The following is a 56,418-nucleotide window of genomic DNA, read 5'->3' as shown; positions in this document are numbered from 1 at the left end:
CCGCCCCGTAGCCGGTGAGGATGCGGCGGGCCGGCCCGTCGAGCGCCCGGTACAGGGCGGTGAGCGGCAGCAGGTACTCGATGATGTCCGGGTCCACGGACTCCGACGCCCAGACGGCGTAAGGCAGTTGCCCGAGCAGGTCGGTCGTGGGGACCGTGATCTCCCGGTGGGTGGAGCCGAGATGGGTGGCGACCACACGCGCCTCGGCGAACTCGTCCGAGGTGTCGGTTCCCATGGACAGGGTGTCCAGGGGGCCGTCGGTGTGTGCGGCGGCGAGGGCGGCGACTCCTGAAGAATCGATTCCCCCGGAGAGCACCACCAAGGGGGTGGTCGCGCCGGTCCGGGCCCGGACGGCCCGTCCGAGCGTCTCGCGCACCGCGTCGGCCGCGTCCGATTCGGGGAGGATCCGCCGGGAGACCGGCGGCACCCAGGTCCGGGAGGGGACCGCGGTGCCGGTGCGGACGTCGATCTCGAGGACGGTGCCGGCGGGCACCTGGTGGACGCCCGGCACCCGGCGCACCCTGCGTGCCTCGGCGACGGGTCGTCCGGACGGCGGTGTCCGGACGGTCGCCGGGACGAGGGCCTTGATCTCGGTGGCGGCGAGGACGCGGCCGGGCGCGGGAAGCGTGTACAGGGGTACGGAGCCCGCGTGGTCGGTGGCCAGGAGCACCCGGTCGCCGAGGGCCACGGCCGCGGCGAACCGGCCGTTGAGCAGCCGGAAGGCGTGCAGGTCGTAGACGCCGAGCAGGGCGAGGAGCAGCCGCGCGTCGGTGCTCGTGTCGGAACCGGCGGGGAGGACCGTGAGCAGTTCCTCCCTGTTGTAGAGCTCGCCGGCCAGGACGAGCGCCGTGTCCCCCGAGCGGGCCACGGCGTCCTCGGCCGGACCCGAGTGGACGAGTACGGCGTTCAGGGTCTGGGTGCGCAGGGCCTCGGCCACGGTCGCGTGGGCACCCCGGGTCGCGAACACGGGCACGGGCCCCCGGTCCCCGCTCTGCTGAGCGGAGACCAGGAATCCCGTGGCCGCGGGAGTTGTGTGCGCCATGATCAGATGCTCAGTGCACCGAAGCCGCCGGAGGTGAAGTCGTAGTTCACCGGGACCTCGATCAGGAACGGCCGGCCGAGACCGGCGCCCTTGCGCAGTGCGGCGAGCAGGTCCTCGCGGGTGTCGGCGCGGACCGCCTCGACGCCGTTGGCCCGGGCGAGCTCGGTGAAGTCGACACCGGTGAACTTGACGGCCGGGTCGTGCGAGCGCTGGTGGCCGAGGTTCTGGTAGAGCTCGATCAGCCCGTTGGTGTCGTTGTTGACGACGACCGTCACGATCGGCAGGTTGAGCCGCGCGATGGTCTCCAGGTCGGCGCTGTTGGAGTGGAAGCCGCCGTCGCCCGCGATGAGGAAGGTGGGCTGGCCCGGGCGGGCCATCTGGGCGCCGATCGCGGCGGGTATGCCGTAGCCGAAGCTGGAGCAGCCGGCCGAGGTGAGGAACCCGAAGGGCTGGTCGGCGCGTGCGAAGAGGACACCGTAGTGACGGAAGAAGCCGATGTCGGAGACGATCGTGCCCTCACCGGCCTCGGCGGTCTCCGCCATGACCGTGTTCATCGAGTCCATCACCTGGTGGACGCGCATGCCGTCCTCGTACTCGGTGGGGTCGGCGAGGAACTCCGCGATCCGCTCACGCAGCGGGGCGATGTCGTGCGGGGTCTTCGCGGCGGTGTCCGCCGTCGCGGCGTCCAAGTGCTCCACGAAGGCCAGGACGTCGGTGACCACGTCCACGTCCGGGCGGTAGACGCGGGGAATCGGGTTGACGGTGGGAGAGACGCGGACGGTCTTCTTCTCGCCGCCGCGGTCCCACATCGAGGGGCGCAGGTCCTCGGCGTAGTCGTAGCCGAGGGTCACGATCACGTCCGCAGGACCGAAGAGGGTCTCCAGCGCCGGGAAGGAGAGGATGCCGTCCATGTACCCGGTCACCGCACCGTAGTTCAGGCGGTGGCCGTGCGGCAGGACGCCCTTGGCGATGTACGTGGTGATGACCGGCACGTCCAGGCGCTCGGCCAGTGCGCGGATCGCGGGCACGGCGCCGGAGCGGATGGCCGCCGCGCCGACGACGAAGACCGGGTGCTCCGCACCGGCGACCAGGGCGGCTGCCTCGTCGGCGGTGGCCTCCCAGCCCGCCTGGACCGCGCCGACCGGCTTGGACGGCGTGAGCGCCGCGGGGTGCGTGACCGAGGAGTCGATGTCCGCGCCGAGCAGGTCGACGGGGACGGAGATGAAGCTGGGGCCGACCGGCTCCGTCATCGCGGCGGAGACGGCGGAGTCCACCAGGTCGGTGATCTCGTCGGGCCGCTGGAGTTCGACGGCGTACTTCGTCATGGGGCGCATGACGGCGACCGAGTCCAGGCACTGGTGCGTGTCGTTGGGGAAGATGTCGTGCGACTCGGACTGGGCCGCCAGCGCGATGACCGGCGAGCGGTCCAGGATCGAGGTCGCCACACCGGTGGCGAGGTTGGTCATTCCGGGGCCGAGCGTCGCCCAGCAGGCCTGCGGCCGGCCGGTGATACGGGCCAGGACATCGGCTGCGACGCCGGCGGTGAACTCGTGCCGGGTGAGCACGAAGTCGATCCCCGGCGCCTCGTCGAAGAGGATGGAGGCTGCTTCGCGGCCGACGACACCGAACACCGTCTCCACACCGTGCTCGTGGAGACGCTTGAGCAGTGCGTGTGCGGCCGTCGGGTTGTTGCTGGGCTTGGTCGATACACGGGACATGCGGCGTCGTCTCCAGGATGTCGACGGGAAGCGGAATGCCGTCACCGTGCCGGTGTGCTCTCTCCACCGCCTCTCCAGTGCCTATCCGACCCCTCTGTAGTGCGCTTAGGGTGCGGCCGGATCCCGTTCGGGCCTTGCGGCCGCACCACCTGTGGTAGACGTATAAGAATACGGACAAGCGCATAATGACATCGCGAAGAGAGAAGGCGATCATGACCCGTACGACCACCCGGGAGCCCGCCGGTTTTGTGGTGCACACCGCACCGGTGGGCCTCATCGACGACGGACGGGACGACTTCACCGTACTGGCCTCCACCGCTCCCACCCAGGTCAGCGGGGTGTTCACCAAGTCGCGCTTCTCCGGGCCGAGCGTGGTGCTCAGCCGCGAGGCGGTCGCCGACGGGCAGGCGCGTGGAGTGGTGGTCGTCGCCCGGAACGCGAACGTGGCCACGGGCCCGGAGGGCGCGAGCAACGCCCGCGAGGTGCGTGACGCGGTGGCCGCGGCCACCGGCATCCCTCAGGAGGAGATGCTGATCGCGTCCACCGGTGTGATCGGCCTCCAGTACCCGATGGAGCAGATCCGCGCACACATCAAGACACTCTCCTGGCCCTTCCCCGAGGGCGGGTTCGACCGTGCCGCGCGGGCGATCATGACGACCGACACCCGGCCCAAGGAGGTCAGGGTGCGGTGCGGTGACGCGACGCTCGTCGGCATCGCCAAGGGGGTGGGCATGCTGGAGCCCGACATGGCCACCCTGCTCACCTTCTTCGCCACGGACGCCCAGCTCCCGCAGGACGTGCAGGACCGGATCTTCCGCAGCGTCATGGACCGGACGTTCAACGCCGTCTCCATCGACACCGACACCTCGACCAGCGACACCGCCGTCCTGTTCGCCAACGGGCTGGCGGGCCAGGTGGACCCGGCCGAGTTCGAGGAGGCGCTGCACGAGGTGGCCCTCGCCCTGGTGAAGAACATCGCTTCGGACGGGGAGGGCGCCAGCAAGCTCATCGAGGTGCGGGTCACGGGAGCCCGGGACGAGGCGCAGGCCAAGCGCGTCGGCAAGACCGTCGTCAACTCGCCGCTGGTGAAGACCGCTGTCCACGGAAGCGACCCGAACTGGGGCCGGGTGAACATGGCGATCGGCAAGTGCACCGACGACACCGACATCCTGCCGGAGAACGTCTCCGTCCGGTTCGGCGGGACCCAGGTCTACCCCCAGAGCGCCGACGGCCCCGGCGACGCCGAGCTGCGGACGGTCGTCGCCGAGCACATGCGCGGGTCCGAGGTCGTGATCGGCATCGGACTCGGCATCGGGGACGGCGAGTTCACCGTCTACGGCTGCGACCTGACGGAAGGTTACGTACGCCTGAACTCCGAGTACACGACCTGATCCGCCACGAACGGGCCCGCTGACTCAAATGTGCCACCTCGCCCCATCCGCTCCGTAGGGTGACGGGAGATCAGCACAAGGTGAACGAGGTGGCGCATGGGTCAGTCGCGAAGGTCGGTCCTCCAGGGCGCGTTGGGTGCCGGGGCGGCAGGGCTGCTGGTCGGTGGCGCCGCCCCGCTGCCGGCGGCCCACTCCCGACGGTCCTCGAAGCCGCCGAAGGGGACCGCGCTCGGCCTCCGCTGGCTGGGGGTGGCCGGCTGGGAGCTGAGCTTCGCGGGTCGCAGCGTGCTCTTCGACCCGTATCTGAGCCGCATGCCCTACGCCGACGAGGACGGGGCCCTCGACCCGGCACTGCCTCTGGCGCTCGACCCGGACGCGGTCGAGCTCGTCGCCGAGAAGTCGCTGACCGGCGCGCCCGATCTGATTCTCGTCAGCCACGGGCACTTCGACCACCTCGCGGACGTGCCGCATCTGCTCGCGCGGCCGGCCTGGGAGGACCACCGCGTACGGACGCTCTGCGACCTGACCTCGCGTCACCTGCTGGCCGCCATGGGGACTCCGGAGCGCCGCATGGCGGACGTGGTGGCGGTGAACGGCGGCGACCACCTGCAGTTCGACGGATACAGCGTGGAGGTCTTCCGCAGCCTGCACAGCAGGCAGCAGGACTACTCGTCGTTCGCCGCCGGCACCAGGAACGACGTCCCGCCGAAGCCCCGGACCCTCGGTGACCTGGTCGAGGGGCAGACGCTGTCCTTCCAGGTGACGGTCGACGGAGGCCCGTCCGTCCTGCTGACCGGGACGAGCAACGTCGCGGAGCGGGAGCTTGCGGGCGCGCGGCCCGACATCGCGGTGATCGGGATGAGCGGTCACGCCGCCGTCCACGGGTACCCCGACCGGCTGCTCGCCGCGATCGGATCGCCCTCCGTGCTTCTGCCCTGCCACCACGACGACATGGTGACCCCCTTGGGAGCCGCCGGGATCGCCGGCTCCGTGGCCCCGGACGCCGTACGGGCACTTGAGCGGGCGGCCGCCCGTCAGGGCGCGGAGAGCACCGCCCGAGTGCTGGCCCCCCGGCACCTGGAGATGCTCGACGTCATGGCGGAGGTCTGAGCGGAGCCGTCCCGACGGAGGGGGCGTGTACGGCCGGGAGGGCGCCGGATGTCCGCCCCGGCACCCGTGTGCGGCTGCCTGGCCGGTGACGCAAGCCGCCGCGCCACACACTTTCCGCCATCACTGGTCTACACCACTGAACCGGTCGTTCCGGGGCTCCATCGGTGCTCTGGGTAATCTCGCCCGGGGCGCTCCCGTGTCCGTCGGCCCCACAGCGGACGCACACCCTCCGCCAAGGCCCGGCGTTCCAGGGGCAGGGGCGGAATCCCCTCGTGGAACCGCGTGCGCCCCGTCCGTCACTCCGTGCGATCTGTGAACACTGTTCGCCGGACTCTCCCGCTCCCGCATTCTCCCGGAGGTGTCGTCGGCCGGTCACGGCACCGCAGTTTTCAGCCGTGCCCAAATGGGCTCCGTTGACGGCACAAGGTTGGCTGATTACTGTCCCGAATCGATAGGTGGACGGAGTCCCGCTACGCGCGTAACGGCTCAGGTCGTTTCACCGCATTCGTTAAATGACCGGCGCAATCAAGAACATGGCGTGCGAAAATCCAGCAGTTCATGGCGGGGGAAGTCAGCCATGGACCGGCAGAACGGGAGAACCCTGTGGTCGGCGTGCAGATTCGCATATTAGGTCCGGTCTCCATGGTGTGCCGGAACGTGGCTGTCCCTCTGACCGGGCAGCGACAGCTCAGGGTCCTGGCCGCTCTCGCACTTGCGTCCGGCAGGGCGGTGGGCACACCGGAACTCATCGGCCAGCTGTGGGGTGAGGATCCACCCAGAACAGCCTCTGGTCAGCTGCAGACCAGTGTCTGGATGATCCGCCGCGCCATGGCTTCGGCCGGCGTGCCGCAGGAAACCGTCCTGTCGACGGCCTCCGGTTACCAACTGGACCCGGCTCATTGCGAGATCGACTGCGAGATCTTCCGGCGCAACGTCTCGACGGCGAAAAAGCTCGTCCGCGCCGATCTCAAGGAGGAGGCGCTCGATCTGCTCAAGGACGCGCTCGCGATCTGGCGAGGTCCGGCGCTCGCGGGGATTTCGAGCAGCGCATTGCAGACCCGGGCCGCCCGGCTGGAGGAAGAGCGTGTCTCCGCACTCCAGCAACGAATCTGCCTGGAAATGACCCTCGGTGAATACGAGGAAGCCATCGGGGAACTGACCGATCTGATTGCCCTGCACCCACTCAGGGAAGAGCTGTACGGGCATCTGATGCAGGCGCTTTATCTCTCGGGCCGTCAGGCCGACGCGCTCGCGGTGTTCCGCAGAGCGAGAAACACGCTGACCGACGAGCTGGGGATCTATCCGGGCCCCAGGCTGACGACGCTGGAGCGGGCGATCCTCCGTCAGGACGCCGACATGCTCTCGGCCGTGCCGGGGATGGCCCGGCGCTGACCTGCGGCCGGCACGGTCCCCCGACCGCTGCCGACCGCGTACCGAACCACGTGTGCCGCGCTCCCCGGCGACTGCCGAGGGAACGCGGCACACGTACGTCGGGCGGGGAACGCGGCACACGTACGTCCGGTAGGGAACGCGGCGTACGTGTGTCAGGCGCCGAAGCCCCACAGGGCGACCAGCGCGGCGCCCCCCAGCACGGTCACCTGGACCGCCGCGGTGACCCAGGCCCGCAGACTTGCCGCGATGCCCCCGGAGACCAGGAGCAGGGTGAGGCAGACCAGCGCCGCCCTGGAGGCCTCCTGGTCCATCGCGGCCCTGTCCGGACTGCCGGTCAGGCCTCCGGAGACGGCCACGCCGAGGAGCAGGACGGTCACCAGGACCGCGTCCAGCACGAGCAGCAGCAACGCCGCCCCGATGTCGCCCCGCCGGGTCACCCGCCGCACGGCTCACCTCCTCCTCGGTGGGCCCTCCCCTGCCGGGGAGGGCCCTGTCGCGTGGTCCGGGTCAGAGACCCATTCCTGCCATCGTCCGCTCGAGGGAGTCGGCGTACAGCCTGGCTCCACCGACCTTGGGGTGGAAGGACTGCGCGGAGGCTCCGAGTTGCAGGATCGGCCAGTCGATCGCCGGTTCGTCGCTCTCGACGAGGTCCAGCACGATCCCGTGGACCTGCTCGGGGTCACCGCAGACGGCCTTGCCGGCGAAGTTCTGGGCGGGGTTGGAGTACCACGCCTTCACCCCGGCGGTCTTGGCGTCGTCCACCGCGCCCTGCATCTCCGTGGCCAGGGTGCCCGCCATGCTGTTGAGCCAGGGGGCCTCCTCGGTTCCGATGCCGGGGATGCATCCCCCGACCCCTTCGAGCAGCGGCGGGTATCCCATCAGGACGATCTTGGCGTTGGGTGCCTTCGCCGCGATGTTCTTCAGGGCCGTGGTGATGGCGGGCCGCACCCGTTCCTTGGCCAGACGTTCGGCCGCCACCCCGATCTTCAGCCCCTGGTAGGCGGCGTCGTCGACGTTCTTGTCGTCGTCGTCGAAGGTCTGGTTCTGGCACAGGGTCGGCCAGCCGACACCACCGAAGATGCACTTCTGGATGATGTAGGCGAACCGGGCGTCGTTGCCGCCGATGGACATGGTCACCAGCGTGGTGTTCTGGTCGAGGTAGCCCTTCTGCAGCTGGGGCAGTTCACCGTTCTCACCGATGGAGGCGATGTTGTACGTGCGCGCGCCCGAGCAGGCCACCAGGTGGTAGTCCATCGCCGCGGAGCGGCTGTCGTCCATGGATCCCACGGAGGCCGAGCGGCCCGGGATGGTGGCCTGACGGGACCAGGCCTTGGTGGAGCGGTGGCAGGCGTTGCGCGTCGAGGGGTTGCTCTCGTCGCGGTAGTTCGTCTCCTTGTAGTAGTCGACGCCGCCCGCGGCCGAGGCTCCTTCACCCGAGGAGTAGGAGTCGCCGAGGGCGACCACCATGTCCTTCGGCTTGCCCGCCAGCGGCTGGAACCCCGCGGCGTCCCAGGCGACGTCCTCGGAGCCGGTGCCGTCGGCCGAGTGGGTGGAGAGCGAGATCTTCGGGGTGGAGGTGAACTGGAACACCCCGAGGGACACCCACTTGTTCTCCAGGACCCGCTGCGGTTGCACCCGCACCGGACTCGTGCTGGTGGTCCCGGAGATGGTGTAGGAGGCCTGGCGGGTGTGGGCGCCGTGGTCGGGGAGGTGCACCCAGACCCGGGCCCAGCCGGTCATTCCGTTCGTCAGCGTCCAGGTGCCGGTCGTGCGCAGCCTGGCGCCCTCGGTGGTCGCCTGGTTCCGGGTGTGCGAGAACCAGAAGTGGTTGCCGTAGCCCGCTCCGATCTGATGGGTGTCTATCTTGCCCGGGTAGTTGGCTCCGTCGGCCGTGAAGGTGAAGCCGAAGGTTCCGGGTGATGTCGTCGCGCCGCAACTGCGCCCGGACGAGCCGGCCGGGGTGACACCGGAGGCCACGTCGTCGATCACGTACGTACCCGAGGGGAGTCCGCTGGAGCACCGGGGCGGGTAGGCGTTGCCGTCCGGCTGTTCCGGATAGGTCGCGTCGAAGCGGTGGAGGGCGTACCCGCAGGCTCCGCCCAGGCAGCTCTTCCAGCTCGTCTTCTTGTTCCACCAGCAGTGCAGGTAGAACTCGTCCGCCGGGTTGTTCAGCTGGCACGCCCCGTTGGTGCCGGTGTCCCCCTCCTTGATCTTGCTGGGGTCGCAGTTGTTGGAGGTGTCGCAGAACAGTCCGACCGGGGGCTTGGCCAGGGTCCGCTGGTCCGTGGCGGTCCACCAGGCGGCGCGGTAGCCGGGCTGGAAGTCACCCGGTGCGAACATCGCGGAGATCGGGCGGGCGGCCCAGCCGATCACCTTCTCCTGGTACGGCCAGTCCTGCGGGTGGGCGGCGTGGGAGTAGTCGTCCCCGCCCGCCGCGCTCTCGAGGAACGGGGTGCGGTTGGCCTTCCACAGCGGGTTCGCCGGGTTGTTGGTGAAGCCGACGCCCCAGTGGCCGCCGTGCTGACCTGCGGTGGACTGCGGGTAGAAGCCGGAGTTGTAGGCCCAGAGCGCGAAGAACCAGTTCTCGATGTACGAGGGACCGTCGTCGTTGATGGTCATCCCGGCGGCGTACGTCTGGTTCCACTTGTCCACGAGGATGTTGACACCGGCGGCGATGTTGGCGGTGTAGTCGAGGGCCACCGCCTCCTGCTTCTGCACGGACAGCGCGGTCTCGCCCGGCTTCTCGTGGCCCGCCTTGCGCATGCCGTCGGTCACCTGGACGATGCCGTAACCGCAGTCGGCGGAGGCCCAGTTGACCGCCCAGGGGTCGTTCTGTCCGCCGTCGGCGTCGTAGCCGATGCCGTAGTAGTTGCCGATCAGCGTGTTGGCGGTGACACCCGGGACGGCGAAGCGGGTCGCCTGCCACATGTTCGATTCCTGGGCGGTGATGCCCAGCATGACCTGTGCGGGGATGTGGTATTCGTCGGCCGCGTCAGGCACGCCGTTGGGGTCTCCGGCCATGGTCTTGAGCGGGAAGAGGGACTGCGGCTGGTAGGCCGACATCCCGGTGTTCTTCCAGTTGGCCGGGCGCGAGACGTGCGAGTTCAGCTTGCCGACCACGGCCTGGTCGACCGCCCACTCGACCTGGCGCGGGGTGGGCTGGAAGGCCTGCTTGCGGACGTCTCCGCGCGGGACCGAGCAGTAGCGCTCGTCCTCCACGGGGTTGGTCGGCGACGCGGCGGCGAGCTTCGGCGTGGCGGCCGCCGAGCCGCCCCCGGTCAGCGCCGGTGACGTGGCGAGGCCCGACGCGGTCTTCGCGGTGGAGCCGACCGTCGTGCCGGGGTGGGAGTCCAGGGTGACGGTGCGTCCGGTGGCCAGGAGGTGCATCCGGGCCCGGGCGGTGCGCGCCGAGGCGGCCTCCTCGGGGGTGAGCCGGGAGTCCTTGCCGTCGGCCCACGCGGTGGTGACGGCGGCCTCGCCCTTCGTGGAGAGGACGGCGTCCTTGGCCACGCCCGCGGGCATGCGTACCGACGCCGGCAGGGTGCCGGCGGCCTTGGCCTTGCCCGTGACGTAGACCTTGCCGCTGCCGGCCGAGCGGGCGATGTCGAAGTCGGTGAGGGAGCCGGTGGCGACACGCTGGGTGGTGCCGGCCTTCCGGGAGCCGCCGAAGAGCGCCGCGGGCGCCCGGCGGACCTCGGCCCGCTCGTCCGCGGTCTGCCCGGCCTTCGCCGCGGCCGTCCCGGTGCGGTCGATGTAGACGACCGAGCCGTCACCCGCCGCGGTGAGCTGGAAGGGGACGGTGGTGGTCCGCGCGGCGACCCGTACGTCGCCGGAGGGGGCGACCTCGACCAGGCGGGCGCCCTGCGCGGCCGCGTAGCCGTCGTCCAGCGGGACGGCGGAGGTGACCTGGCCGGGCAGCTTCAGCGGCTTCGCCGCCTTGCCGCTCGCGGCGTCCACGCCGATGAGGCGGGTCTCGTTGCGTTCCGAGTCGTCGTCGGAGAACTGCGAGAAGACGGCCTTCTCCGTGGTGCCGCAGCCGGGTGAGAAGTAGCTCAGGCTGGACTGGACGGGAAGCTTGGTGACCGCGCCGGTCGTCAGGTCGACGACTGCGGTGAAGGCACCGCGTGTCATGAGCGCGGGCTTGTTGGTGAAGGTCCGGGGCGCGTAGGTGACGGCGGCGCGCTTCCCGGACGCGGTGAGGCAGGCGTTGCCGATCCAGGTGTCCGTGTCGAAGCCGGGCTCGGACAGCGTCGCGGCGGTCCGCCAGCGGTAGCCGTCCTCGGCGGCGGCGACCATGACGTGGAAGCCGGTGGCGTCACCCGAGGTGGTCCACGCCAGGTCGTCGGAGGTGCGGTAGCCGGTGCCGAGCACCTGCGCGCGGTCGTCGGCGGGGACGGCTTCCGGCAGGGTGGCGGGGCCCGGATCGGCGGCGTCCGCCTGGTCCTTCTGGGTCCACCCCTGCGCGGCTCCGGCGGGGGGCTCAGGGGTCTTGGCCATCGACAGCGACGGATAACCCGCCAGCAGGGCCGTGGCCGCCAAGGTTATGACGGGCACATGCCATCTTCTTCTTCGGGGCACGCTCGGTTCGCCTCTCGTCAGGACATCCGCATCGCGCGTGGAGGGAAGCGGACGTCCGCTTCGCGCGTGGGGGGACGCGAGCCAATCAGCCCCGGCTCTTCCCCACCTCTCACCCGGCTCTTCCGCTATACCGACCTGCTGTCGGCTATGCGCCCGCGCCCGAACACCCCCGCCCGGAGCTCCTCACACCCGCAGAATGACGCGGAAATCACCGCGAGAAGGGCTGGGACATGGAGACCGAACAGCCGGGCACCTCCGGCTTCGACGCCGCTGTCGGCGCAGTGGTCGACCCGACCGACGCACTGGGCGGGACCCTCCGCCTGGTCCGTACCGACGACTTCGACTCGCTCGACCCGGGCAACACGTACTACGCCTACACCTGGAACTTCTTGCGCCTGATCGGCCGGACGCTCGTCACCTTCGCCACCGAACCGGGGAAGGACGGCCAACGGCTCGTCCCTGACCTGGCCGAATCGCTCGGTGAGGCGTCGGACGGCGGGCGCACCTGGACGTACCGGCTGCGTCCAGGACTGCTGTACGAGGACGGCACCCCGGTGGTCGCGGCGGACATCAAGTACGCCATCGCCAGGAGCAACTACGGCACGGACGTCCTGGGCGTCGGCCCCACCTACTTCCGGCACCTGCTGGGCACCGACTACGGCGGCCCCTGGCGGGAGCCCGACGTGGACGGACCCGTCACGGTCGAGACCCCCGACGACCGCACCCTGGTCCTGCGGCTGACGGAGCCCTTCGCGGGCATGGACCTGCTGGCCACCATGCCCAGCACCACCCCGGTCCCCAAGGCCCGTGACACCGGCGCCGGCTACCGGCTCGGGCCCGTGGCGACCGGCCCCTACCGTGTCGCCTCCTACGAGCGCGGCTCGCTCGTGGTCCTGGAACGCAACGCGCACTGGGACCCCGCCACCGACCCCGTACGCCGTCAGCGCGCCGAGCGCATCGAGGTGCACCTGGGCAAGGACCCGCACGAGGTGGACCTGATGCTGCTCTCCGGAGAGGCGCACATCGACCTCGCGGGCTTCGGCGTCCAGCCGGCCACCCAGGAACGCATCCTCGCGGACCCGGCGCTCAAGGCGAACGCGGACAACCCGCTGACCGGCTTCACCTGGATCTACTGCCTGTCCAGCCGCATCGCCCCGTTCGACAACGTCCACTGCCGGCGCGCGGTGCAGTTCGCCACCGACAAGGCCGCGATGCAGGAGGCCTACGGCGGCCCGGTCGGTGGCGACATCGCCACCACGATCCTCCCGCCGACCATCGACGGCTACCGGCCCTTCGACCGCTACCCGGTCGGCGAGGACGGCACCGGCGACCTGGACGCCGCCCGCGCGGAACTGGCCCTGGCCGGAATGCCGGACGGGTTCCGGACGAAGATCGCCGCCCGCAAGGACCGGCTGAAGGAGTACCGGGCGGCCGAGGCGCTCGCGGCCGGACTGGCCCGGGTCGGCATCGAGGCCGAGGTGCTGGACTTCCCGTCCGGCGACTACTTCGACCGCTATGGAGGCAGTCCCGAGTACCTGCGCGAACACGGCATCGGGATCATCATGTTCGGCTGGGGTGCCGACTTCCCCGACGGCTACGGCTTCTTCCAGCAGATCGTCGACGGGCGCGCGATCAAGGAGCGCGGCAACCAGAACATGGGCGAACTGGACGACCCGGAGATCAACGGTCTGCTCGACCGGGGCGCCGTCAGCGGCGACATGGCGGAGCGCGCGGCCATCTGGCACCGGATCGACCGGCTGACCATGGACCACGCCGTGATCGTGCCCTACCTCTACCCGCGTTCGCTGCTCTACCGTCACCCGGACGCCCGCAACGTGTTCGTCACGGGCTCCTTCGGGATGTACGACTACGTGGCGCTGGGCGCACACTGACGGCGGCCGGGGTGCCGGTGGACGGACTCCACCGGCACCCCGGCCCGCTCAGTTCCGCCCGGCGACGGCGGGCCGGGCCGCGGACCGCTCGGACAGGGACCTCCCGGGGCGCGCACCGCTGCCCCGGGGTGACCGGTGCGCCCGGGGCTGGAGGCTCCCGCCCGGTTCACCGGAGGGCCGGCGGTCCACCGTGCCGCCGAGGCCCACGGCGAGGAGCTCGGTCTCGAAGCAGGCGAGTCTGGCCAGGAACTGCCGGGTCGGGACCGTCAGGTCCGTGCCCCGCGAGCTGCGCACCAGCAGCCGTGCGCCGAGGCGGAGTTCTAGGCGGTGGATGCGTCTGGTGAGCGCGGACTGGCTGATGGACAGCGCGGCCGCCGCGCGGTTGATGCTCCCGTGGTCGGCCACCGCGCGCAGCAGGTGGAGGTCCTCCACATCGACCTGGACCGACTCGTCGGGCAGCGCCGGCGGTGACTGGAGGCTGTGCGCCGCCTCGGTACGGCGCTTCAGCAGCGTCCGCTGCCCGTCCAGCCAGTCCGCCCACCACGGATCGCGCACCATGTCCTGGTGCTGTTCGGTGAACCTGCTCAGGCAGCGGGCGGTGAGCAGCGAGGCCAGTTGCCGTGCCAGCGAGCCAGGTACGACCGCGGGGTCGACGAGCAGTCCCGCCGCCCGCCGGGGGCGCTCCACCAGGGACCGGCGCACCAGCGAGGGGGCGAAGACCGCCGGGCAGGCCGGCGAACCCAGCCCGATCGCGTCGCCCCTGCGCAGCATCCCGCGGGCCACCGAAGCGCCGGTGACCTGGATGCGGGACGGCGGGGTGAGGCCGGCCTGCTGGTAGACCCGGCTCACCAGGACCTCCGCGCGCGGCCCCGCCTCGGACACCCAGTTCTCCTCCCGGAGATCGGCGAGCGAGACCGTGTCACGGCCGGCCAGCGGATGCCCGAGGGGAAGCGTCACCCAGAGGGGATCGTCCAGGACCTCGTACACGCGCACGGTGCGGTCGACCGCCTGCGGGAGGCCTTCCACGCCCCAGATGTGCGCGGCGTCCACCCGGTAGCCCGCGAGCTGCTGGAGCGCCTGACGCGGGGTGTCGTGACTGACCGAGAGAAGGATGCCCAGGGTGTCCGCCGCGTCCTCGACGAGATCCTCCATCAGCGGCTCGGCGGTCGCGATGTTCAGGACGCGCGGCGCGTTCAGGGCCTCGGTGCCGCGTCCGTAGATCTCGGTCTGGACGGCCTGGTCGACCTGGCGGAAGAACCGGCGTCCGGCGACGAGCAGCCGGGCCCCGTCCGGGCTGAGCCGGGCGACACGTGTGTCCCGCAGTGTCAGACGCATCCCGGTGGCCTGGTCGAGCCGGTCGAGCAGGCGCTGGGCCGCCGCCACTCTCAGTCCGGACCTGCGGGCGGCCTCGGCGAGGTCGCCGCACTGCCCGATCGCGTCGAGCAGCCGCAGATCGGGACGGGAGAGGGGCAACCGCGTCGACCGGTGGGGAACGGAGGGCACGTGTATCGCAGAAGGCACGGACGGCTTCCTTACGGTTATGGATGACGCCTCTTCTTCACCTGTGACGGCCTGTTGCGGCTCACGTTAGGCAGGCGTTCTCTTCGCTCGCTCCTCTGGCCCGTCATCCCGCCGCCGTCCGCCGGGCGGCGCACGGCAGGCACGCGCGCCGGACAGCACGACGGCGGGCACCGCGCGATGCGGTGCCCGCCGGGGCGGGCAGGTCTCAGGCCTGGTCGGTGGGGCGGATGAAGATCTCGTTCACCGTGGCGTGCGGCGGGGCGGTGACGGCGTACAGGACCGCTGCCGCGATGTCCTCGCTCTGCAACTGCCGTATCTTCGCGACCCGTTCGGTGATCGCCGCCTTCGACGGCGCGTGCGTGATGTGATCGCGCAGCTCGGTCTCCACGGTGCCGGGCTCGATGACGACGACGCGTACCCCGCGCTCCGTGACCTCCTGCCGCAGGCCTTCGCTGAACCCGTTCACGGCGAACTTGCTCGCGTTGTAGACCGCGCTGCCGCGTCCCACGACACGGGCGGCGATGGACGAGATCTGGACGATCGTCCCCTGGTTCCTGATCAGTTCCGGGAGTGACGCATGGGTCATGTACATCAGGCCCATGACGTTGGTGTCCATCATCCGGGTCCAGTCCGTGGTGTCGGCGTTCTCCACCGGGCCCAGCAGCATCAGCCCGGCGTTGTTCACCAGGATGTCGAGCCGGCCGAGCGTGTCGACGGTGGAACGCACGGCCGCGGCCACGGCCTGTTCGTCGGTCACGTCCAGCGGGAGGACCTGCACCGCGGCGCCCGTCGCCTCGAGTTCGGCGCGCAGCTCCTCGAGACGTTCAAGGCGTCGTCCGGCGACCGCGACCGAGGCCCCGGCAGCGGCGAGGGCGAGTGCCGTCGCGCGCCCGATCCCTGATCCCGCTCCCGTGACCAGTGCGACTTTTCCCTCTAGCGGTGAACTCATGTGTTCCTCGTTCCCGGGGTTCTGGGCCGGAGCGGGGATCCGGCCGAAGGAGGTGTCCCGCCGGTGCGGCGTGGCCGAAAGTATCAGCCGTGTGCCCGCCCGGTGGGACGCATCGGGCGCCCTGGTTATGTGCGTCGGCGGCTCGTTATGCGGGTCACTCCGGCCCTGGGGGGAGGCCGCGGGGCGGACGGTGAGGATGGGGCCGCTACTTCACGTCGGTATGCCCGTGCAGCGATAGGTGGGACCCCATGACGCAGGACGCAGCATCCCCGAAGGTGACGGACTCGCCGTCCTACCCGATGGAGCGCGTCTCCCCGATCGATCCTCCTCCACCGCTCGCCCTCCTGCGGTCCGGCCCGGCCGCGAGCCGCATCACGATGTGGGACGGCGGCCAGGTATGGCTGGTGACGGCACATCAGCACGCGCGCGCGGTCCTCGCCGACCGCCGGTTCACCGCGGTGACCAGTGCTCCCGGCTTCCCCATGATGACGACCACGTCCGTCCTCGTCCGGGACAAGCCGCACACCGCCTCCTTCATCCGCATGGACGACCCCGACCACTCCCGGCTGCGCTCGATGCTCACCCGGGACTTCCTGCACGGCAGGGCCGAGGCGATGCGGCCGGTGCTGCGCGAGAACCTCGACGAGATGCTGGGCGAACTCGTGAAGGGTGAGCGGCCCGTGGACCTGGTGCGCGGGCTGACCATCCCGGTGCCCTCGCGGGTGATCGCCCTGCTGTTCGGCGTCTCCGACGAGCAGCGCGAACTGATCGAGGACCGCGCGGGCATCCTCATCGACCGCGGCTACCGGCCCGAGCAGGTCGCCGCCGCGCGCGACGAGCTCGACGGACTGCTGCGTGAGGTGGTCGAGGAACGCATGGCGATGCCGGAGCCGGGCGACGACCTGCTCGGCCGGCTCGTCGTGGACCAGGTGCGCAAGGGCCGGCTGACCGTCGAGGAGATGGTCCCGATGTGCCGGCTGCTGCTGGTCGCGGGGCACGGCACGACGACCAGCCAGGCCAGTCTGAGCCTGCTGAGCCTGGTCACCGACGAGGCCCTGGCGGACACACTGGCCAAGGAGCCGGAGCTGCTTCCCAAGGCGGTCGAGGAACTGCTGCGCTACCACTCCATCGTGCAGAACGGCCTCGCCCGCGCGGCCGTCGAGGACGTGGAGCTGGGCGACGTGACGATCAGGGCCGGCGAAGGTGTGGTCGTGTCGCTGTCCGCGGGCAACCGCGACGCGTCGGTCTTCCCTTCCCCCGACACCCTGGACCCGGGCCGGGACGCCCGCCGGCACCTGGCGTTCGGCCACGGCATCCACCAGTGCCTGGGCCAGTGGCTGGCCAAGGTGGAGCTCGAGGAGATGCTCGCCGCCGTGCTGCGCTGGATGCCCGGCGCCCGGCTCGCCGTCCCCTTCGGCGAACTGGACTTCCGCCACGAGGTGTCCAGTTACGGGCTCGGCGCGCTGCCGGTGACCTGGTGAGCCCCGGCCGGCTGACCGTGTCCGTGGACACGGAGGCCTGCTGCGCCATGGGCCGGTGCGCGGACACCGAACCCGAGGTCTTCGACCAGGACCCGGAGAACGGCACCGTCGTCCTGCTCCGGGCCGAGCCACCCCCCGAGATGCACGAGGCCGTCCGGCTCTGCGCCGACCTCTGCCCGTGCGGCGCCATCACCGTCACAGAGGACTGACATCAACGGGCGGCCACGGCCGTCGAGGAGCGATGATGATCGATCTGCCCGGATCCGACGCGACCGCGGGCAAGGACGCGCGGTCCCTGCTCGGCGCGGACGCCAGTCCCCTCGGCCGGCGCACCGGCTGGGCGGTGGACCTGCTCACCGCCCCGGAGTCCCCCCGGGACGAGGACCTGGCGGCGCACTTCGTACCCGTCTTCCTCGCCCGGCACCCGCAGGGGTTCGCCGCCACGGTCGAACAGTGGCGCGGCCTCGGCCCCTTCACCGTGGCCGACTACCAGCCGGTCGCCCACAAGTCGTGGGTGACCCTGGAGGGCCCGGCGGGAGTCCGCTCCACGCTGTCCCTGACGCTCGACTCCTCGGGCCTGATCCGGGTGCTGCACCTGGGGCCGGAGGTGGCGACGCCGCCCGTACGGGACTGGGAGGACCTGGCGCGCGCGATGGAACAGCCGGGGATCACCTGGTCGGCCCTGGTGACCCGTACCGCGGGTGAGGGGACCGGCACGCTGTACGCCAAGGACGCCGACCGGCCGATGCCCAACGGCTCCTCGTACAAGCTGTATCTGATGCGAGCGCTCGCGGAGGCGGTCACGGCCGGCACCGTCCGGTGGGACGACGAGGTGACCGTGACGCCCGCCCTGCGCAGTCTGCCCACCGGGGACATGCAGGAACTCCCGGACGGCACCCGGGTCACGGTGCGCGAGACCGCGTACAAGATGATCGCGATGAGTGACAACACCGCCGCCGACCTCATCCAGGACCTGCTCGGACGGGACGCCGTGGAGAGCGCCGTGGTGGCGGGCGGTCACGCCGAACCCGCCCTGCTGCGCCCCTTTCTGACGAGCCATGAGGTGTTCGAGATCGGCTGGGGCGATCCACAGCTCCGTGCCGACTGGGAGGCCGCCGGCGAGACCGGCCGCAGGAAGCTCCTGGAGACGGTCGCCGGCCCGCTGACCGTACGGGGGTCGGACCTCGGCCCCACCGTCCACCGGCTCGGCCTGGACTGGCACATGAGCGCCTGGGACGTCCAACGGGTGCTCAGCCGCCTCGCCGAGGACGGCGCCGGAGACGGGAGCGGGATCGTCGACGAGATCCTGACGGCCTATCCGGGGGTGCCCGTCGACACGGCCCGCTGGCCCCGTGTGGTGTTCAAGGGCGGTTCGTGTCCCGGGGTGATGATGTTCTGCTGGCTTCTGGAGGACCCTCACGGCGTGCGCTACACCGTGGTGCTCCAGCAGTGCGCCGACGATCAGAAGCTCATCGGGGACGGGCAGTTCCTGCGCGGGATGGGCGGCCGTGTCATCGAATCCGGACTGCTCACCGGCGGCTCGCGGTGACGGCCCGGGACCGCGGGCTGGCCGTCCTGGTCGCCGTGCTCTGGGGGCTGAACTTCCTCGCCGTGCGGGTGGGCCTCGACCACTTCCCGCCCTTCTTCCTCGCGGCGCTGCGCTACCTGGTCCTGGCGGTGCCGGTCGTCCTGTTCGTCCCGCGCCCCGGCGTACCGCTGCGCTGGCTGCTCGGGTACGGACTGGGCTTCGGCGTCGCCCAGTTCGGGCTGCTCTTCCTCGCCATCGAGCAGGGCATGCCGTCCGGACTGGCGTCCGTCGTCGTGCAGGCCTCGGCGCCGTTCACCGTGCTGCTGGGGGCACTGCTGCTCCGCGAGCGGGTCACCGCACGGCAGCTGGGCGGCATCGGCCTGGCCGTGCTGGGCATGGTCGTGATCGCCGTGGACCGGGCGCGCACCGCGCCGCTCCTGCCGCTGACCCTCACCGTGCTGGCGGCGCTCGGCTGGGCGGTCGGCAACCTCGCCAGCAGGCAGGCCAGGCCGGAGTATCCGCTGCGCTTCGCCCTCTGGATGGCGGTGGTCCCACCGGTCCCGCTGATCGCGCTGTCCGCGGTGATGGAGGGCCCCGGCACGGGATGGCGGGCGCTGGGCTCGGCGTTCAGCGCCGACGGCTGGCCCGGTCTCGTCGCGCTCGTCTACATCGCGCTCCTCGGCAGTGTCGTGGGCTCCGGGATCTGGACGGCGCTGCTCAAGCGGTACCCGGCGGGAGTCGTGGCGCCCTTCTCGATGCTGGTGCCGGTCGTCGGCATCGCGGGCGCGTGGCTGGCACTGCACGAGAGGCCCACCGGCTGGGCGCTCGCCGGTGGTGCGGCCGTCGTCGCCGGCGTCCTCCTCGGCACCGGGTGGCTCCCCGGCTTCCTCCGGCGGCGTACACACACGCCGGCCGCCCCCCGCACTCCGGCGGGAGCGGGGGGACGGCCGGAAGGCGGTCAGACCGCCGGGTCCACCGGGGCCTCCCAGGGGACCCAGCGCTCCTGAGGGACGAAGCCCATCGCCGCGTTCAGAGCGATCATCGGCCGGTTGTCGTCCGCGTTGGCCGTCTCGATCAGACGCACCCCCGGCTCGTACTCCCGTACGTGGGCGAGGTTGGCGAGCTTGAGCAGCAGACCCAGGTGGTGGCCCCGGTGGGCGGGGGCCACCACCGTCATGCCCTGGAGGGCGTACCCGGGATTTCCCGTGGTCTTGGAGACGCTGGTGAAACCGGCCAGCTCGCCCGACTCCTCATGGACGACGCCGACGTGGTACGCACGCCTGCCACGGCCCACCCGCATCCGCTCGTAGCGCCGGACATGGCTGTCACGGACCGCCTCCGGCCCCTGGTCCCAGGTCTCGGGCAGGCTCTCGCCGAGCGACTGCCCCAGCTCGGACACCGCGACGACGTATCCGTCCGGGGTGATGGTCCCCCATCGCTCCAGCCGGTAGCCGGCCGGCACCGCGGGAATTCCGCCGGCCAGCGGATCGTGCTGCTCCAGGTCGATCCACTGGTGGACGCCCTGGGGGCCGGTGGCGGGGGCGGCGCCCACGGCCTCGGCGAATGCGGCGGGCCCCGGGTCCCGGGCCGGGCCACCCGGAAGTTCCTGGACCAGATCCGCGACGAGGAGGCCCCGCCCGTGTTCCCCGGCGATCTTCCGTGCCCGGGCGAACAGGGCGGTTCCGATGCCCTGACGGCGCTGCTTCGGGGCCGTCAGCAGCTGGTCGACGACGGCGACCGGGGCGCCGTCCGGCAGCACCAGGCGCAGGGCGCCGACGATCTCTCCGTCACGGAGCGCGACTTCACCGGCGAGCACGGTGTCCGGCGGCGCGAAGCGCACGGAGCCGACGAGATCGGCCTCGCAGGGCGGGGCGGCGGACAGCGGCACGTCCTCGAAGCTGTCCACGGTGAGCCGGAGCCAGGCGTCGAGGATGCCGGGGTCGCCCGCGTCCAGCGGGACGAAGCGGAGGTCCGCTGCTGTGTCGTTCATACGGTGTCTGTCTCCCGGTCGCTGCTGGATTCGGTGACGCCCATGGCCTGGATGTCGTACAGGCCGAAGGCGGGATGCACATAGACGTTGGTGGCCCGGGGCCCCCGGTAGTGCAGGGTCTTGTCGTGGACCAGGGGGAGGATGACCGCGTGGTCCATGACCCGGCGCTCCACCTCGCGCCACAGCTCCGCGCGGGCGGCGGGATCCGCGGTGTGCAGCCCGGTGTCGATCAGCTCGTTCACCTTCGGGTCGTCGAGCTCGGCGATGTTCCAGTTGCCGCCGCCCGGGCGGATCAGCCGCCCGTCGACCAGCGGCGCCAGGAAACCGTACTCGGTGGGGAAGTCCGCCCCCCAGTCGGTGACGATCAGCCCGAGACCGTGCTTGCGGATGGTCTCCGGGGACCCCGCGCCCTGGCTGAAGTAGGTGGCGACGTCCAGCTCCTTGACGGTCAGTTCGATGCCGACCCGGGCCACCGACTCCACGACCGCGTCCGCCACCATGCGGAACTTGCCCCGCTGGGTGCCGATCACGGCTTCGAAGCCGTCGGGCAGCCCCGCGGCCCGGAGTTCGGCGCGCGCGGCGTCGAGGTCGCCCCGCAGATCCGGCCCGGTCGGATACCGGTCGAGTGGCTGGTGGGCCGGAAGGTCGGGCGGGAAGAGCGCGGTGGTCAGGTCCCCGCCGGTGACCGGGCCGCCACGGGCCTCCTGGAGGAGGATCTTGTCGGCCGCGTAGTGCACGGCTCGTCGCACGTGCACGTCGTCGAAGGGCGGGACGTGCGGCTGGAGCGAGACGAAGTGCAGGAAGCTCGTCTTCGGGTTGTCGGTGCGTGAGCGCAGCACCGCGTCGGTGGCGAGCCGGCTCTGGGCCGCGTGCTGGAGCCCGCGCCCCTCCAGGTTGATGTCGAACTCACCGGCCGTCAGCCGCTCGTCCATCTCGTCGAGTCCGAGGCCCATCGTGATGTCCACCCGGTCGGGCAGCGCGGGGCGCACGGGGTCGGTGGCCCGGTCCCAGTACGGGTTGCGCTCCAGGAGGAGCCTGCCGCCCGGCCGGTGCTCGGCGATCCGGTACGGGCCGGAGCAGCGCGGGTCGTCGCCGTAGCGCTCCCCGGTGTCGGCGCGCCGGGGCACGGGAGAGACGGAGGGCTGTGTCATCAGATGGTCGAAGTCGGAGAACGGGGTGCGCAGCCGGAAGACGATCGTGCGTGGATCGGGGGTGAGCACCGTGGCCGGCCCGTCCACGCCGTCCCGGTAGGGCCCGGCGTACGGGCGCCCGGGATCGTCCAGCAGCGGCACCAGATACGTGGGGCCGCCGGGGAGCACGTCCTGCGCGAAGATCCGCTGGACGGCGTACCGGACATCGGCGGACGTCACCGGTGTCCCGTCGTCGAAACGGACCCCCTCGCGGAGCCGGTAGGTCCAGGTCCTGTTGCCGTCGCTCGCCTCCCCGGGTGCCTCCGCCAGGTCCGGTACGGGGACCAGCCCGGCGGGCCCCGGGTCCGTGGGGTAGGCCATCAGGGTCCGGTTGAGCAGACGCTGCAGCAGCCACACCCAGACGTAGTAGGTGCGCGCGGGATCGAGCGAGTCGACCCCGGCCGAGGTGACCAGCCGCAGGGTCCCCCCGCGCCGGTCGGAGGCCCCGACCGTGGCGCCGACGGCGGCGTTCCAGCCGGCGCCCTCCTGGAGTTCGGTGACAGCGCTCATCGTGTGCTCGTCTCCCGGTCGTCGGCGGGCGCACCCGCGGTGCCTTCGGTGCGGGGCACGGGCAGCAGGTACGAGCGCTGCTCGCTCGCCAGGCAGCCACGGGCCAGCTTGGCCTCGACGCTGCCGATCCCGGCGTGCAGGACGGTGGCGCCCTCCTTGGCGGCCGCGTCGAGCACCTCGTAGTAGAGGACGTCGTAGTAGAGCGGCAGCTTGCCCTGCGCCTCGTAGTCGAATCCGGCACGGTGGCCGAACCACTGCTCCTCCCCGCGTGCCCGGGACCGGAGCTGCATGCCGAACCCGATGACGGTGCCGCGCTGCCGGGCCACGGACACCCGGACGTCGTCGCCCATGATCTCCGCGATCCGGCCGATCATCCGGGCCGATCCCTCGTCACTGGCCGGATTCCCGTACTTGCGCAGGAGGTTGGCATCCAGCTGCCCGAGCCGGGGGCACAGTTCCTGGGTCAGCGGCTCGACGCTCACCTCGACACCGGCCTCCGCGAGCGCCCTGCGTTCCAGGCGTACCCGCCGGCGGCGGTGGGCGCTCATCTCCTCGAGGAACTGCTCGAAGCCACCCGGCGGGACCGCCAGCCAGGCGTAGTGGTCGGAGAGGTGGTGGCGGTATCCGCGCTTCTCCAGCAGGGCGACCAGAGCCGTGTCCCGCACGTCGACGTGCGGGAAGCAGACCGTCGCCGCACCCCGTTCGGCGGCCATCGCCTCGGCCCTGTCCAGCAGTGCGGCGAGGTCCTGCTCGGTGGCGTCGGGCGCGGCCAGTGTCCGGGTGCGTCCCAGGTGCCGTCCGCCGCACACCAGCGAGGGCAGCAGACGCTCCGGAGCTCCCCCGGCGACGTCGCGCAGCACCACGGCCGCCTCGGGTACCTCCCGCTCCACGGCGCGCCTCAGCATGGCGTCCGGCCGGGCCAGCAGCCAGGCCACGGACTCGTCGGCCCAGGCGGTCACCAGTCCGGCGACGGGTGCCCCGGCCCGCTCACGCACCAGGAAGTCCATCGCCGTACCGGAGTTGTGCTCCTGCACGGTGAGCCAGCGCGGGGTCTGGAAGAAGTCCTCCGCCCCGAGCACCGAGTCCCACCCCGCGGCCTCCAGCCCGGCCGCGCCGTCGACCGCCCGTACACCGTCGGGATACGGGCTCACCGGAGGTCTTCCTCGACGACGAAGTCGAGCAACGACGCCGCCTTGTCGGCGAGTTCCTGCGCGGCGACACGGTCGGGCCCGTTGCAGTAGGTGAAGCCGACGCACGAGGAGTTGTCCATCCGCTGGAGCAGATGGTCCCCCTTCTCGACGTGCAGGAGCACCTGGACGCCTTCGACGGCCTGCGCGGCCTCCAGCCCGTCGACGTGCGACAGGGTTCCGCGCCGGGTCGGGTAGATCATGCGGACGGCGGCGCCGCCGCGGTGGACCACCGGCTCGATCGGCGGGGTGACGCCGATGGTGAGCAGCCAGGCGTCGAGGATCGGGCTGCGGCCGGTGACATCGGTGACCAGCATCGTCATGCAGCTGGACGGGGTACGGGGATTGGCCTCGATGATGCGCCAGCCGGACTCGGTGCGCCGGACCTCGGTGTGGCAGGGACCGTGCCGGTAGCCGATCATCTCCAGTGTCGAGCGCACCACGGAGTACAGCTCGTCACGCTCGTCGTCGGACAGCGGCACGGGGAAGGTGTGTCCGCACTCGATGTACGCGGGATCACCGAAGAGGTCCTTCGAGGTGACTCCGAAGACATGGGTGTGCCCGTCCACGGTCATCGTCTCGACGCTGACCTCCTCGCCCTCGACGTACTGCTCCAGCAGGACGTCGCCGCTCCTCGGCTGCCCGCGGAGGCTGTGCCGGACGGCGGACAGCTCCTCCCAGGCCTCGATCAGCTCCGCCATGTCGTCGACCCTGCGTACCCCGTAACTGATCGCCTCGGCAGGGGGTTTGGCGATCATCGGGAAACCCAGCCGGCGGGCGGCCTCGTCGAGCTGGCCCCGGTGGCCGACCAGCACATGAGGGATGTTGAACGGCTGGTCGCCGAGCGCGATCCGCAGCTGGTCCTTGATGTTGGCGGTGCGCACGGCGTCGGGGTCCGGGCCCGGCAGGCCGAGGCGCCGGGCCGCCTGCGCCGCGAGCTCGGTGTGGTAGTCGGAGAAGGAGGTCAGGCCGTCCACCGTCGGCGAACCGTCCTCGTCGGTGACGACGGCGAGCACGGCGTCGAGGTCGGTGGTGTCGACGTCGATCACCCGGTCCACGATGGCCAGCGGATGGGTGTCCCAGTCGTGTCCGTGGGTGTACCAGGACCGGTCACCCGTCAGCAGCCACACCTCCAGGCCGTGCTCCTGCGCCTGCCGGAGTCCCAGGACGAAGGGGTGGTTCTGCATGTGCTCGACGATCGCGATCCGCTTTCCGGCGAACTGCGCGTAGTCGGCCAGAGGTGTTGTCATCGGACGCCTCCCGTGTGGGTGATGTGCAATCGACCGGTTCGGGTTCCAGGGGGTTCGGTGAACCGCGTTTCCCGGAGTTCAGTTGAACCGCCGTGGGCCCGGCCGTGCCATGCATGGGGAGGCAGGACGCATAGGCGCCGAGCGAGGCGCATAGGAGGAGGGGAGCGACGAAAGCGCCCCGATGCGTTGACGCGTGCATGCTTGCTCTCTACCGTCGGAGAGCGCTCCCCTTCGGTCGGCAGAGCGCGTCCCCCACGGCGGCCAAAGGTTCGGGAGTCCCCCATGAAGCACCTGAGACGCACTCCGATCACCCTCCTCGCCATCCTGACAACGTTGTCCTCCGTCCTTGTCGGCGGGGTGGCCTCCCTCCCCGCCGCCGCGGCACCCGCGGAGGCCGTGTGCAACACGTACTGCGACGCGAGGGATCCGGCGCTGAGCACCCAGGACCGCGTCCCCGTCACCGCCACGATCGCCTCACGGACCGTCGCCCTGCACTTCGACGACGCCGCCCCGATGGGCTGGGCCTCCATCGACGACGGAGGTTCCGGCGACCGCGTCTGGCTGGACCGGTCCATGGACGGCGGCCGGAGCTGGGCCTCGGGCAGCCGGCTCGGCGACACCGCGGTGCCCTCCGGAGGGCGTGGCTGGCGCACCCAGATGTACAACGTCGACGACTGGAACACCAAGGGCGTCGGCGCCCTCCGGGCCTGCGGCCAACCGGCCGGCGGCGCCATCGCGTGCACCCCCTGGGCGCGGACCACCTGGAACGCGGGCAGCCGGAGCACCGCGGCGGCCACCGCACTCATGATGTCGTACGACCGCAGCAGCAAGCTCTTCGGCGGCAACGGGTGGTGGACCGCCGCCAACGCGCTGACCGCGATCATCGACAACAGCCGGATCAGCGGAATGGGCAGCTACACGTACGCCATCGCCGAGACGTACGACAAGAACGTCGGTGCCCAGGGAGGGCAGTTCCGCAACGAGTACCTCGACGACACGGGATGGTGGGGCCTGGCCTGGATCGCCGCGTACGACGCGACAGGCGACGGCCGGTACCTCGCCACCGCGCGGGCCGACGCGGACCACATGCAGGCCAACTGGAACGACACGTGCGGCGGCGGGGTGCGCTGGAACACCGGTGGCAACTACAAGAACGCCATCACCAACGAGCTGTTCCTCCAGCTCAACTCGGCCCTGCACAACCGCATCCCCGGCGACACCACCTACCTGGACCGGGCCAGGAACGAATGGAACTGGTTCCGGAACAGCGGCATGATCAACGGCGACCGGCTGATCAACGACGGTCTCGACGACGCGTGCGCCAACAACGGCCAGCCGACCTGGACGTACAACCAGGGAGTCGTCCTGGGCGCGCTGACCGAGTTCCACAGGGCCACCGGGGACTCCGCCCTCCTGACGACCGCACGTGAGCTCGCCGACGCCTCGACCGTCCGGCTCCAGACCGACGGCGTCCTGCGCGAACCGGGTGAAGGCGACAGCTGCACGGGCGACGGGCCCAGCTTCAAGGGCGCCTATGTCCGTGGGCTCGGCACCCTCAACCGCCAGCTGTCCGACCACCCTTACGCTCCGGCCCTCACCCGCTGGGCGAACAGCGCCTACGCTCACGACCGCGACCCGCTCGACCGGTACGGCCCGCACTGGAGCGGCGGCAACGGAACCACCGACTACGGCTGCCAGCAGAGTGCCCTCGACCTCCTCAACGCCGCTACGGGCTGAGAGGCGGCCGCCGGGTCTGGCAGAGTGCCGCCCATGTTGCAGGTGTGTGTGAACGGTGCCCGTGACCGTGACGCGTGCGGCACCCTCCCGGTGACGCCCGAGGAGCTGGCCGTACAGGCGGCGCGGGCCGTCGCCGCCGGGGCCGAGGACGTGCATCTGCACCCCAAGGACGCCGACGGCCGGGACTCCTTGGCCCCCGGCGCGGTGGCCGCGGCGGTCACGGCGGTGCGTGCCGCCGTGCCGAGGGGGGTGCGGGTCGGAGTGACGACGGGGGCCTGGGCGGTCCCCGATCCCCGGCATCGGGCCGCTCTCGTCCGCACCTGGACGGTTCTGCCCGACCACGCCTCGGTGAACTGGCACGAACCCGGCGCCGAGGCGGTGGCCCGGGCGCTGCGGGACCTCGGTGTCGGCATCGAGGCCGGCATCTACTCCGGCACCGACGCGGCGCGGAGGTTCCTCGCCTCCCCGCCCCCGTCCGGGGTGGTGCGCGTGCTCGCCGAGGTCACCGACACCGACCCCCGTACGGCGGCGAGCACCGCCGTGAGTTTGGTCGAGGAGCTGGGTCAGGGGCTCGCGGTGCCCGTTCTCCTGCACGGCGAGGACGGCGGAGCCTGGCCGGTCCTGCGTACCGCGGCACGGCTCGGCCTGGACACCAGGGTCGGCCTCGAAGATGTCCTGGTGCTTCCCGACGGCTCGGCCGCCGAGGACAACGCCGCCCTGGTCCACGCCGCGCGAAGGCTCCTCGACGGCCGGTGACGTACGTCGGGGCCCTGGCCGCGCGGACACGTCGACGGTGCGTCGAACCGGGCGTGGCGTCACCTCCGGTACCACGCCGTCGGGTCACACGACCGGACCCGCGCTAGCGGGCGGCCACGACGCCCGTCAGGAAGAAGTCGACACCGGCGAGGAACTGCTGGCGGTCGTCGTGCTCGGGCAGTTGCGCCGCCACCCTGCGCACGAAGGGGAACCTGTCGGAGTCGAGCTGCGCCCACCGCTCGGCGACCGACCCGAGGAAGGCGGCGCGGTCCGGCCCGTGCGCGTGCAGGCGGCCGTTCGCGGCGTTCTGCCCGGCGACGCCGAGGACGTGGTTGACGAGAGCGGACGTGGCGTCGAAGAGCAGCCGCTCGGGCACGCCCAGCGCCTCCAGCTGACTGCCGAAGCCCTCGAAGATCTGCGGGATCGCCGCCAGCCACGGTGCGCGGGAGAGCTGGGCACCCACCCACGGGTGCGCGTCGATCGCGTCGAACACGCCCAGGGCGATGCTCCGGATCGCGTCCCCCGGTTCCGCGTCGCCGGCCACGTCCGTCACGACACGGGCGATGACGTCGTCGGTGGCGGCGGCGAGCAGGTCGTCCTTGTTGGCGACGTGCCAGTAGATCGCGCCGCTCCCGGTGGCCAGCCGCGCCGTGAGGGCACGGAAGGTGAGGGCCTTCTCGCCCCCCTCGTCGAGCATCTCGATCGCGGCCTCGACGATGCGCTCCTTGGAGAGCGCGTCGGTACGCCGGTGGGCCTGCTGCGGTCTGGTCGCCATGGGGCCAGTTTGACACGACTGGAACGGTGTTCCAACCTGGAGCCGTGGAACACCGTTCCAGTCCTTCCGGACGCACCACGAAAGGGAACTGCCATGACCACCTCCACGACACCCGTCACGATCATCGGAGCCGGCCTCGGCGGCCTGACCCTCGCCCGCGTCCTCCACGTCCACGGCATCGCCGCCACGGTGTACGAGTCCGACCCGTCGGCAGCCGCCCGCACCCAGGGCGGCCAGCTCGACATCCACGAGGAGGACGGGCAGCGGGCCCTCGCGGACGCCGGTCTGACCGACCGGTTCCGCGCGATCATCCACGAGGGCGCGGACGCGGCCCGCGTACTCGGACGGGACGGCGAGCTGCTCCTCGACGTCCCGGGCGACGACTCGACGCCACGCCCCGAGGTCCTGCGCGGCGATCTGCGCCGGATACTGCTCGACTCGCTGCCCGAGGGGACCGTCCGGTGGGGCAGCAAGGTCGCCGGTGCCCGCTCCCTCGGTGACGGCCGCCACGAAGTGGCCTTCACCGACGGCACCACCGTCACCACCGGCCTCCTCGTCGGCGCAGACGGCGCCTGGTCCAAGGTCCGACCGCTGCTCTCGGACGCCACGCCCGTCTACGTCGGTACGACCTTCGTCGAGACGTACCTCCACGACGTGGACCGGAACCACTCCGCCACCGCAGCCGCGGTCGGCAAGGGGGCCATGTACGCGCTCGCCCCCGGCAAGGGCATCGTGGCTCACCGCGAGGCGGGGAACACCCTGCACACCTACGTCGAGCTGAACCGCTCCGCCGAGTGGATCGCCGACACCGACTTCACCGTCCCCGCCGCCGCGAGCAGCCGGATCGCCGCCGAGTTCGATGGCTGGGCCCCCGAGCTCACCGCCCTGATCACCGACGGCGAGACCGCGCCGGTCGCCCGCATGATCCACACCCTCCCGGACGGACACCGCTGGGACCGCGTCCCCGGGGTGACCCTCATCGGCGACGCCGCACACCTCATGCCGCCCTCCGGCGACGGCGCCAACCTCGCCATGTACGACGGCGCCGAGCTCGGCAAGGCCATCGCCGCTCACCCCGGGGACACCGAAGCAGCCCTCACCGCCTACGAGCAGGCCATGTTCCCGCGCAGCTCGCGCTTCTACGCGGACGCCCTGGAGATCATCGACATCTGCCTCGGTGACAACGCCCCCACCAGCTTCATCGACTTCTTCACCGGAGGTCCCGAGGCGGACGCGGCAGCGCGGGACCGGTCCTGAGCGGTGTCCGACGCCGTACGCGGACCGGCTGTTCGGATCAGGTGTTCCGGCCGCGTGCCCGGGTCAGTTGCTTCAGCTCGATGATGGTCGCGACGGCGCGCAGCCAGGTCGCGGCCGCGTCGTCGGCGGCGATGCCACCCACGAGTCCGGCGCCGGCCCGGAGCCACTCCGTGACGAGGGCGGCCGCCTCCCGGCGGGGCAGCGGCTCGGGCAGTTCCGCGGCGCGGGCCAGTCCGCCGGCGCGCACGGTGTCGGCGAGGAAGGCGACCGAGCGGGGCTCGGTGCCGAGACGGTCGAGGACGACGGCCGCGGCCGCCGCGCCGTCGCCCATCAGGGCGGTGCGCCGGGGCCCGGGCTCGGCGGTGAGGCCGTAGCGCAGCAGGACGGTGATGTCGAGCGTGGCCAGCTCGTCGTCCGTACGGTCGGGCGGGGTCGGGGCGTCGTTCATGGCGGGGCCTCGGGTATCTCGTCTGCGCTGACCGGTCCGCTGCGGTTCAGCCGACGGTGACGGTGTAGGTGATGCGTTCGGGAGCCGGGGAGGGGGTCGCCCCCGTGGTCGGGGTGGCTGAGGGCGCGGTCGTTTCGGGCGGCAGGTCGGAGGTGTTGCCCTCGCACGTGGTGAACGTGCAGTGCAGCAGCGTGAACCGCGTGACCCCCTTGCCCTTGGCCTCGAAGGTGAAGGTGAGCCGCCCGCCTGCCCCTGCCCCGTCGCCGGGGTCCGACGCGTGGTCCCGGCCGCGGCTGACCAGCACCGCGCTGTCGGGTTCGGGGTCGACCAGGTACCAGTACTCACGGGTGGAGGCGTTCTGGTCGACGGTGAGCGCGAAGCGCTCCCCCGGCTCGGCGGCGATGTCGGTGTCCTGCGCCGTGTAGCTCGTGGGACCCTCCGCGGTGCCCGTGGACCCGCCGGCCGGTCCGTCGGCGCCCGGGCCGCAGCCCGTGGTGAGAGCGAGGAGCGCGGCGGCCGCGATCGCGGCACCGCTCCTGCTACCGGGGAAGATAGACGCTGTACGCATCGGGGAGATCACTGCTGGAAGCCTTGCCCATGTGGCCGTTGATGAAGTCGTCCTCGCTGACCCAGGTGGTCGAGCCCCAGGGGTTGTACACCTGAAGCATGTCACCTTCCTGGGCGATGATGGTCATCGCGTGGGCGCCCTCCTCACCTGAGACGTCGACCGGCACCGGCCGCCCCTGCGCGACCGACTTCTCGACCTCGGTGAGGACCGCCCTGCGGTCGGCGGCGCTGTCCAGGTCCTGGCGCTCGTAGTCGCTGCCGGTGGCACTGCCGACGGTGGAGTCGTTGATCCGTTCCTGCCCCTCCGGCCCCATGCCGCCCCAGTTCTCGCCGCCGTCGCCTTCGGTGTGCAGCCGGTGCTGTTCGGCCACCAGGCGCTGCTTGAAGGCCTCGGGGTCGTCCTGCTGCCCGTCGGGGCCGCCGGTGAGGTCCAGCGCGTACAGGGGGTCGACCATGGCGCGGGACGTGACGGTGGAGGAGGCCACGCAGGTGCCCTCGGAGCCGTCGCCGCCCTGGACCCACCGCTGGCCGTCGAACGTGGCGTAGTCCTTGTTGTTGTTCGAACCGTCCGGCGCCAGGCCCTCGTCGTCCATGCTGTCCGCCTCGGTGACCACCGGGGTGAGATGCCGGCGCATCCACTCGGGATCCTTGCCGTGGATCTTGCCCTGGAACTCCTCGATCTCGGCGACGCTGTGACCGGCGGCGAGGGCCTTCATCAGATAGGCCCGCTCCTGCGGCGTCTGCGACGTGGCCAGCATCTGCTCCATGGCCATCTCGTCGTCGAGGCTCAACAGGTCCATACGCGCCGAGGCGCGCTCCAGTTCGGCGGCCTTGAGGATCTCGTTCAGCTCGGCGTCGGCGCCCGCGACACCGGTGTCGGCGAGCATCAGCTTGTCGACCGCGGTGAGTTCGCTGGTCTCCATCTTCCCGGCCCGTGCCTCGGCGGCCCACTTGTTCAGGTCCCGGGCCGCCGTGCGGGTGGCCTCCTGCGCGTCGGAGACGGCCTCGTGCATCAGGTCGACCGCGTAGGAGCCGAAGTGGGCGGCGTTCTTGCGGTCCCACTCCTCCTCGTCGTTCTCGTGCAGGTCGTCGAAGAACCCGTCCTTGCCGCCGAGCATCTTCCGCTGCTCCAGCAGCTGTCCGCGCCCCCGCTCGTCCTTGCGCTGCGCGGCGCCGATCGCGTCGGCCAGCGTCAGCAGCACCGTGGCGCAGCCGTGGAACGCCTCGCCCATCTGGGTCGCGGCCCGCCCGGCGGCGTTCACCCCGGCGGAAGCCAGGACGCTCGTGTCGCCGACCCACACCTCCGGAAGGCCTTTACGGCCCACCCGGTCGACCTGGTCGAAGACGTCGCCGACGGGGCCGACCTGACCGCGGTAGAGGTCGGCCAGGCCCTCCAGCACGCCCTGGTCACCGCCCGGTTCGGGCACCGAGAGGGCGTCGCCGATCAGGTCGAGCACCTCGTTCTTGCTCCCGGCGCCGAGCAACTTCTTGGACAGGCCGGCCAGCCACGCGAGGCGGAGGGAAGGGGATTCGAAAGGAGAGGGGAAGAAGGACATCGGCCCGGCCTCAGTAGCTCGACAGGGCCGAGGGGCGCCCGTCCCGCGTCGACGTGTCGGGGAAGCTGCCGGCGACGATGACGCTGTCCGCTTCCTTCTTCACCAGACCGTCCGTGCCACGGTAGCTGTTCTTGGCGAACTGGACCTTGCTGCCGAGCTCGTGCAGCGCCGAGGCCAGCGTCTTGGCCTCGGCCTCCCACGCCTTGACGAACGCGTTGAGTGCCGACGCGGCGTCGGAGCCGCCGACCTCGTCGTACGAGTAGGTCGTGCGGGACTTGACGGCCGAGCTGACGCCGTCCATGTCCGTGCCGGCGTCGTCGAGTTGCTGGGCCTGGCCGGTCATACCCGCCTTGGCCTGGTAGCCGTCGAAGCCCACCGCTCGTCCCCCGTATGTGTTCGATCACGACCGCAGGCAGGCTAACACCCACCATACGTACGAAGATCACACATCACGGGTCGCACACATCTCCTCGACAGCACCCACCCCACGGCCGGTACGGCGGCCCCGGTCGGAGGTTCCTGCCCGATCCCCGTCACGGGTCCGCGATGTCGACGGTGACCCCGGACAGGGGACAGCCGACGCAGGTCAGCACGTAGCCCTCGGACCTCTGCCGCGGCGTCAGGCAGTTCGGCTCGCTCTGCGCGACTTCCCCGCTGCGCAGCCGCACCATGCAGTCTCCGCAGTTCCCGACCGTGCAGGAGTGCGGCATCGCCAGCCCCGCGGCGAGTCCCGCGTCGAGCAGTGTCCGGCCGGGCTCCACCGTCACCGTGCCGAGGGGGCGTCCGTCCTCCTCGACGGTCATCTCCTGCGGCACGGTCGTCGCGCTTCCGGTGTCCGCGCCGCTGACGTAGTGCTCGCGGTGCACCTGCTCGTCCGGCACCCCGAGGCCGGCCAGAACGTTCCGGACCGTGTCCATCAGCGGTCCGGGACCGCAGACGTAGTAGTGCGCGTCCGTCCCCGGTGACCGGCGGGTGAGCCAGCGCTCCACACCGGCGGCGTCCAGCCGTCCGTCCTGGCGGGTCAGGACGTGGGTGACCGACAGCCGGTCGGGGAAGTCCTGTGCCAGCCGGACGAGTTCACCGGCGAAGATGATCTCGTCCGCGTCACGGCTGCTGCACAGCAGGGCGATCCGGTCGCGCCCGGCCGGGTCGGCGATCCGTGTGCGGATCATGCTCATCATCGGTGTCACGCCGCTGCCGGCCGCGATGAGCACGGTGTCGCGCGGGGGCCGGGGCCCGGCGTGGAACGATCCCGAAGGGCCGCGCACCGCGAGGCGGTCGCCCACGCGGAGATCTTCGTGCACATGGGTGGAGAACCGCCCGCTCCCGACGTGCTTGACGGTGACCTCGAGCCGGGAGGATCCGGGCGCGGACGAGGCCGAGTAGGCCCGGCGCACAGGGCGGCCGTCGATGTCGGCGACAAGCGTGAAGAACTGACCGGGCCGGAAGTCGAACGGCCGCGGGTCCCGGCCGACGTCCTCAAGCGCGAGGGTGAGCGTGCTCGGGGTCTCCCTCCGGATCTCGGCGACGCGTACCTCTCGCAGGGGGTGGCGGCCTTCGCCGGAGCCTGCGGCCGGCCGGTGCGGGGAGCCGTCGCCCCGGGCGCCCCTGCCGGTCCGGATGTCGTCGTACCCCTCCTTCCTGAGGCCGGAGCGATAGGCGCGGTCCATCACCCGTCGCAGCAGGCGGCTCGCCCCGGGGATCGCTCCGACGGCCCTGAGCAGGAAGGCGGGCGGGCCACCCGTGGAGGCGGACACGTTGGAGGCCAGGTGTTCCGCTCCCAACGCCATCAGGTCCGGCATGGTGGCGGGGTCGGGGTGCGCGCCGGGGCTCCACAGCCGTGAGCGCACCAGCGCGTCGTTTCCGGTGATCTCGGCGTGCTCGACGTCGATGAGCAGCGCCAGGTGCGGGGGCATCCCGCGGAGCGCCATCGTCTCCAGCAGCGCGGGATCGTCGGTGATCGCGCCGCGGCCGCGGACGTGCAGCACACCGCTGCGCCCCGGGACGAGCGCCGCGAGGGAGAGCCGGTCGTCCCGCAGCAGGTTGTGCAGGGTGTCGGCGCGCTTGTTGCCCTTACGGTCCGGGACGAGGAGGGTGCGGCCGTCCAGGATCCGCGCCACCGCGTGCCGGTCACCGCGCGGGCTGGTGTCGCTGCCGCCGGAGCCGTCCCAGGTGGAGAGGGCCAGGAACGGTGCCGCGGCCAGGAAGCCGGCGACACCCGGCCCGGACAGCGGGCCGTCGTCCGCGAGGTGGGGCGCCGGATCGGCCGAGCCGTGCGGGGGCTGCCACAGCCCGGAGCGCAGGACCGCCTGTGCGCAGTGCACGTACGCCTCCGTGATGTCGACGCGGGTCTGCCCGCCCTCGCGGCCGGCCGCCGTACCGTTGACGCGCAGGATCTCCCCGACGCCCGGCAGCAGGAAGAACAGCGAGACCGGACCGTGTGGTTCACCGGCCCCGGGGAGCGGGTCCCGGCCGTGCGCATCGCCCGCGCCGGGCAGGGGGAAGGAGATCCGGGTGGGCGAGAGCACGCGTGCGAACCCGGGCGTACCGCCGATGAACGTCGTCCTGCGGGTCCCGTCCCCGTCCCGGTAGCCGAAGGCCGCGACCGGGCAGTGGGCGAGGACGGTCCGGCAGCCCTCGTCGAGCGCGCCGATCTGCTTGATCATGATCATCGGCGCCGGGCGGCCGATGACCGCCTCGAGGTCGGCCACCGCCTCCAGCCGGTGCGGGGCGGAAGGGCGTACGTGCGTCACAGGGATTCCTCTCGTTCCCGGGCCGGCCGGCCGGGCACCGGCGGCCGGAGCTGAGCCGACCGGCGCCGGCAGCCGGAGCCGAGCCGGCTCCTCGGCACACCTCCCCCATCGGGCAAGGCGGCGTTTCCGCAGTTCATGGCACCATTGTGAGCAATACTTCAGCTCTTTGACTACTCGCATTCCGCGCCCTGAGGAGTCCTGCCGATGCCGTCAGCCGACCGCCGTCTTCAGCCACGTCGCAAGCCCCGCCAGGTCCGTGCCGAGCTCACCCGGGAGCGCATCCTCACCGCCGCTGCTCACGTTTTCGCCGAGTACGGATACGCCGCCGGCACCACCAACCGCATCGCCGAGCACGCCCGGGTCTCCATCGGTTCGCTGTACCAGTACTTCCCGAACAAGGACGCCGTCCTGGCCGAGCTGGTGGTGCGCCACATCGACCGCGGCACCTGGACACAGGCCGACCGGATCGATCTGTCCGCGGGGACCCTGGAGACGATGGTGCGCGCCCTGGTCCGCGACGCCATCGACAACCACCGCGACGATCCGCAGCTGTTGCGCATCATGATCGAGGAGGCGTCGTTCTCGCAGGACCTGATCGACACGATCGACCGGCACGGGCGTGACCGTGTGGAGCAGGTCCGCGACCTCCTCGCCCGGCACGCGGACGTCCGCGTACGTGACCTCCCGACCGCGGCCGAGCTCATCGTGTTCACCGTGGAGGCGAACACGCACAAACTCATGGCCGCCCCGCAGACGGTCCCGGTCGAGTCGTTCGAGAACGAACTGGTGGACATGCTCACCCGCTACCTGGGAGGCAGCCGGTAGCGTCCGGGGCCGGGGTTCGGGCACGGCACCGTTCGCCGCCTCGGGGCCCTGGACCGAAAACCCGTTGGCCGGACCACGGCGGCCGCTGCTATCTTTCCGGAGGCCGTGCGAGAGAACGAGGAGGTGGTACCCGTGAACGCAGTTTCGACATGGGTGCTCCTCTCCGGGGTCACGGTCGGGCGATAGGTCGTCCGGGAGCGCCGTTCCAGAGCACTCCCGAAAGGCACGACCATGCACTTCATCTCCGAGCAACGCCTCGACGACGGCGTCCTCGCACGCGAATTCACCCTCGGCGAGATCCCCGGAACCCTGTGGACGCCGGAATCCGACGTACCGGTCCCGCTGATTCTGATGGCCCACAACAACGGCCTGCCCAGGCGGGAACCCCGGCTGGTGGCCCGGGCCCGGCACTCCGCGTCGCACGGCTACGCGGTGGCCACCATCGACGCCGCCGGGTGCGGTGACCGGCCGCGTTCCGCCGCCGACGAGCAGGCCCGCGCGGACATCCGCCGGGCGATGCGGGCCGGTGAACCGGTCGACGAGATCTTCGAGTCCTTCATCGGGCCGCTGGTCGAGAAGGCGGCCCCGGAGTGGCTGACCACCCTGGACGCCCTGCTCGCCCTGCCCGGGATCGGCGGCCCCGTCGGGTACTCGGGTTGGCTGGCCCTCGGCATCCGGCTCGCGGTGGCCGATCCGCGCATCGCGGCCGCCGGGTTCTTCGCCGGAGGGTACGTTCCGCGCGCCCAGCGCGAGGAGGCCCGGCAGGTCGGCGTTCCGCTGCTGCTCCTGTTGCAGTGGGACGACGAAGGGAACCCCCGGCAGCGGGCCCTGGACCTGTTCGACGCCTTCGGCACCGAGGAGAAGACACTGCACGCCAACACGGGCGGGCACACCGGTACTCCGTGGTTCGAGGTGGAGGACGGGGACAGGTTCTTCGGCCGACACCTGAAGTGAGGCAGGGCCGGCCGGTCCGCCACGGAAAGGCGTTGCCGTGGCGGACCGGTTCGGGCACGATCCCACCGTGCGTGAGAACAGGGACCTCGGCGGGCACGGGCGGTACACGCTGACGGAGACGGAGCACGACCGGGTCTGGGGAGTCTGCGTCGAGGTGGACGGGCTCTTCGGCGAGGCCGGGCGCGCGACGTACGAGCTGCACGCCTGGCTTCCGGAGGGGGCCGAGGTGCGCGGCTGGGCCGGCAGCCGGGTGTGGCTGGTGCCGGAGGACCGGACGCTCGGGCCCTGGCTCCTGGAGGACGTGGAGAGCCTCGGGCCGCACCCCGGCACGGACGGTCTCGTGCTCACCGGCCTGGACGACTACGAGGGCCCGCCCGAGGGCCACCGGGGCCCTGTCCGGCTCCATGACGGACGCCGGTGGCTCGGCTCCTGCCGGGAGTTCGCCCGCGTCCTGCCGCCCGAGCGGGCGGATCCCCCTCTCGTCCTGCGGGGGTTCGCCGGGGGCGACGAGCTGCGGACACGTCTGACCGCCGGGACCCGGCGTTCGCTGCACCTGGAGCAGGCCGCCCTGGAGATACGGGACGACCGGGGCGACCTGCTCGCCGAGCGGCTGCTGTGGGCCGAGGTCAGCGCCTGGTCCCCATCGGCCCGTGGCGTGGATCTGATCGATCTGGAGCTGTCCGGCGCCTTCGTCACTCCCCTTCCGGAGCACGCCCGGCCGGTGTGGGACCGGTGGCTCACCGGGCCGCCGACGAGCCCCGGCGCCTGGGCCGGCTCGGACACCCGGCAGCGTGGGGCGTGGCTGGACCTCGTGCGGGAGGGTGCCTGCCGACGTATATCGCACGACCGGCCGTCCGGTCATGCGTACGAACTCGACGGCCGACACACCACCGACGTCCCGGGCCTCCATCTGGCGCTCGGCGAGGCGGTCAACGGGCCCGGCGGCTATTTCGGCGGATGCCTGGCCGCCGTCGCCGACTGCCTGTGCGGCACCTTCGGCTACACCTCGCCCGCCACCCTGCTCTGGCGGGACGCCGGGATCGCGCGCACCCACCTGTCCCGCGCCCTGACGCCGGACGGTGAGCCGTACGACCTGTTCGGCGTCCTGCTCGATGTGCTCGCCGAGGGCGGGATGCGCGTCACCCTGGCGTGACGGAGCGCCCCTCCCCCATGTCTCCGGGGCTGAGCGCTCGGTCACTCACGGGGGCGTCACCGCCCGGCTTCCGCCCCGTCAGGCGGAGGCCAGGAGCTGGAGCGTGTCGATGACGCGGTTGGAGAAGCCCCACTCGTTGTCGTACCAGGCGACCACCTTGACGTGGCGGCCGTCGACGCGGGTCAGGGCCGAGTCGAAGATCGACGAGGCGGGGTTGCCCGTGATGTCGGACGACACGAGGGGGTCGTCCGAGTATTCGAGAACACCGGCGAGCGGCCCCTCCGCCGCGGCGCGGTACGCGGCCAGCACGTCCTCACGCGTCACGTCGCGGGCGACGGTCGTGTTGAGTTCGACGATCGAGCCCACCGGAACCGGCACGCGGATCGAGTCGCCCGACAGCCTGCCGTCGAGGTTCGGCAGCACGAGGCCGATCGCCTTCGCGGCCCCTGTCGTGGTCGGCACGATGTTGACCCCGGCGGCGCGGGCGCGGCGGGCGTCGCGGTGCGGGCCGTCCTGGAGGTTCTGCTCCTGCGTGTAGGCGTGCACCGTCGTCATGAAGCCGTGCTCGATGCCGGCGAGATCGTCGAGCACCTTCGCCAGCGGTGCGAGCGCGTTCGTCGTGCAGGAGGCGTTCGAGACGATCGTGTGCGCCGCCGGGTCGTACGCGTCGGTGTTGACGCCGAACGCGAGCGTGACGTCGGCGCCGGTCGCCGGTGCGCTGATCAGCACCTTCTTCGCGCCCGCGTCGATGTGGGCGCGGGCGGCCGTGGCCGAGGTGAAGCGACCGGTCGCCTCGAGCACGATGTCGACGTCCAGCTCGGCCCACGGCAGCCGCGCCGGTTCACGCTCGGCGAGCACGGCGATGCGACGGCCGTCGACGACGAGGGTGTCCCCCTCGGCCTTGACCGGACGGCCGAGGCGGCCCGCCGTCGAGTCGAAGGCGAGCAGCCGCGCGAGGGTGGCGGGCTCGGAGAGGTCGTTGACGGCGACGATCTCCAGGTCGCTGTCGCGTTCGAGCAGCGCGCGCAGCACATTGCGTCCGATGCGGCCGAATCCGTTGATGGCGATGCGAGTCATGAGTGGTGTCCCTTCGGGTTCGCCATCCAGGTTCGCGCGGGGCGTCCGCCGGTGACAGCGGCGTGATCGCCACGGTCCGAAAGGATCGCGCCACCGCCCGCGCGGCCGGTCACTCGCCCCGGGCGAAGGTCCGCCGGTACTCGCTGGGCGTGGTGCCGAGGATGCGATGGAAGTGCAGCCGCAGATTCGTACCGGTGCCGAGTCCGACGTCGGCGGCGATCTGCTCGACGCTTCGCTGCGACAGTTCGAGCAGCTCGCGGGCCCTGTCGATGCGGGCGCGCATGACCCACTGCATCGGCGTGTATCCCGTGTCCTCGGCGAAGCGTCGCGAGAAGGTGCGCGGTGACACCGCCGCGTGCCGGGCGAGCGTTTCGAGGGTGAGGGCCTTGCCGAGCCGGTGCAGCGCCCACTCCCGGGTGGCGGCGAACCGCTCGCCGAGCGGCTCGGGCACGCTGCGCGGTACGTACTGCGCCTGTCCACCGCTGCGGTAGGGGGCTGCCACCAGGCGTCGGGCCGCGTGGTTCGACGCGGCCACCCCGAGATCGCCGCGCAGGATGTGCAGGCACAGGTCGATGCCCGAGGCCGCCCCGGCCGACGTCAGCACGCTGCCCTCGTCGACGAACAGGACGTTCTCGTCCACGTGCACCAGTGGATGCCTCGCCGCCAGTGCCCGTGTGTAATGCCAGTGCGTGGTGGCGCGCTTGCCGTCGAGCAGCCCCGTGGCGGCCAGTGCGAAGGCGCCCGTCGAGATGGCGGCGAGCCGAGCGCCCCGGTCGTGGGCGCGGATCAGCGCGTCGACGACGGCCCGGGGCGGGTCGTCGCGGTCGGGAAACCGATAGCCGGGGACGAAGACGATGTCGGCCCAGTCGAGTGCGTCCAGGCCGTGGGCGACGGCGTACGACAGGCCGTCGCCGCCGGTCACGAGACCGGATTCCGCGCCGCACACCCGGACTTCGTACGGCATGCTGGCGCGGGTCGTGAACACCTGGGCGGGGATACCGACGTCGAGGGGCTTCGCGCCTTCGAGCACGAGGACGGCGACGTGATGGGGGGACGGTGCGGGCACGGGGAAGAGGGTACGTGGGGCGCGGGGGCCCGGCCCTGTACCGGGCAGCCACCTCCGCCCTTGACGACGCATCCCGTGAGGAACGGGGGCTGCCGGGGCGCTTCGCCGCGCCCCGGCAGCTCGTCGACGGATCAGGTCGTCGACGGCTTCCCGGCCGACGGCCGCTCGCGGAGTGCGTCGACGACCGCGCGCTCCAGCACGGCCGACTCGCCGATCGAGGTGCCCTTCCTGCCCATGTCGGCGTCCCGGATGAGGTAGCTCCGCTCGCCCAGGTACTCCAGGGTGGTCGAGTCGAAGACCCAGGCCGTACGCCAGCCGGCCCGGGTGTCGTCACGGGCCACGCCGATCCCGTGCCGGCCGGCCGCGTCCACCGCGTCGGGGTCCTCGGACACACCGGGGATCTTGGCCGCGGCCTTGTAGAGCGCGGCCGCGGTCTTCGGCGGCATCACCGTCTCCCGCAGCAGTTCCCCGATGGCGTCGAAGGCGTCCTGGTCCGGGTCGCGGTCCCCGGCCGGGGTGTCACGCGCGTCCTGGTCCCGGGTGATCTCGGTGGCGAGCCGCCGGAGGAGGACGTCGGGGTCGGTGGGCAGTGAGGCCAGCCAGGCGTACGTCGGCCGGTTGAGGCCCGCCGGGTAGCCGACGGGGGTCTCGCCGTCCGGGACCCCGACGGTGATCGGGACGTACGAGCCGTCCTCGTGGATCAGGCCCTCGTCGACCACCGGCCCCGGCTGCTGCGACATCCAGACCTCGCGCTCGCCGGGCTCGCTCAACTTCACCGGTCCGCCGAACTCGCCCTCGTTCCCGGACTGCAGTGTCCTGACGTACACGAACTGGTCGCCGGTGACCGTCTGTTCGTCGCTCTTCCCGGCGACCGAGGCGATCCGGTCGAGCAGTACGGCCGCTCCGCGCGGTGCTGTGGAGGCCGTACCCGCGGCGGACGGTGCCGGAGCACTGTCCTGGCCGGTCACGGCGAGCGTGGTGAGCAGCACCCCGCCCAGGGCCAGTCCGGCGACGGGCAGCAGGACCGCGGGGCGCGGGAGGCGGGGGCGTGCGGGGGCGCGGTCGCCGTCCTGGTCGATCAGACGCATCAGGTTGTCCTTGTGGTGGAGATGACGGCCCGGGGGCAGGTCCCGTTCGGCCGGGGCCGGCAGCAGCCGGTCCAGTTCCTCGCGTTCGGCCCGCCCGGGGCCGGAGGTACGGTCGTTCATCGGGCTTCCTCCTGAATGGGCAGGGCCACGAACGCGGCCCTGCTCCCTACCTCTCCGCGGCCCGGGCGGGGTTCCCGGCCGGATCGGGCCGTGTCGACGGATCGGGCCGTGTCGACGGATCGGGCCGTGTCGACGGATCGCGTCTCCCGCTCTCCGGTGCGCGCTTCCCCTTTCCCGGCTCGCGCGTCCCTCGCGGGCCGGTCCGGCTCCTGGCCGAGCTCCTCGTCGGTGAGCCGGCGCAGCCGGGTGCGGGCACGGGAAAGCCGTGACCGTACGGTGCCGACCGGGACGCCCAGGGCCTCGGCGGCCTCGGTGTAGTCCAGCCCGGACCAGACGCAGAGGACCAGCACCTCGCGTTCCTGGCGTCGGAGCCCGCCCAGTGCCCGCTGGACCGCGGCCAGCCGGCGTGCGTCGTCGACGCGTCCGGCGGTGGCGTCCGCGATGTCCGCCACCGGCTCCGGCGCGGGACGGCGGGCCAGGAACGCCAGGCGCCGCCCTCTGCCGCGGTTGGCGTTGCGCGCCTTGTTCGTGGCGATGCCGAGCAGCCACGGCCGCAGTGAGTCCCCTTCGGGCTCGACGGCCTGACGGGTGCGCCAGGCGGCCAGGAAGGTGTCGGACAACACCTCCTCGGCCGCCGACCAGTCGCCCGTCAGCCGGTAGGCGTGGTTGTAGACCGCCCGCGCGTACTCCTCGTAGAGCGCGGCGAACGCCTCTCGGTCACCCGCCCTGATCCGTGCCCGCATGCGCTCCCGCTCTTCCTGTTCATCACACCTCACACCTCCTTTCTCTCCGGCCCGGCGGCGGGGTTCCGGTGACGCGCGCCACACCGTGGGGTCACACGGCGCGAGAAGGCGGAGGGCCTCCCGGCCACGGACCTCAGGGCTTGGTCACCGGCTCCTGGAGTTCGGTCACCCAGTCGTCCCGACTGTCCGGGCATTCGAGGCTGATCTCTTCGTCCGTCACCGACTCCACGGGAGCGGGGCCTTTCCGCTCCGCCCGGGCCCCGGGGGCGACGTCTTCGCGACGGCCGGTGCGTGCGTATCGCGGCCGACGGCGTTTCGGCCAACACCCACTCGTGGACCGCCTCTTGCGGCGCAAGGGCCCATGCATCCCGCATCTTTCGGCGGCCGCGTGGAACCGGGATCCCGGACTCGGCCGAAAGACATGTGTTCGAAAAGTCGGCGGGCTCGTTGAACCTGACGATCCCGACCATCGACCACCGACCGTCAGGAAGGAGCGACGTTGACACGCACCGGCACACGCCGCGACCGCCGGAACACCAAGGACGCGAAGAACACGCAGGCCGAGGAGACGATCTCGGACGCGGAGCGCGAGCTGTACGGGGGCCGTCTGCGCTACGACCAGTCCTTCGTACGTCATGTGGGCCCGCTGACCAGGCTCTCGTTCCGGCACATGGCGGCCGCGCTGCCGCGCATGGTCGCCCTGGTCCTCCGTACCGGCTGGCGGACGGACCGGCGGGCGATGGCCGGGGTGGTGGCCGCCCAGCTCGGGCAGGGGGTGGCCGGGGCATGGGGACTGGTCGCGGTCAACAGCGTCCTCACGAACCTGTTCGCGGAGGGGCCGACGGCCGACAAGCTGCGCGACGCCCTGCCGGCCCTGGCCGCACTGGCGGCGACCGCCGTGGCCGCGGCCCTGCTGACGGCGTGGTCGACGGCCATGTCGGGGCGGCTGGAGCCACAGGTGGAGCGCGCCGTCTCGGCGCGTTACTACACGGCCGTCACCCGCGTCGAGCTGGAGGCGACGGAGCGTCCCGAGGTCCAACGGGTGCTGGAGGCGGGCCGGTTCGGTACGGACTCGGCCCGCAGCATGCTGATGCTGTCGGTGGGCGTCGGCAACGTCCTCATCTCGATGGTGGCGGCCGCCGTCGTCCTGGCGTCGCTGCACTGGCTGCTGCTGCCCATGCTGCTGGTGATCGCCCTGCCCAAGGGGTGGGGCGCGGTCAGTTCCGCACGCCGTGAGTACGTCTCCAAGCTGCACTGGATCGACCACCGCAGGGCCATCGCCTCGCTCCTGGGCTTCCTGACCCGCCCGCACGCGCAGGGCGAGATCCGCGTGCACGCCGCCGGGACGAAGCTGCTGAACAGCTACGAGGAGATGTCCCACCAGACCGAGGCGGAGCAGCGGCGTCTCGCCCACGCGCAGGCCTCCACGGACCTGGTCGCCGGCGGCTTCGCGGGGGTCGCGTCGCTCGCCTGCTACGGGGTGCTGTGGTGGCTGCTGGCCGACGGTTCCCTGCCCCTCGCCGTCGGCGGCACCGCGGTGCTCGCGATCCGCGCGTCGACCGCCCGGCTGACCTCACTGGTCCAGCAGGTCAACCGGCTCTACGAGGAGCTGCTCTTCCTCACGGACACCGAGGACGCCATCGCTCTGGCCACCGAGAACGCCATCCCCACGAACGGCACCGCGCTGCCGGCCCGTGTCCACCAGATCCGCCTGGACGACGTCTCGTACACCTATCCCGGGGCCGACTCCCCCGCGGTGCGGGACGTCAGCCTGCGGGTCCGGCGCGGTGAGGTGACCGCTCTGGTCGGGTCGAACGGTTCCGGGAAGACCACGCTGACGAAGGTGCTGTCCGGACTGCTGCTGCCCTCCGAGGGCCAGGTGTGGTGGCAGGGCGCCGACGGCTCCGAGCGGGTCGAGCTCAAGGACGCCGACCGGTCGGAGATCTTCGCCCACGTCGGGCTGCTCGCCCAGGACTTCCCGCGCTGGGAGATGACCGCTGCCGCGAACGTGGCGATCGGCGCCGGTGACCGCGTCCGGGACATGTCCGTGGTGAAGTCCGCCGCGCTGTCCGCCGGTGTCCTCAAGCTGATCGAGGGCCTGCGGCACGGCTGGGACTCCATCGTGTACAAGGGCTACGAGCGCGGAGTCCAGCTCTCGGGCGGGCAGTGGCAGAAGCTCGGCACGGCGCGCAGCCTGTACCGAGGAGCTCCTTTCCTCCTGGTGGACGAACCCACCTCGGCTCTCGATCCGCACGCGGAGATCGCCGCGTTCGACGGCCTGTGGTCCCTCGCGGAGCGCGGCCACGCGGTCGTTCTCGTGACCCACCGGCTCGCGGCCACGGCCAACGCCGACCGTATCTACGTCCTCGATCAGGGACGGGTGGCCGAGGAAGGCACCCATGAGCAGCTGATGACCCGGCCCGACGGCATCTACCGGGGCATGTTCACCGCCCAGGCCGCCCAGTACGGGGCCGTCGCCCCGCAGATCCCCTCGCAGACCGGACACGCCCCGGCACCTCACCCGGCGGAGGGCAGCGGCCCGCAGTGAGGTCCCCGTGCCGGGCAGGCGGTTCCGTCAGGTCCAGGGGGCGAACGGCGGCCGGGCGGGGGCGGGCCCGAGCGTGGTGGTGCCGGGTTCGGCGCGGTGGCCGAGCCCGGTCCGGTAGGCGTTGAGCGCTTCCTCCGTCCGGCCCTCGCCGCGCATCAGGTCGCCGAACAGCCGGCAGATGTCGGCGATGTCCCCGGCGGCACCCGTCTGTTCGAGCAGGGAGAGGGCGGTGGCGTAGTGCCGCTCGGCGGCCTCGACGTCGCCGCCCTCCTCCGCGATCATCCCGAGCAGCCGGTGGGCGCCACCCGCGTGCAGAGCGCCGCGGCCGGGCTGGAGTCCGACCAACAGGCTCTCCAGGAGCTCGGCGGCCTCCGCGCGCTTCCCTCTCCTGCGCAGGACGTCGGCAAGCTCGACCTCCACCTGGGAGACGTACAGGGCTGCCCGCTTGGACACCAGCATCGAGTGCGCGGTGCGCAGTTCCGTCTCCGCCTGCGCCAGGTCGTCGTGCTGCGCGCAGACGTAGCCTCTCATCCAGTGGCAGTGGGCCAGTTCGGTACGGATCTGCAACTGCTGGTAGAGCTCGGTGGCCCGCGTCAGCGACGTCCGGGCCGCGTCGACCCTTCCCTCGGCGATCAGGGTGCGGGCCACCGTTCGGTGCATGGTGGCGACCAGGGCGGGGTCGGTCACCTGGGGCACCAGGGCGAGTGCGAGTTCGGCGGCCTGCGCGGCGCGGGCATGGGCGCCCATGTCCATGTACGGGGCGATCGAGGCCGTGTAGAGCTGGAGCAGTGCGACGGGGTCGTGCAGCCCTGACGTGTTCAGTGCGTCGATGGCGCTTTCCAGCAGGTAGCAGGCGTACCGCAGTTCACCCGCGAGGTAGTGGGCGACCGCGCGTCCTCGGACCGCTCGCGCGCGGGCGGGCAGCGGTTCGCCCGCCAGGGCGTGTTCGGCGGCCTCGAACCGGGCCAGGGCGTCGGCGAGTTCACCCGTCTCCAGGGCGCATTCACCCAGGCCCACGAGTGCGGCCGCCTGTTCCTGCGGGAGCCCGTACTCCTCGGCCTGCCCGAGGATCCGCTCGTAGGCCGCGCGGGCGTCGGCGGCGTCCTCCATGGCCAGGACCCGCTGCGCCTCGGCCAGTCGCAGCCTCAGAGCGGTGGCGATATGGGTCGGCCTGCCGGTGGCGAGCTCCTCGTAGTCGACGCCGAGCCGGTCGGCGAGGTGCCGGAGGGCGGCTTCGGAGGGCCGCACCTTGCCGGCTTCCAGGGTGGAGACATAGGCGGAGGTGTATACGGGCTCGGCGAGCTGACGCTGGGTCAGCGAACGGTCCTTACGGAGCTGCTTCAGCCTGCGGCCGATCGCGGCGGGCGAGTCCGGCGCATCGCCGTGGTCCCGTCCCGGCCGGCCCGGGGCGTCGTCCCCGGTGATCGTCGCCCTGCTGGTTCCCGTCATGGCAGCCCCTCGTCCTGTGTCCGCCGGTGGTCACCGGCCGCCCCGCACTCTCCGGCCGCCGAGCCGTGGGGCCGCCGGTCGTCGCCTCAGCCGTCGGCCGGGAGGCAGCGGAGCCATCGGTTACCCGGAAGCAAAAACCCCCGCCCTCAGGGCCATTGTGCGCTCCCTCGAAGCAGCCTAAGTTAAACGGCGACTCAAGCGCATTCAACCGACGTTTTGAACGGCCCGGATCGCGGGGAGGCCGGCACGCTCCCTGCCACCGGCAGAACCACTCGCTCCAGCGCCCCCCACTTCACCTCCGAGCCGGACACCAGAGTGAGGATTGACATGCACAGGACGAAACTTGCCGCCATATCCGTGAGCGCCGCGCTCGCGGCGATGATCGGCACCGCCCTCGCCGCTCCGGCGGCCGCCGTGGACCCGGAGGCCGTGAAGGAGCCGCACGTCACCGTCGAGTACTTCCCCGAGCCAGGCGGCGAGGGCCGGCGGACCGAGGTCCCGGTCAGCACGGAGGCGGCGACCGGCGGCGCGGCGAACCGGAGCGCGGCGCCCCCCGCGGGCACGACGGACGGAGAGGTCGGCGAGCTGTCCGTGACCGGCCCTTCGGCCGACCGGCTCGACGTGGTGATCATCGGTGACGGCTACACGGCGGACCAGCAGGATGCCTTCCACACGGCGGCGGCGGCGAAGTGGGGGGACATCACCGGCATCGAGCCCTACGCCAGCTATCAGGGCCTGATGAACGTGTGGACCGTCGACGCGGTGTCCGCCGAGTCCGGGATCACCGGTGACCCCACCGCCGATGTCACCAGGAACACCGCGCTCGGCAGCTACTTCTGGTGCTCGGACACCGAGCGCCTGATCTGCGCCGACATCGACAAGGTCGCGTCGTACGCCGCCAAGGCCCCCGAGGCCGACCTGGTGGTGGTCGTGTCCAACTCCACCAAGTACGGCGGCGCGGGCTACTCGGGCCTGGAGGCGGGGGGCTATCCGTTCGACGGCGTCTCGACCCTCTCCTCGGACAACGCGCAGTCGAGCATGATCGCCGCCCATGAGATCGGCCACTCGGTGGGTCTCCTGGCGGACGAGTACACGTACGACAGTTACGGCACCTGGACGGGCGGCGAGCTTCCCGACATCAACTCCAGCATCCTCACCACGGAGAAGATGGCCGCCGACCGGACCAAGTGGTACCGGTGGCTCGGCGAGGCCGACCCCACCGGCGGCACCGTCGGCACGTACGAGGGCAGCAGCTACTACCCGTACGGGATCTACCGTCCGACCTCCAACTCCCTGATGCGGGCCCTGGACGTCAGGGACTTCAACCTCCCCGGGCGCGAGGCCATGATCGCCGGCTTCTACCGCGAGGCCAACGCGCTGAGCAGCGGGACGAGGACCGGCAGCACGGTCCTCAGGGGCGCTCCCATCGAGGTCGCCCGTGCCGAACTCACCGGTCTGGCCGCGCCGGAGCTCCGCTGGTACGTCGACGGCGCGCAGGTGAGGCGGGCGCAGGGGCTCACCGCTGTGACACCCGCCGGGCTGGGCGTCGCCGCGGACGGCAGGGCGCACACCGTGACGGTCAGGTCCGTGGACCTGAGCGCCTCGATCCGCGACCCCCGGGTCCGCGCCGAGACCGCCGAGAGCCTGACCTGGACGGTCGAGGCCGCCCGGCCCGGCGGGGGTCACGTCACACCGACCCGTCCCTGAGCCGCCCGAGGACGGGAGCTGGGACGGGGCCAGAGCAGGGACCAGGGCCGGGGCCAGGACGGGGGCCGGGGTCCACCCCGGTCAGATCGCGGCTCGCGTCCCACAGCCGTGCCGCGACGACGGGGTCGGCGAGGTGGTTCCACACGGGTTCGCTCCGGGGCTCACCTCGCAGGCCGAAGACACGCGGTCCCCACAACTGGCCGCCGGCCACCGCCGGATCGAGCACTGCCCGGACCGCGGGCCACGCGCCTGCGTCCTTGCCCTGGAGCAGAAGCGCCGCGGGGGCCGCACCCAGCCGGGTGCCGGCCGTTCGCACGTGGACCGGTGGTCGTGACGGGGTCAGGGAGTCCAGCGCACCGCCGGGGTGTGCCAGCACGCTCGTCACCGTGCTGCCGGCGGCGCGCAGGCGGCGGTCGAGTTCGATGCCGAAGTACATCTGGGCCAACTTGGAACGCCCGTAGGTGCGTTTGGGCCGGTAGTCCTTCAGGGACCGCAGATCGTCCAGGTCGATCCGCTCGGACTTCGCCGCGAAGCTGCCCATCGTCACGATGCGGGCGGCGGGCGCGGCCGACAGCAGCGGCATCAGCCGGTGGGTCAGGGCGAAGTGCCCGAGGTGGTTCGTGCCGAACATGAGCTCGTGGCCGTCTCCGGTCTCCTCGCGCGGCGGGTCGTCGAGGGCGACGCCCGCGTTGTGGACCACCGCGTCGAGGCGGTCCTCCTCCAGCGAGTCCGCCACCGCTCCGAGCGACGAGAGGTCGGCGAGGTCCAGCCGTACGGCCCGTACGCGCGCACCGGCGACACGTGCGCGGATCGAGGCCATGGCGACCTCGGCCCTGGCGAGGCCACGGCTGCCGATCACGACGGTGGCCCCGGTCGCCGACAACTGTTCCGCGACGAAGTACCCGATGCCCGCGTTGCCGCCGGTGACCAGGAAGACGCGGCCGTCGGCGCGGGGCAGTCGCCGGACGTTCCAGGGCGGGGCGGAGGAGGTGGTCGGCATGGCGGCGGGATCCCTTGCTGTCGAGGCCGGTGCTGCTGCGGGAGGGCGGTGACCGCTCCCCGCGCAGCTCGCCGACCACGTTTCCACCGGCCACCGACGTATCGCCTACGGATTCCGCCGGGCCGCCGACACCGCTCCGACACGGAGGGCGGCGCCGGGTGGCCGGGTGCTCGTCCCCTGCCCCTGGGCCCGGTCCCGCCGGGGCTCATCCCCGCCCGTCGACCAGACCGGATTCCCAGGCCCAGGCAGCGATCTCCACACGGTTGCGGGCCGAGAGCTTCATCTGCACATTGCCGAGGTGGGTCTTCACCGTGCCCACCGAGATGGACAGTTCGGTGGCGATCTCGGCGTTGGTCAGCCCTCTGGCCACCAGACGCACCAGGTCCTTCTCCCGTGCGGAGAGCGCGGTGTGAGGTTCCTTGGGCGCGGGCACGGCGTTGTTGAGGCGCCGCAGCAGCCGGACGGTGATGGCCGGGCTCACCAGCGCCTCGCCGGAGGCCGCCGCTCTGATGGCCTCGACCAGCAGGGCGGGGCCGGAGTCCTTGATCAGGAAACCGGAGGCGCCTTCGCCCAGGGCGCGCTGGACGTACTCGTCGTCGTCGAACGTCGTGACCACGACGACCTTCGGCGGATTCACGGTGCCGGGGCGGGTCAGTCTGCGCAGGGCCTCCAGACCGTCCATGCGCGGCATGCGGATGTCCATCAGCACCACGTCGGGCCGGTGGCGCTCGGACAGCTCCACGGCGAGCACCCCGTCCGCGGCCTCCCCGACGACCTCGATGTCGTCCTCGGCGGAAAGGATCATCGCGAAGCCGGCCCGGACCATGGCCTGGTCGTCAGCGATCAGTACGCGGATCGTCATGACGCCCCCGCCTCCGCCGCGACCACCGGATGCGCCGCCTCCGCCATCTCTCCCACCGTCCCTCCCGCCGGCCGCACGGAGCGGCCGGGCCGTTCATGATCTGTCCATGCCCCGCCCCAGGAGCATGTCATGATCAGCGCCGCGGCCACCTCGGCAGGGACCCCGTGCCCGTCGGCAGGGTTGGCACCGGGTGGGCCCCACGTGGTGGACTTCGAGTCCGGCGGGCGGCGAGGGACGGTGAGGCAGGGCATGGCGGAACACGGTACGGAGCACGGCTCCGAGCACGGATATCTGCTGGACAACCAGCAGTCGGAGGCGGGCATCCGGTTCGGTGCGCTGGCCGAGCTGTTCGACCCGGTGACGTTCCGGCACGTCGACCGGATCGGCGTCACCGAGGGCATGCGGTGCTGGGAGGTCGGAGCCGGCGGCCCCTCCGTCCCCACGGGTCTCGCCGAGCGCGTCGGCGCCTCGGGGCGGGTGGTCTGTACGGACATCGACGTGTCCTGGGCCCAGGAGGCGGCCTCCGATGTCGTCGAGGTCCTGCGCCACGACGTCGCTGCCGACCCTCCCCCGCCGGGTGGTTTCGACCTGGTGCACGCCCGGCTGGTCCTGGTGCACGTCGTCGACCGTGCCGAGGCGCTGCGTCGCATGGTCCAGGCGCTGCGGCCCGGTGGTGTGCTGCTCCTGGAGGACGCCGATCCGGGACTTCAGCCCCTGCTGTGCCCGGACGAGTCGGGGCCGGAACAGCGGCTGGCCAACCGTCTGCGGTCCGGGTTCCGCGAACTGATGGCGGCGCGCGGCGCCGATCTCGCGTACGGCCGGACACTGCCGCGGCTCCTGCGCGATGCCGGCCTGGACGACGTACGGGCGGATGCCTACTTCCCGATCACCTCGCCGGCCTGCACCGTGCTCGAGGCGGCGACCGTCCGGCAGATCCGGGGCCGGCTCGTGGCGGCGGGCATCGCGACCGACGAGGACATCGACCGCCATCTGGCGAACGTCGCCACCGGGCGGCTGGACCTGGCGACGGCCCCGATGGTCTCCGCCTGGGGGCGCCGCCCGTAGGGCGTGTTCCGTAAGTCCCGCCGGCCGAGCGCCGGCGTCGTCAGAGGAGTCCGACGAGGTCCGCGAACCAGTGGCCGTAGACGTCGCTGCCGGCCAGGGGCGGCACGATCAGGCCCGCGAGCAGGGCGAGGGGGGATCCGACCAGCAGCAGCGACGCCGGCAGATCCGAACGGGTCGTCATCTGTTCCTTGGTGGGGACCGTCGAGACCATCCCCACGGCGAAGGCGACCACGACGACGAGCAGACCGAGCACGCCGAAGACGACCATCCTGACGACGGACGGCCCGGGGTCGGCCTGCAGCGCCGCCATGTATCCCGCCGCGACAACGGCGATCAGCAGAGTGACGGCGAGGGTGACCACCTGGTCACGGAAGTAGACCCTCCGTCTCCTCACAGGCGCGGATTCGGCCTCCGCCGGCGACTCGGCCTCCGCCGGGGACTCGGCCTCCGCCGGAGACTCGACCACCGGTACGGGACCGGCCTCCGGTACGGGACCGGCCTCCGGTACGGGACCGGCCTTCGCCGGGGACGTGACCTCCGGTGCGGTCGGCAGGGCCTCGAGGGCGCGGAGGTAGTGGTACGCCTCCCCGAAGGCGGTCGTCTCCTCCGGGCTTGCCCCCAGTGCCCTGACGAGGTTCTCCAGACCGGCCCAGTGCGCGGGCAGGGCGCGGCCGGACAGCCACCGCTCGACGGTGGACTCCCCCTGGCCCCCGTCCGTGGCGCCGACGGCATCCTTCCCGAACGCCACGGCGAACATCGCGGCCGGTGGCCAGTCGGCTTCTCCGGCCCTGGCCCTCAGAGCCTTCAGCTGTTCCCCCAGATCGGAGCGGGAGGTGACCTGGTCCAGCCGGTCGAGGATCGGGGACGGCTCCGGCGCTGAAACCCTCTGTGTCCTCGCCGCCTTCGCGATGGTCACCCGGTATTCGAGTTCCGCCCACATCTGCGGCCGCTGCCTCACCCCGGCTGCGAGGATCCGTTCGTAGACGTAGTCGTACAGCTCGTGGACACTGATCGCCCCGTCCCTGTCGAGATCGGCCTCCCCGGTGCGGAGGCCTTCGATCACGGCTCCGGTGAACCTGGACCTGCCCGGCTCCAACGCGCTGACGTGATCGCCCTCCCAGGCGTATTCGGTGCGGTTGGTGGCCGTGATGACCGCACGCCCGTGCCCGGCCAGTTCATCGCGTACGTGGACCGTGGTGTCACCCTTGGTGCCGTGCAGGAAGGCCCCGCTGTAGCAGCAGTCCAGGAGCAGGACGATGGACCGGGCCCGGCACCGGCGCATCTGGATCTGCAGGAAGGAACCGGAGACGGCGGTGGAGGCGAGGAGCTTCTGGTCGGTGTCCCGCGCCGCGAAGTACAGCTCTCCGTTGTCGTTCTTGATCCCGTGGCACGACAGGTGCAGCAGCAGGAGGTCGTCCCGGCTCCGGTCGAGGAAGAACTCCTCCATCGCCCGGCTCACCTCGCCGTGGCGGCCGTCGATCACCGTCCGCACGGCGAAGTCACCGACCTGAGGGTCGCTGAGCACCTCGGCCAGACCTTCGGCGTCCGGCGCCGGCGAGCGCAATCGGCTCAGACCGGGGGTGTCGTAGCGACCGGTCGCGATGAGCAGGGCAAACCGGCCCCCGGGCATCGTGTGTCCCCCTTCAGACTTGCTCGGCCGTCCCGGATCGCGGCACCGATGCGTCCGGGCCCGGGCGTGGCACGGTTTCCACCGCGCTGCGCGATGGGGTGTGCCGGGAGATGAACTCCTCGATCAGTCGGCGCTGGTCGGCCGATGACACGGCTTCCACCTCCAGGCTGTCCTCACCCACGGTGATGCTGATCCTCCGGACCGGCCGGTTCTCGATCCACGCGTGCAGCAGGTGCACCAGACTACGTACCACGAACGGCGCCGCCGTCACCAGCAGGGCACCCAGGGTGATCACCTCGCCCGGTTTGGCTCCCTCCGGCGCCCCTCCCGCCCGTTCCAGCACGACGCCGTCGAACTCCTGCTCCAGCAGGTGCTCGCGCAACGCGAGCGTGCACGACTCCAGTTCCTCCGGATCGCTGTCAGGGCCGCCCTCGAGCACCACCCGGATCCGACTCGCCGTACTGCTCACTGTGCCCCCACGTACTCGACGAGCGATCAGCGTAGCCAAAACTTCCCCGCGGTACCCCGGCCAGGGGCGATTCGCGTACACGCGGCGGGTCGACGTCATACGCCGGGGTGCGGCTCGCACCGTCGGCCGCCTGCTCGACCGCCCTCTCCCAGGGGTGTCGGGCGCGCTTGTCATCGTCCCCCACCTGGCACTACTGTCACCACGCCTTGGTGATCGGGAAATCGGTGTGATGCCGGTGCGGCCCTCGCCACTGTGATCGGGAAGTCCGGCTCCGGCCCTCGCGGGCAGCCACTGGGTCCTTGTGACCCGGGAAGGCGGAGTTCGGGCGGTGGTACCCGTAAGCCAGGAGACCGGCCAAGGCACTTCAACCATCCACGAGGTGCTGGAGAGGGTCTGCTGAGCCATGCACATAGCCGAGGGTTTTCTGCCTCCGGCGCACGCGATCGCCTGGGGTGTCGCGTCCGCGCCGTTCGTCGTCCACGGAGTCCGGTCACTCACGCGTGAGGTCAGGGAGAACCCTGAGAGCACGCTGCTCCTGGGGGCCTCCGGGGCCTTCACGTTCGTACTTTCCGCTCTCAAGATCCCTTCTGTGACCGGGAGTTGCTCGCATCCCACGGGTACGGGTCTGGGGGCCATCCTGTTCCGTCCGCCGATCATGGCGGTGCTGGGCACCATCACCCTGCTGTTCCAGGCGCTCCTGCTCGCCCACGGCGGTCTGACCACGCTGGGCGCCAACGTCTTCTCGATGGCGATCGTCGGCCCCTGGGCGGGGTACGCGGTCTACAAGCTGCTCCGCCGGTACGACGTACCGCTGATGGTGGCGGTGTTCTTCGGCGCGTTCGTCGCCGACCTGTCGACCTACTGCGTCACCAGCGTGCAGCTGGCGCTCGCCTTCCCGGACCCGGGCAGCGGGTTCCTGGGCGCGCTCGGCAAGTTCGGCTCCATCTTCGCGGTCACACAGATCCCGCTCGCGGTGAGCGAGGGGCTTCTGACGGTGCTGGTCATGCGACTCCTCGTGCAGTCCAGCAAGGGGGATCTGACCCGGCTGGGCGTGTTCCTCTCGGGCAGGCAGAACCGGACCAGGACGGCCGAGACCGAGGCGGTGGCCCGATGAACAGGAACACGAAGATCAACGCCCTTCTGCTGGTCGTGGTGGCCGCGCTGGCCGTCCTGCCGCTGGCCCTCGGCCTCGGCGACGGCGAGAAGGAGCCGTTCACGGGGGCCGACGCCCAGGCCGAGACGGCGATCACCGAGATCGACCCCGACTACGAGCCCTGGTTCTCCCCGCTGTACGAACCGCCGTCCGGCGAGATCGAGTCGGCGCTGTTCGCCCTGCAGGCCGCGCTCGGCGCGGGCGTCCTCGCCTACTACTTCGGCCTGCGGCGCGGGCGCCGTCAGGGCGAGCTGCGGGCGGCCGTGCGGCAGGACGGCGATGCCGTCGGGGAGTCCGCGGCCCGGGGGAACTGAGCGCGTGCTGCCGATCGACGCGGCGGCGCACAGCTCTCGCTGGCGCCGCCGCCATCCCGTGGACAAGGCCGTGCTCGGTCTGGGTCTCACCGTTCTGGCGATCTCGCTGCCGCCGTGGCCCGGTGCCGCCCTCGTCCTCCTCACCGCCGTCGCCGTGCTGCTGGGGCCGGCCGGTGTGCCCGCCCGTCAGCTGTGGCGCGCGTACCGGGTTCCCCTGGGCTTCTGTGTCACCGGCGCGGTCACCCTGCTCGTGCAGGTGGGCGGGCCGGGCGGGTTCGTGGCCCTGGCGGACGGCGGGCCGGTACGCGCCGGGGAGCTGCTGCTGCGCACGTCGGCGGCGTCCCTCGGGGTGCTGCTGTTCGCCTTCACCACTCCGATGTCCGATCTGCTGCCCCGCCTGGTCAGGGCGGGGGTGCCCGCGCCGGTGGTGGATGTCGCGCTGGTGACGTACCGCATGAGCTTCCTGCTCCTGGACTCGGTGCGCCGGATCCGGGAGGCGCAGGCGGCCCGGCTCGGGCACACCACCCGGGCCGCCGCCTGGCGCTCGCTGGCGGGGCTGGGCGCCACCGCCTTCGTCAGGGCCTTCGACCGTGCGGCCCGCCTCCAGGCCGGGCTCGCCGGGCGCGGTTACGACGGGACCCTGCGCGTCCTGGTGCCCGACGCCCGTGTCTCCGTCCGGTTCGTGTCCGTGAGCGTCACCCTGCTCGCGGCCCTCACCGTCCTGACCCTCGCCCTGGAAAGGCCCTTGTCATGAGCGACCCCGTGCTGCTGTCCCTGCGGGGCGCGTCCTTCGCGTACGAGGACGGCCCCACCGTGCTCAGCGGCCTCGACTTCGAGGCGCGTGCCGGGCGTGCGCTCGCCCTGCTCGGCCGGAACGGCAGCGGGAAGACCACGCTGATGCGGCTGCTCAGCGGCGGGTTGCGGCCGCGCGACGGGCAGTTGAGCGTCGAGGGGCGCCCGGTGACGTACGACCGCAAGGGGCTGACCCGGCTGCGCACCACGGTCCAGCTGGTGGTGCAGGACCCCGACGACCAGCTGTTCGCCGCGTCCGTCTTCCAGGACGTGTCGTTCGGGCCGCTGAACCTGGGCCTGCCGGACGCCGAGGTGCGGGCGCGGGTGGACGAGGCGCTCACCGCACTCGACATCGGTGCGCTGGCGGACCGGCCCACCCATCTGCTCTCCTACGGGCAGCGCAAACGTGCCGCCATCGCGGGCGCGGTCGCGATGAGGCCCCGTGTGCTGATCCTGGACGAGCCGACGGCCGGGCTCGACCCGGACGGCCAGGAGAGGCTGCTGGCCACCCTCGGCACACTCCGCGACAGCGGCACCACGGTCATGATGGCCACCCACGACGTCGACCTCGCCCTGCGGTGGGCCGACGACGCCGCGCTGCTCACGCCCTCGGGTGTCCGTGCCGGGCCGGCGCCCACGATGCTCGCCCGTACGGATCTCCTGCGGGAGGCGGGGCTGCGGCTGCCGTGGGGCGTCGCGAGTGCCTCGCTGCTGCGCGCGCAGGGACTGCTGGACTCCACGGCGCCCGGCCCCCGTACCGCCGAGCAGCTCGCCGGCTTCGTCCCGGACACGGTCGGACGGCCCGGAGGCGGCCGGCCGGTCAGATGACCCGGAAGAGGTCCCCGGCGGCATGGACGTCGGTCAGGTCCTCGATGCTGCGGAGGTTGTCGCACAGGGCGTCCAGGACCGTGCCGGGGGCGGTGGCCTGCGGGACGCCGACCGCCAGTCCGAAGGAGCGGAAGCCGAGCGTGTGCTTGGCCTCGTTCCAGCCGCGCATCCACCCCTCGGTGACATCGCACTCCCCGTCGGTGATCATCACGATGTCGCCGCGCCTGCGGCCGTCGTCGTTGTACTCCTTCTCCAGCAGCCCGACCGCCGCCGAAAGGGGCGCCCGGTAGTTGGTTCCGCCCCCGAAGAAGTGCTCGGCGAAGTCGAGTACGTCCTCGATGGCGGCGGGCCCGGAGGCCGGGAAGCGGCACACCTTCAGGGACTCGGCGGAGGAGAACAGGATGCCGACGAAGTCGCGCTGCGTCCGGCGGGCCTGGTCCAGCAGGGCCAGGGCGCACGCCTTGGACCACGCCTCGCCGGTGATCCCGCCGGGGCCGGGGCGGCTCATGGAGTTGGAGCAGTCGACACACGCGATGACGGCGCCCTTCCCCGTGGTCTGCTCTCCCCGGCTGTCGTACAGCATCAGCCGTGACTCGGCGTACTTCGCGGCGAACACGCTCCTCATGGCCGGTACACCGAGGTTGGCCAGTTCGGAGGGGATGACCCGGGAGAGGTCGTCGCCCAGGGTGATCCCGACCAGTTCGCCCCGGGCCTGTTCGATCCTGCGGGCGTTCTCCCCGGCGGCCATCTGCCGGAACCGGCCGATGAGGTCGGCGAACGGGCCCAGCCGGCCCGAGCGCAGCCGCTCGGCGAGCTGGGCCCGCCGGCCGAACGGCATCCGCTCCAGCTCTCCCGGGCCGACACCCCACGCGCGCATCAGCTCGGACTCGTCGCGGGACTGCTCGGCCGCCCTGGCGCTGCCGCTCCGGGCGGCGGCACGGATGCCGGGGGCCGCCGCTGCGAGTGCCTGCCCCGCTTCCGTGGCGGCCTGACGTGC

Annotated in this window: 47 protein-coding genes and 1 riboswitch (2 of these 48 running past the window's edge); of the genes, 21 read left to right on the top strand and 26 right to left on the bottom strand. The window is 71.8% G+C overall.

All coding sequences use genetic code 11. The features are described from left to right. Positions 1-1,045, bottom strand: the 5' portion of a protein-coding gene (locus ACZ607_RS18515; RefSeq protein ID WP_469736612.1) for an asparagine synthase-related protein. The gene continues 488 nt to the left of window position 1, outside the view; only the first 1,045 of its 1,533 coding nucleotides appear in the window; its start codon is at positions 1,043-1,045; its stop codon lies off the left edge, out of view. Further along, positions 1,045-2,760 carry a thiamine pyrophosphate-binding protein gene (locus tag ACZ607_RS18510; RefSeq protein WP_469735773.1) on the bottom strand — a complete coding sequence of 572 codons (1,716 nt, stop codon included), beginning with the start codon at positions 2,758-2,760 and terminating at the stop codon, positions 1,045-1,047. The genes ACZ607_RS18515 and ACZ607_RS18510 overlap by 1 nt, the downstream gene beginning before the upstream one ends. A 212-nt stretch (positions 2,761-2,972) precedes the next feature. Here ACZ607_RS18510 and argJ point away from each other — a divergent pair, with 212 nt between their 5' ends. The 3 genes from argJ (at position 2,973) to ACZ607_RS18495 (ending at position 6,653) form a co-directional block, all read left to right on the top strand. Then, complete coding sequence (gene argJ, locus ACZ607_RS18505) at positions 2,973-4,151, top strand: bifunctional glutamate N-acetyltransferase/amino-acid acetyltransferase ArgJ (protein WP_469735771.1); 1,179 nt, start codon at positions 2,973-2,975, stop codon at positions 4,149-4,151. A gap of 96 nt (positions 4,152-4,247) precedes the next feature. Next, on the top strand, positions 4,248-5,261 hold the full coding sequence (locus tag ACZ607_RS18500; protein ID WP_469735769.1) for an MBL fold metallo-hydrolase: 1,014 nt from the start codon (positions 4,248-4,250) through the stop codon (positions 5,259-5,261). A gap of 558 nt (positions 5,262-5,819) precedes the next feature. Beyond that, on the top strand, positions 5,820-6,653 hold the full coding sequence (locus tag ACZ607_RS18495) for an AfsR/SARP family transcriptional regulator (protein ID WP_469735767.1): 834 nt from the start codon (positions 5,820-5,822) through the stop codon (positions 6,651-6,653). 152 nt (positions 6,654-6,805) lie between these two features. On the opposite strand, the gene ACZ607_RS18490 is transcribed toward ACZ607_RS18495, so the two are convergent. Then, positions 6,806-7,099 (bottom strand): transporter, encoded by a 294-nt coding sequence (locus tag ACZ607_RS18490; RefSeq protein WP_469735765.1) that lies wholly within the window; start codon positions 7,097-7,099, stop codon positions 6,806-6,808. A 61-nt stretch (positions 7,100-7,160) separates the two neighbouring features. Then, the gene (locus ACZ607_RS18485) at positions 7,161-11,150 is read right to left on the bottom strand and encodes an SGNH/GDSL hydrolase family protein (protein ID WP_469736610.1); all 3,990 of its coding nucleotides are present in this window, start codon (positions 11,148-11,150) and stop codon (positions 7,161-7,163) included. 311 nt (positions 11,151-11,461) lie between these two features. On the opposite strand from ACZ607_RS18485, the gene ACZ607_RS18480 reads away from it, so the two are divergent. Beyond that, complete coding sequence (locus ACZ607_RS18480) at positions 11,462-13,123, top strand: ABC transporter substrate-binding protein (protein WP_469735763.1); 1,662 nt, start codon at positions 11,462-11,464, stop codon at positions 13,121-13,123. A gap of 48 nt (positions 13,124-13,171) precedes the next feature. Here ACZ607_RS18480 and ACZ607_RS18475 read toward each other — a convergent pair whose 3' ends face one another. Beyond that, on the bottom strand, positions 13,172-14,644 hold the full coding sequence (locus tag ACZ607_RS18475; protein ID WP_469735761.1) for a LysR family transcriptional regulator: 1,473 nt from the start codon (positions 14,642-14,644) through the stop codon (positions 13,172-13,174). Between the two features lie 205 nt (positions 14,645-14,849). Further along, positions 14,850-15,593 (bottom strand): SDR family NAD(P)-dependent oxidoreductase, encoded by a 744-nt coding sequence (locus ACZ607_RS18470; protein WP_469735759.1) that lies wholly within the window; start codon positions 15,591-15,593, stop codon positions 14,850-14,852. 248 nt (positions 15,594-15,841) lie between these two features. On the opposite strand from ACZ607_RS18470, the gene ACZ607_RS18465 reads away from it, so the two are divergent. From ACZ607_RS18465 to ACZ607_RS18450, 4 genes are read left to right on the top strand one after another with little or no spacing between them, the layout of a single operon-like run. After that, positions 15,842-17,074, top strand: coding sequence for a cytochrome P450 (locus ACZ607_RS18465; protein ID WP_469735758.1), 1,233 nt, complete (start codon positions 15,842-15,844; stop codon positions 17,072-17,074). Further along, positions 17,071-17,283, top strand: coding sequence for a ferredoxin (locus ACZ607_RS18460; RefSeq protein ID WP_469735755.1), 213 nt, complete (start codon positions 17,071-17,073; stop codon positions 17,281-17,283). The genes ACZ607_RS18465 and ACZ607_RS18460 overlap by 4 nt, the downstream gene beginning before the upstream one ends. A 35-nt stretch (positions 17,284-17,318) precedes the next feature. Beyond that, complete coding sequence (locus ACZ607_RS18455) at positions 17,319-18,623, top strand: Cpe/LpqF family protein (RefSeq protein ID WP_469735753.1); 1,305 nt, start codon at positions 17,319-17,321, stop codon at positions 18,621-18,623. Then, positions 18,620-19,609 carry an EamA family transporter gene (locus ACZ607_RS18450; protein WP_469735751.1) on the top strand — a complete coding sequence of 330 codons (990 nt, stop codon included), beginning with the start codon at positions 18,620-18,622 and terminating at the stop codon, positions 19,607-19,609. The genes ACZ607_RS18455 and ACZ607_RS18450 overlap by 4 nt, the downstream gene beginning before the upstream one ends. Here the strand turns inward: ACZ607_RS18450 and ACZ607_RS18445 are convergent. From ACZ607_RS18445 to ACZ607_RS18430, 4 genes are read right to left on the bottom strand one after another with little or no spacing between them, the layout of a single operon-like run. Then, the gene (locus tag ACZ607_RS18445; protein WP_469735749.1) at positions 19,561-20,592 is read right to left on the bottom strand and encodes a GNAT family N-acetyltransferase; all 1,032 of its coding nucleotides are present in this window, start codon (positions 20,590-20,592) and stop codon (positions 19,561-19,563) included. The two genes, ACZ607_RS18450 and ACZ607_RS18445, sit on opposite strands and share 49 nt — an antisense overlap. Further along, entirely contained in the window at positions 20,589-22,292 is a 1,704-nt protein-coding gene (locus ACZ607_RS18440) for an ABC transporter substrate-binding protein (RefSeq protein WP_469735747.1), read from the bottom strand. The genes ACZ607_RS18445 and ACZ607_RS18440 overlap by 4 nt, the downstream gene beginning before the upstream one ends. Continuing rightward, entirely contained in the window at positions 22,289-23,443 is a 1,155-nt protein-coding gene (locus tag ACZ607_RS18435) for a GNAT family N-acetyltransferase (RefSeq protein ID WP_469735745.1), read from the bottom strand. Before ACZ607_RS18435 ends, ACZ607_RS18440 begins: the two co-directional genes overlap by 4 nt. Further along, positions 23,440-24,729, bottom strand: a complete 1,290-nt coding sequence (locus tag ACZ607_RS18430; protein WP_469735743.1) for an ATP-grasp domain-containing protein — start codon at positions 24,727-24,729, stop codon at positions 23,440-23,442. The genes ACZ607_RS18435 and ACZ607_RS18430 overlap by 4 nt, the downstream gene beginning before the upstream one ends. A 282-nt stretch (positions 24,730-25,011) precedes the next feature. Here ACZ607_RS18430 and ACZ607_RS18425 point away from each other — a divergent pair, with 282 nt between their 5' ends. Then, a complete protein-coding gene (locus ACZ607_RS18425) occupies positions 25,012-26,466 on the top strand; it encodes a glycoside hydrolase family 76 protein (protein WP_469735741.1) in 1,455 nt (484 codons plus the stop codon). 33 nt (positions 26,467-26,499) lie between these two features. Continuing rightward, on the top strand, positions 26,500-27,222 hold the full coding sequence (locus ACZ607_RS18420) for a 3-keto-5-aminohexanoate cleavage protein (protein ID WP_469735739.1): 723 nt from the start codon (positions 26,500-26,502) through the stop codon (positions 27,220-27,222). A gap of 103 nt (positions 27,223-27,325) precedes the next feature. On the opposite strand, the gene ACZ607_RS18415 is transcribed toward ACZ607_RS18420, so the two are convergent. Next, positions 27,326-27,997, bottom strand: a complete 672-nt coding sequence (locus ACZ607_RS18415; protein ID WP_469735737.1) for a TetR/AcrR family transcriptional regulator — start codon at positions 27,995-27,997, stop codon at positions 27,326-27,328. Between the two features lie 93 nt (positions 27,998-28,090). Here ACZ607_RS18415 and ACZ607_RS18410 point away from each other — a divergent pair, with 93 nt between their 5' ends. Beyond that, complete coding sequence (locus tag ACZ607_RS18410) at positions 28,091-29,254, top strand: FAD-dependent oxidoreductase (protein WP_469735736.1); 1,164 nt, start codon at positions 28,091-28,093, stop codon at positions 29,252-29,254. A 37-nt stretch (positions 29,255-29,291) separates the two neighbouring features. On the opposite strand, the gene ACZ607_RS18405 is transcribed toward ACZ607_RS18410, so the two are convergent. The 5 genes from ACZ607_RS18405 to ACZ607_RS18385 form a co-directional block, all read right to left on the bottom strand. After that, positions 29,292-29,702: a hypothetical protein gene (locus ACZ607_RS18405; protein ID WP_469735734.1), complete on the bottom strand. Its 411-nt coding sequence runs from the start codon at positions 29,700-29,702 to the stop codon at positions 29,292-29,294. Positions 29,703-29,748: 46 nt separating this feature from the next. Beyond that, on the bottom strand, positions 29,749-30,270 hold the full coding sequence (locus ACZ607_RS18400) for a protease inhibitor I42 family protein (RefSeq protein WP_469735732.1): 522 nt from the start codon (positions 30,268-30,270) through the stop codon (positions 29,749-29,751). Further along, positions 30,242-31,825, bottom strand: a complete 1,584-nt coding sequence (locus ACZ607_RS18395) for a peptidoglycan-binding protein (protein ID WP_469735730.1) — start codon at positions 31,823-31,825, stop codon at positions 30,242-30,244. The genes ACZ607_RS18400 and ACZ607_RS18395 overlap by 29 nt, the downstream gene beginning before the upstream one ends. Before the next feature lie 10 nt (positions 31,826-31,835). Beyond that, a complete protein-coding gene (locus ACZ607_RS18390) occupies positions 31,836-32,201 on the bottom strand; it encodes a hypothetical protein (RefSeq protein ID WP_469735728.1) in 366 nt (121 codons plus the stop codon). Between the two features lie 157 nt (positions 32,202-32,358). After that, on the bottom strand, positions 32,359-34,578 hold the full coding sequence (locus tag ACZ607_RS18385; protein WP_469735726.1) for a 2Fe-2S iron-sulfur cluster-binding protein: 2,220 nt from the start codon (positions 34,576-34,578) through the stop codon (positions 32,359-32,361). A 204-nt stretch (positions 34,579-34,782) separates the two neighbouring features. Here ACZ607_RS18385 and ACZ607_RS18380 point away from each other — a divergent pair, with 204 nt between their 5' ends. The 3 genes from ACZ607_RS18380 (at position 34,783) to ACZ607_RS18370 (ending at position 37,510) form a co-directional block, all read left to right on the top strand. Next, a complete protein-coding gene (locus ACZ607_RS18380; protein ID WP_469735724.1) occupies positions 34,783-35,403 on the top strand; it encodes a TetR/AcrR family transcriptional regulator in 621 nt (206 codons plus the stop codon). Positions 35,404-35,634: 231 nt separating this feature from the next. Continuing rightward, a complete protein-coding gene (locus tag ACZ607_RS18375) occupies positions 35,635-36,357 on the top strand; it encodes a dienelactone hydrolase family protein (RefSeq protein ID WP_469735722.1) in 723 nt (240 codons plus the stop codon). Between the two features lie 67 nt (positions 36,358-36,424). Then, positions 36,425-37,510, top strand: coding sequence for a barstar family protein (locus ACZ607_RS18370; RefSeq protein WP_469735721.1), 1,086 nt, complete (start codon positions 36,425-36,427; stop codon positions 37,508-37,510). 78 nt (positions 37,511-37,588) lie between these two features. Here the strand turns inward: ACZ607_RS18370 and gap are convergent, their stop codons facing one another. The 4 genes from gap to ACZ607_RS18350 all read right to left on the bottom strand — a co-directional run bounded on the left by gap (position 37,589) and on the right by ACZ607_RS18350 (position 41,604). Then, positions 37,589-38,587, bottom strand: a complete 999-nt coding sequence (gene gap / locus ACZ607_RS18365) for a type I glyceraldehyde-3-phosphate dehydrogenase (RefSeq protein WP_469735720.1) — start codon at positions 38,585-38,587, stop codon at positions 37,589-37,591. Positions 38,588-38,696: 109 nt separating this feature from the next. Further along, positions 38,697-39,653 carry a GlxA family transcriptional regulator gene (locus ACZ607_RS18360; protein WP_469735719.1) on the bottom strand — a complete coding sequence of 319 codons (957 nt, stop codon included), beginning with the start codon at positions 39,651-39,653 and terminating at the stop codon, positions 38,697-38,699. Positions 39,654-39,784: 131 nt separating this feature from the next. Then, positions 39,785-40,861, bottom strand: coding sequence for a CU044_5270 family protein (locus ACZ607_RS18355; protein WP_469735718.1), 1,077 nt, complete (start codon positions 40,859-40,861; stop codon positions 39,785-39,787). Beyond that, positions 40,858-41,604 (bottom strand): RNA polymerase sigma factor, encoded by a 747-nt coding sequence (locus tag ACZ607_RS18350; protein WP_469735717.1) that lies wholly within the window; start codon positions 41,602-41,604, stop codon positions 40,858-40,860. Before ACZ607_RS18350 ends, ACZ607_RS18355 begins: the two co-directional genes overlap by 4 nt. A 499-nt stretch (positions 41,605-42,103) precedes the next feature. On the opposite strand from ACZ607_RS18350, the gene ACZ607_RS18345 reads away from it, so the two are divergent. Further along, the gene (locus ACZ607_RS18345; RefSeq protein ID WP_469735716.1) at positions 42,104-44,152 is read left to right on the top strand and encodes an ATP-binding cassette domain-containing protein; all 2,049 of its coding nucleotides are present in this window, start codon (positions 42,104-42,106) and stop codon (positions 44,150-44,152) included. Positions 44,153-44,179: 27 nt separating this feature from the next. On the opposite strand, the gene ACZ607_RS18340 is transcribed toward ACZ607_RS18345, so the two are convergent. Next, positions 44,180-45,601 (bottom strand): helix-turn-helix domain-containing protein, encoded by a 1,422-nt coding sequence (locus ACZ607_RS18340; protein ID WP_469735715.1) that lies wholly within the window; start codon positions 45,599-45,601, stop codon positions 44,180-44,182. A 327-nt stretch (positions 45,602-45,928) separates the two neighbouring features. Here ACZ607_RS18340 and ACZ607_RS18335 point away from each other — a divergent pair, with 327 nt between their 5' ends. Next, positions 45,929-47,308 (top strand): M64 family metallopeptidase, encoded by a 1,380-nt coding sequence (locus ACZ607_RS18335; RefSeq protein ID WP_469735714.1) that lies wholly within the window; start codon positions 45,929-45,931, stop codon positions 47,306-47,308. Here the strand turns inward: ACZ607_RS18335 and ACZ607_RS18330 are convergent. Beyond that, on the bottom strand, positions 47,289-48,308 hold the full coding sequence (locus ACZ607_RS18330) for an SDR family NAD(P)-dependent oxidoreductase (protein WP_469735713.1): 1,020 nt from the start codon (positions 48,306-48,308) through the stop codon (positions 47,289-47,291). The genes ACZ607_RS18335 and ACZ607_RS18330 overlap by 20 nt on opposite strands. Positions 48,309-48,513: 205 nt before the next feature. Further along, positions 48,514-49,170, bottom strand: coding sequence for a response regulator (locus ACZ607_RS18325; protein WP_469735712.1), 657 nt, complete (start codon positions 49,168-49,170; stop codon positions 48,514-48,516). A gap of 249 nt (positions 49,171-49,419) precedes the next feature. Here ACZ607_RS18325 and ACZ607_RS18320 point away from each other — a divergent pair, with 249 nt between their 5' ends. Beyond that, positions 49,420-50,235 carry a class I SAM-dependent methyltransferase gene (locus ACZ607_RS18320; RefSeq protein WP_469735711.1) on the top strand — a complete coding sequence of 272 codons (816 nt, stop codon included), beginning with the start codon at positions 49,420-49,422 and terminating at the stop codon, positions 50,233-50,235. Between the two features lie 40 nt (positions 50,236-50,275). On the opposite strand, the gene ACZ607_RS18315 is transcribed toward ACZ607_RS18320, so the two are convergent. Both ACZ607_RS18315 and ACZ607_RS18310 read right to left on the bottom strand, forming a co-directional pair. After that, positions 50,276-51,865 (bottom strand): caspase, EACC1-associated type, encoded by a 1,590-nt coding sequence (locus ACZ607_RS18315; protein WP_469735710.1) that lies wholly within the window; start codon positions 51,863-51,865, stop codon positions 50,276-50,278. A gap of 13 nt (positions 51,866-51,878) precedes the next feature. Next, positions 51,879-52,334, bottom strand: coding sequence for a hypothetical protein (locus ACZ607_RS18310; protein ID WP_469735709.1), 456 nt, complete (start codon positions 52,332-52,334; stop codon positions 51,879-51,881). A gap of 190 nt (positions 52,335-52,524) precedes the next feature. Next, positions 52,525-52,707: riboswitch (cobalamin riboswitch) on the top strand. 30 nt (positions 52,708-52,737) lie between these two features. On the opposite strand from ACZ607_RS18310, the gene ACZ607_RS18305 reads away from it, so the two are divergent. From ACZ607_RS18305 to ACZ607_RS18290, 4 genes are read left to right on the top strand one after another with little or no spacing between them, the layout of a single operon-like run. Then, complete coding sequence (locus ACZ607_RS18305; RefSeq protein WP_099175598.1) at positions 52,738-53,448, top strand: energy-coupling factor ABC transporter permease; 711 nt, start codon at positions 52,738-52,740, stop codon at positions 53,446-53,448. Further along, positions 53,445-53,801: an energy-coupling factor ABC transporter substrate-binding protein gene (locus tag ACZ607_RS18300; protein ID WP_469735708.1), complete on the top strand. Its 357-nt coding sequence runs from the start codon at positions 53,445-53,447 to the stop codon at positions 53,799-53,801. The genes ACZ607_RS18305 and ACZ607_RS18300 overlap by 4 nt, the downstream gene beginning before the upstream one ends. Positions 53,802-53,805: 4 nt before the next feature. Beyond that, positions 53,806-54,555 carry a cobalt ECF transporter T component CbiQ gene (cbiQ, locus tag ACZ607_RS18295; protein ID WP_469735707.1) on the top strand — a complete coding sequence of 250 codons (750 nt, stop codon included), beginning with the start codon at positions 53,806-53,808 and terminating at the stop codon, positions 54,553-54,555. Continuing rightward, the gene (locus tag ACZ607_RS18290; protein WP_469735706.1) at positions 54,552-55,421 is read left to right on the top strand and encodes an energy-coupling factor ABC transporter ATP-binding protein; all 870 of its coding nucleotides are present in this window, start codon (positions 54,552-54,554) and stop codon (positions 55,419-55,421) included. The genes cbiQ and ACZ607_RS18290 overlap by 4 nt, the downstream gene beginning before the upstream one ends. Here ACZ607_RS18290 and ACZ607_RS18285 read toward each other — a convergent pair. Beyond that, positions 55,414-56,418 carry the 3' portion of a VWA domain-containing protein gene (locus ACZ607_RS18285; RefSeq protein WP_469735705.1) on the bottom strand. 621 nt of this gene lie beyond the right edge of the window, so only the last 1,005 of its 1,626 coding nucleotides appear in the window; its start codon lies beyond the right edge, outside the window; its stop codon occupies positions 55,414-55,416. The genes ACZ607_RS18290 and ACZ607_RS18285 overlap by 8 nt on opposite strands.

The sequence above is a fragment of the Streptomyces sp. NPDC104381 genome (assembly GCF_055583745.1).
This window is presented reverse-complemented; position numbering and strand designations above follow the sequence as displayed.

What these genes read in the sequence shown, in the direction of transcription:
- ACZ607_RS18510 (WP_469735773.1), bottom strand. Translation starts at nt 2,760, where the DNA reads ATGTCCCGTGTATCGACCAAGCCCAGCAACAACCCGACGGCCGCACAC.
- argJ (WP_469735771.1), top strand. Translation starts at nt 2,973, where the DNA reads ATGACCCGTACGACCACCCGGGAGCCCGCCGGTTTTGTGGTGCACACC.
- ACZ607_RS18500 (WP_469735769.1), top strand. Translation starts at nt 4,248, where the DNA reads ATGGGTCAGTCGCGAAGGTCGGTCCTCCAGGGCGCGTTGGGTGCCGGG.
- ACZ607_RS18495 (WP_469735767.1), top strand. Translation starts at nt 5,820, where the DNA reads ATGGCGGGGGAAGTCAGCCATGGACCGGCAGAACGGGAGAACCCTGTG.
- ACZ607_RS18485 (WP_469736610.1), bottom strand. Translation starts at nt 11,150, where the DNA reads ATGGCCAAGACCCCTGAGCCCCCCGCCGGAGCCGCGCAGGGGTGGACC.
- ACZ607_RS18480 (WP_469735763.1), top strand. Translation starts at nt 11,462, where the DNA reads ATGGAGACCGAACAGCCGGGCACCTCCGGCTTCGACGCCGCTGTCGGC.
- ACZ607_RS18470 (WP_469735759.1), bottom strand. Translation starts at nt 15,593, where the DNA reads ATGAGTTCACCGCTAGAGGGAAAAGTCGCACTGGTCACGGGAGCGGGA.
- ACZ607_RS18465 (WP_469735758.1), top strand. Translation starts at nt 15,842, where the DNA reads ATGACGCAGGACGCAGCATCCCCGAAGGTGACGGACTCGCCGTCCTAC.
- ACZ607_RS18455 (WP_469735753.1), top strand. Translation starts at nt 17,319, where the DNA reads ATGATCGATCTGCCCGGATCCGACGCGACCGCGGGCAAGGACGCGCGG.
- ACZ607_RS18445 (WP_469735749.1), bottom strand. Translation starts at nt 20,592, where the DNA reads ATGAACGACACAGCAGCGGACCTCCGCTTCGTCCCGCTGGACGCGGGC.
- ACZ607_RS18440 (WP_469735747.1), bottom strand. Translation starts at nt 22,292, where the DNA reads ATGAGCGCTGTCACCGAACTCCAGGAGGGCGCCGGCTGGAACGCCGCC.
- ACZ607_RS18430 (WP_469735743.1), bottom strand. Translation starts at nt 24,729, where the DNA reads ATGACAACACCTCTGGCCGACTACGCGCAGTTCGCCGGAAAGCGGATC.
- ACZ607_RS18425 (WP_469735741.1), top strand. Translation starts at nt 25,012, where the DNA reads ATGAAGCACCTGAGACGCACTCCGATCACCCTCCTCGCCATCCTGACA.
- ACZ607_RS18420 (WP_469735739.1), top strand. Translation starts at nt 26,500, where the DNA reads ATGTTGCAGGTGTGTGTGAACGGTGCCCGTGACCGTGACGCGTGCGGC.
- ACZ607_RS18415 (WP_469735737.1), bottom strand. Translation starts at nt 27,997, where the DNA reads ATGGCGACCAGACCGCAGCAGGCCCACCGGCGTACCGACGCGCTCTCC.
- ACZ607_RS18410 (WP_469735736.1), top strand. Translation starts at nt 28,091, where the DNA reads ATGACCACCTCCACGACACCCGTCACGATCATCGGAGCCGGCCTCGGC.
- ACZ607_RS18405 (WP_469735734.1), bottom strand. Translation starts at nt 29,702, where the DNA reads ATGAACGACGCCCCGACCCCGCCCGACCGTACGGACGACGAGCTGGCC.
- ACZ607_RS18400 (WP_469735732.1), bottom strand. Translation starts at nt 30,270, where the DNA reads ATGCGTACAGCGTCTATCTTCCCCGGTAGCAGGAGCGGTGCCGCGATC.
- ACZ607_RS18395 (WP_469735730.1), bottom strand. Translation starts at nt 31,825, where the DNA reads ATGTCCTTCTTCCCCTCTCCTTTCGAATCCCCTTCCCTCCGCCTCGCG.
- ACZ607_RS18380 (WP_469735724.1), top strand. Translation starts at nt 34,783, where the DNA reads ATGCCGTCAGCCGACCGCCGTCTTCAGCCACGTCGCAAGCCCCGCCAG.
- ACZ607_RS18375 (WP_469735722.1), top strand. Translation starts at nt 35,635, where the DNA reads ATGCACTTCATCTCCGAGCAACGCCTCGACGACGGCGTCCTCGCACGC.
- gap (WP_469735720.1), bottom strand. Translation starts at nt 38,587, where the DNA reads ATGACTCGCATCGCCATCAACGGATTCGGCCGCATCGGACGCAATGTG.
- ACZ607_RS18355 (WP_469735718.1), bottom strand. Translation starts at nt 40,861, where the DNA reads ATGAACGACCGTACCTCCGGCCCCGGGCGGGCCGAACGCGAGGAACTG.
- ACZ607_RS18350 (WP_469735717.1), bottom strand. Translation starts at nt 41,604, where the DNA reads ATGCGGGCACGGATCAGGGCGGGTGACCGAGAGGCGTTCGCCGCGCTC.
- ACZ607_RS18340 (WP_469735715.1), bottom strand. Translation starts at nt 45,601, where the DNA reads ATGACGGGAACCAGCAGGGCGACGATCACCGGGGACGACGCCCCGGGC.
- ACZ607_RS18335 (WP_469735714.1), top strand. Translation starts at nt 45,929, where the DNA reads ATGCACAGGACGAAACTTGCCGCCATATCCGTGAGCGCCGCGCTCGCG.
- ACZ607_RS18330 (WP_469735713.1), bottom strand. Translation starts at nt 48,308, where the DNA reads ATGCCGACCACCTCCTCCGCCCCGCCCTGGAACGTCCGGCGACTGCCC.
- ACZ607_RS18325 (WP_469735712.1), bottom strand. Translation starts at nt 49,170, where the DNA reads ATGACGATCCGCGTACTGATCGCTGACGACCAGGCCATGGTCCGGGCC.
- ACZ607_RS18320 (WP_469735711.1), top strand. Translation starts at nt 49,420, where the DNA reads ATGGCGGAACACGGTACGGAGCACGGCTCCGAGCACGGATATCTGCTG.
- ACZ607_RS18315 (WP_469735710.1), bottom strand. Translation starts at nt 51,865, where the DNA reads ATGCCCGGGGGCCGGTTTGCCCTGCTCATCGCGACCGGTCGCTACGAC.
- ACZ607_RS18305 (WP_099175598.1), top strand. Translation starts at nt 52,738, where the DNA reads ATGCACATAGCCGAGGGTTTTCTGCCTCCGGCGCACGCGATCGCCTGG.
- ACZ607_RS18300 (WP_469735708.1), top strand. Translation starts at nt 53,445, where the DNA reads ATGAACAGGAACACGAAGATCAACGCCCTTCTGCTGGTCGTGGTGGCC.
- ACZ607_RS18290 (WP_469735706.1), top strand. Translation starts at nt 54,552, where the DNA reads ATGAGCGACCCCGTGCTGCTGTCCCTGCGGGGCGCGTCCTTCGCGTAC.